Here is a 56,609-nt window from a genome sequence, read left to right as displayed (position 1 = left end):
CATCCTTTGACGAAAATGACAAAGCATTCAGTAATGACCGCTCACGTCAGGAATACATTGTTTGGTATGACTATGACGTAACGGATAAGTTCACTTTTTCTCCGCGTTTGAACATTCGTCATAACGAATACAGCCATAACAATACTCATGATACCGAGTGGCGTATTCACCCGAACATGGCATATGCCTACAACGATATGGTGACATTGGCCCTAGATGGCTTTGTGGCACCTGTGACGGCGAAGTCGAATGCCCGTGGCGATGATCAAACCCAGGGGGGCCAGCATAACTACAACGATTACCTGCACGAGCTTGATTTTCAGGTTCGTACCCAGCTCAATGAGTCACAGGCCTTCCGCGCTTCTATCTATAGTGAGTACAAGAAAACCAGTAACACCACGTTGGCCAATGAAGCCGATACCATGGAAGAGTGGCAGCTTCGCTTGATTTACAGCCACCAGTTCGACCGTTTCTCGGTCTCGCCATTCGCTCGCTTGAACTTAAAGCGTGATTTCAAGGATGCGGTGGGTAACAAGAAAGATCAGGCACGTAACCGATACGGTATTTTCGGTGACTACCTGCTTAGCAGCAACATGAATGTGGTGTACGAAGCGTATTACCAGTCTGAAGAGCAGAAGAACTATCAGAATGTGTCATCGGATATTGGTGACCAGGATAAGATGTTCTACAAGCTAGGCCTGCGCTACAACTTCTAATAATTCATAACGCACGTGTAGAAACAAAAAAGGGGGCTGATAGCCCCCTTCGTCGAATACGAGTTAGCCAAGTGGCTATCGCATATTATCGTTGACTATCGCATAGTAACAAACTCTTCGCTGCCTGTTGGGTGGATAGCCACAACTGAATCGAAGTCCGCCTTGGTCGCGCCCATTTTCATTGCGACACCGAAGCCTTGGATCATCTCATCGACGGTATAACCGATACCGTGTAGACCAACGACTTTCTCGTCAGGGCCAGCACAAACCAGTTTCATTTTACATGGCTGGCGGTGTGCCGTAACCGCAGTGTACATAGCGGTGAAGCCTGATTGGTACACCGTTACGTTTTCTTCGCCAAACTCGGCAACAGCTTCTGCTTCTGTCTGGCCGATAGTGCCAATTGGTGGGTGGCTGAAGACCACGGTTGGAACCAGTTTATAGTCCATCTTGGCGTCTGGCTTGTTGTTAAACAGGCGCTCAGAAAGCTGGCGACCGGCTTTAACAGCAACTGGTGTCAGTTCGATACCGCCTTCCATGATATCGCCGACACAGTAAATGCCTTCAACGTTAGTGCGTTGGTACTCGTCAACCTTAATGTAGCCACGGTCATTGGTTTCAACGCCCGTTGCTGCCAGGTTGATCTTGTCTGTTGTCGGGTTACGGCCGATGGCCCAGATCAGCAGGTCGGTATTGTGCGATTCACCGTTTTCGAAATGCAGGGTGACCGAACCATCGGCTTCCTTGACCACTTCTTTTGGTACGCTGTGGGTATGAAGGGTTGGACCTTCTTTGTCCATCACTTCAACCAAGGTGTCGATGATCATCGGGTCGAAGCTGCGTAGCGGCGACTCTTTACGGACGAACAGGTGGGTATCGGTACCCAACGCGCTTAGTACACCGGCAATTTCAACGGCAATGTAGCCAGCACCGATAACGGCGGTACGCTTAGGTTGCGCGTTGAGCTCAAAGAAGCCGTTTGAATCGATGCCGTGCTCGGCGCCCGGCACGTTCGGGATAGTCGGCTCACCACCAACGGCGATCAGGATGTGGTCGGCGGTGTAGTGCTCGCCGTTTACTTCAATGGTCTTCTCGTCGACAAACTTGGCGAAGCCGTTGATCACTTCAATTTTGTTGTTGCCCAGTACGTTGTCGTAAGCGGTGTGGATACGGCTGATGTAGGCTTCGCGGCTTTCAACTAGCTTGCCCCAATCAAAGCCTTTGACATCAACGTCAAAACCGTAGTCTTTGGCGTAAAGGTGCATCGCTTCAGCAATTTGGGCGCCGTGCCACATTACTTTCTTAGGCACACAGCCGACGTTGACACAGGTGCCACCCAGCGCCTTGGCTTCAACCAATGCCACTTTGGCGCCGTACATAGCCGCACGGTTTGCCGAGGCAATACCGCCACTGCCGCCGCCAATACAGATGTAATCAAAATGCTTTGCCATGACTTTACTCCACTATTTTTTTTGATTTGTTAACAGCTCCTGCTGTGCTTGTCCTAGTGTAATCAAGAATGGGAAGAGTTACGAGAGGGGGAGTTCGAGAAAGTTGGAACAAAAAATAACAGCCACAAAAAAGGCGGGAAAACCCCGCCTTACAAGCCGTTAGCGCAAAATCGCCGCTTATTCCGGAACGATCCACTCCACTTTGTAGTGGCCGTGGTTTGGTGCGATGGCGTCTTTCAACCAAGGTAGAATAGCCTGCATTTGGCCTTCCAGTTTCCAAGGTGGGTTGATCACTATCATACCTGAGGCGGTCATGCCGCGCTCCTCGGTATCCGGTTCGACACCCAGTTCGATTTGCAAAATCTTACGGATCCCCAGATCTTCCAGGCCCTTGAGCATCTTGTCAATATTCTCGCGGTAAACCACCGGGTACCAGATTGCATAGGTGCCAGTCGCCCAACGTTTGTGGCTTTCTTTGATCGCTTTAACCACATCCATGTATTCGTGCTTGAGTTCGTACGGCGGGTCAATTAACACCACCCCTCGGCGCTCTTTCGGTGGCAGGCTACCTTTGAGGCGGGCAAAGGCATCTTCTTTGTAGATACGGACCTGTCGGTCGCCACGAAACTCCTGCAATAGCAGTGGGAAGTCACTCGGGTGCAACTCGGTCAATACCATGCGGTCTTGATCGCGAAGTTGAGCGCGAGCAACTTTCGGTGAGCCCGGGTAGTAGCGCAGCTCATCACCGTTGTTCAATACCTTGATCGCGTCAATATAGCTGGCAATCTCTGCCGGGATATCGTCACGCTGCCAAATCCGGGCAATACCTTGTTTGAACTCACCGGTTTTTTCACTGCGCTCATCCTGAAGATCGTAACGGCCAACACCGGAGTGGGTGTCATGGTAGACGAACGGTTTGTCCTTTTGTTTCAGGGCATCCAGGATTAGGCTCTGGACAATGTGCTTGACCACATCGGCATGGTTGCCGGCATGGAAACTATGGCGGTAGCTCAGCATGGCTGGGATCTCGACAGAATAGGGATAAATTGGGTCAGTATTATCGCCAATTGACGAGGAATAGCCAGCAACCGTGATGACTTTCATGCTTGGGATGTTAATCCTAGGTTAAAATAAGAGAGCTGCGTTACGATTTAGTGCGATGAAAGGATTGAATTTACGCTGTTCAAGACGCATTTAATAAAGGACAACTAATTTAAGGAATTGCGCATGACTAACCCATTACTGTCGATGACGGATCTGCCTCCGTTTTCGCTTATCCAACCCGAACATGTCAAACCTGCGGTCGAGCAGGCGATTGCCGATTGCCGGGCTGCAGTGGAGCAAGTTCTGGCAGCTGATACGACACCAAGCTGGGAGACAATCTGCGTGCCGCTATCCGAAACAGATGATCGCCTGAGCCGGATCTGGTCACCTATCGGTCACCTCAATGGGGTGAAGAATAGCAATGAACTGCGTGAAGCTTACGAGAGCTGCCTACCGATGCTGTCGGATTACGGTACCTGGGTTGGTCAGCACAAGGGCCTGTATGAAGCGTTCAAGGCGATCAAAGCCGATGAAAGTTTTACCGATCTAAGCCAAGCCCAGAAAAAATCCATTACTGATGCGCTAAAAGAGTTTGAATTATCGGGCATTGGCCTGCCAGCCAAAGAGCAACACCGTTACGGTGAGATCAGCAAGCGCTTGTCTGAGTTGTCATCGACGTTCAGCAACAACGTACTTGATGCCACGATGGGTTGGAGCAAACTGGTGAGTGATGAGGCCGAACTGGGCGGATTGCCAGAATCGGCATTGCAAGCAGCCAAGGCTGCAGCCGAAGCCAAAGAGCAGGAAGGCTACTTGTTTACCTTGGATATTCCGTCGTACCTGCCGGTGATGACTTACTGCGAAAACCGTGAATTGCGCCAGGAAATGTATGAAGCTTTCGTGACCCGCGCTTCAGATCGTGGTCCGAATGCCGGGAAATGGGACAACAGTGAGATCATTGCCGAGAAGCTCAAGCTGACCCATGAAATTGCCCGCCTGCTGGGTTTCAGTACCTATAGCGAGAAATCATTGGCGACCAAAATGGCGGAAACGCCAGAGCAAGTGTTGGGCTTTTTGAATGATCTGGCGAGCCGTGCTAAGCCGCAGGGCGAGCGTGAAGTGGCAGAGCTGCGCGAGTATGCCAGGGTCGAGTTCGGTGCCGAGCAGCTGGAGCCATGGGATTTTTCCTTCTACGCCGAGAAGCTGAAACAGCACCGCTACAGCATTTCTGATGAGCAGCTACGTCCTTATTTCCCTGAGCAGAAAGTAGTCGCTGGCCTGTTCGAGGTGCTCAAGCGCGTGTTCGGTATGGATGTCACAGAACGTACCGGCGTCGATACCTGGCATGAGTCGGTTAAGTTCTACGATATATTCGATAGCCAAGGCCAACTGCGCGGTAGCTTCTACCTTGATCTTTATGCTCGAGAGCACAAACGCGGTGGTGCCTGGATGGATGAGTGTATGGTTCGCCGTACCCGCCAGGATGGCAGCCTGCAAGCGCCAGTGGCCTACTTGACCTGTAACTTCAACAAGCCGGTTGGCGATAAGCCTGCGCTGTTTACCCATGACGAAGTGGTCACCCTATTCCACGAAACCGGTCACGGTATCCATCATATGCTGACCCAGATCGAAGTACCCGCTGTATCGGGTATCAACGGTGTGCCATGGGATGCAGTGGAGCTGCCAAGCCAGTTCCTAGAAAACTGGTGCTGGGAAGAAGAGGCGCTGGCCTTTATCTCCGGCCATTACGAGACCGGTGAGCCATTGCCAAAAGCCATGCTGGACAAAATGCTGGCGGCGAAGAACTTCCAGTCGGCGATGGGGATCCTGCGTCAGCTAGAGTTTGGCTTGTTCGATTTCACTCTATACACCGAGTACGATCCAGAAGCCGGAGCTAAGGTGCTAGAGACGTTGGCGGATATCAAGTCCCGAGTGTCGGTGGTCCCAAGCCCAGAGTTTGGCCGTTTCCCGAATAGCTTCAGCCATATCTTCGCTGGTGGCTATAGCGCTGGTTACTACAGCTACCTGTGGGCAGAACTACTGTCCTCTGATGCCTACTCGCGTTTCGAGGAGGAGGGGATCTTCAATACCACAACCGGTGCTGACTTCCTCGATTGCATCCTAGAGCGTGGTGGCAGTGAGGAGCCAATGGACTTGTTTAAGCGCTTCCGTGGCCGTGAGCCGAGCATTGATGCGTTACTCCGCCACAGCGGCATTACTGGATAATGAACTGATTGAGCTGGTTACTTCCTCCCAGCCCTGCATCGGACATGCTCATTGATAATTATCAACTCCGCGTCCTCTTTGCTCTGGGATGAAGTTCCTGCGCTGAATCACTCATATGCATAAATGTTTGTTGGTGAAGATATCGGTCGTGCTCATTGATTATCATCAACTCCGCGCGACCGCTTAGCTATGAAGCGAAATCCCTGCGCCAAAGAAAAACGGTTAGATAATAAAAAAGCACCCCATGGGGTGCTTTTTTTGTAAGTGGTGCGGGTTACTCGCTGGCGATGATGGTCAGCGGCCAGCCCATGTCGCTTTGGCGGGTGGCTTCTTGCTGCAATTCTGCATCGGTCAGCGGGTTGGCAGCCAGCCAACTGGCTGGCAGTGTTAAGCACAAGGCATTGTCCTGTGCCGTCAGGGTGAAAGGCGGCTGATGACTACTGTCACGGCGATGACATAACATCACGGCTAGGCGCAGCAGGCGCAGCAAGCGAGTGGCACTCTGGGCCGACAGGGCATGTTGCTCCGGCAGGCTGGTGAGGTTCTCGCGGTAGCGGCGTAGCAGTTCACCGATCAGGTGTTTCTGGGCACGGGTAAAGCCGGGCAGGTCACTATGATGGATCAGGTAGGCGGCATGCTCACCGCTTTTCTTGAACTCAATCATGGTGCCAATTTCATGCAGGGCGGTAGTGGCATCAAGCAGGTAATGGGCTTGCGGCTCTAGGCTCCATTCCGACTGGCAGCTGCCAATCAGGGCCCGAGCGGTATTGCTGACATTGCCTGCATGGATACTGTCGAGCTGGAAGCGGGTCTGCAGACTTTGCAAGGTACGTTCACGAACATCGTTGTGGCGCATCTGGCTCATCATTTCATACACCATGCCTTCGCGCAGGGCGCCACCGGCAAGGGTCATCGACTCGATACCCAGTGATTCGAAAATCGCGATAAGGATAGACAGTCCACTAGGGAATACGAGGGCACGTTCGAGAGTCAGCCCCTCGATGTCTAAATCCTCCAGGCGTTCATATTGCATAGCCTGACGCTGCATTCGCTTGAGTTTTTGCAGGGTGATGATTTCATCCATTCCCTGTGCCAGCATGATTTCCTGCAGAGCCTGAACGGTACCGCTGGCACCGACGCAGGTTTGCCAACCCAATGTCTGGTACTGCTCGACAATCGGGGCTATGGCTGCTTTGGCTGCTGCGATGGCAGCATCAAAGTTAGCTTCGGTGAGGTAGCGGTCTTTGAAATAACGCTCAAGCCAGGTCACACAGCCTATTTGCAGACTGGTCAGTGCACTGGCATCAAACCTTTCACCAATGATCACTTCAGTGCTGGCCCCGCCAATATCGACCACCAAGCGTTTGCCACAACCGCCTGAGGTGTGGGCAACTCCCTGGTAGATGATCCGGGCTTCTTCTTCGCCTGGAATGATATTGACCGGATAGCCGAGGATGGTCTCGGCTTTGGAAAGAAAGGCCTCGGCATTGACGGCGGTGCGCAGTGCGGCAGTCCCGACAATACGGATGTTGCTTGCCGGAATATCCTGCAGGCGTTCGGCAAAAAGGCTGAGGCAGTCCCACCCCCGTTGCATCGCCTCAATACTCAGCGCGTTTTCGCTGTTGAGGCCGGCTGCCAGGCGGACTTTACGCTTGATCTTGGCCAAGGTCTGGACGGTACCTGCGACCTCCCGGACAATCCACATGTGGAAGCTGTTTGAACCAAGATCAATGGCGGCATACAAGGGTGATACTGTTCTTTCCATAGACATATCTATCTTTTACTGCTGTTTGTTCTGAGGCGGACGGCGACGGCTGCGCTGACGCGATTGGCCTTGGCGCTGTGAACCACCACCACTGCGACGGTTTCCACCTTGGCGCGGTGAGCGAGGTACGCTAACCGGCGGCGGTAGGTCATCTAGCAGGGCTTCCGAGTCGTATTTCGACAGCGGGATAGCATGCTCGATGTAGGTTTCGATCGCTGGCAGGTTAATGGCATATTGTTCACAGGCAAAGCTGATCGAATGGCCACTCGCGCCAGCCCGGCCGGTACGGCCAATACGGTGCACGTAATCTTCGGCATCGTCAGGCAGGTCGTAGTTGAATACGTGAGTTACCTGTGGGATGTGCAGGCCACGGGCTGCGACATCGGTTGCTACCAGGATATCCACTTCACCTTGGGTGAACTGCTCTAGGATGCGAACACGCTTCTTCTGCGGGACATCACCAGTCAGCAAGCCAACACGGTGTTTATCAGCCGCAAGGTGGGCCCAGATATCTTCACAACGGTGCTTGGTGTTGGCAAAGATGATAGCGCGATCTGGCCATTCTTCTTCGATCAAGCTCTGAAGCAGGCGCATCTTTTCTTGGTTCGATGGATAGAACAGCTCTTCCTGGATACGGTGACCGGTTTTCTGCTCTGGCTCGACAACCACACTCTCAGGCGAGTTCATGTGTTCGAAGGCCAGCTCTTTGACACGGTAAGACAAGGTCGCCGAAAACAGCATGTTCAGACGTTCCTGCGGTGCAGGCATACGGCGGAACAAGAAGCGGATATCTTTAATAAAGCCAAGGTCAAACATACGGTCAGCTTCATCCAGAACAACGGCCTGGATAGAACGCAGATCGATCACGCGCTGCTTGTAGAAATCAATGATACGGCCACAGGTGCCAATCAAGATATCTACGCCCGCTTCGAGGGTTTTCTGCTGTTTTTCGTATGCTTCACCGCCATAGGCTAGTCCCGCTTTTAAACCGGTACTTTCAAGCATTGGCTTGGCATCGTTGTAAATCTGGATAGCCAGTTCACGGGTTGGTGCCATAATAATGGCACGAGGATGGTTTTGCTTACGATCCTCTTTTGCTGGGTTTAGCAGCAGGTAGTTGAAAGTCGCGGTCAGGAAAGCCAGGGTTTTCCCTGTGCCTGTTTGAGCCTGACCAGCAATGTCACGGCCGGAGAGCACTACCGGCAATGCCAGCGCCTGGATAGGCGTACAATTATGGAAGTTATTAGCTTCCAATCCTTGTAAAACCTTAGGTTCTAAACCCAGGTCGGCAAATTTTTGCTCTGTGATGTGAGTCGTCTTCATTCGTATAGAATATCAGCTTAGGGTTGCAATACGAAACGGATTCCATTCAAATAGGGCATCGATTTGCTGGTTAAAATCAAATCAGCTAACAAAATCAACCATTGGAGTGGAAGATGAGCGACAAGATTGTGCAGCTGACAGACGCAAGTTTCGATAGCGATGTAATTGCGGCTGCAGGCCCGGTACTAGTCGATTTTTGGGCTGAATGGTGTGGTCCTTGCAAAATGATTGCCCCAATTCTTGATGAAATCGCGGACGAGTACGAAGGTAAGCTGACTATCGGTAAATTAAATATCGATCAAAATGCAGCGACACCACCAAAATTCGGCATCCGTGGTATCCCAACTCTGCTGCTGTTCAAAGACGGTAGCGTAGCGGCAACCAAAGTGGGTGCCCTGTCAAAGAGCCAGCTTAAAGAGTTCCTAGAAGCGAACCTATAAGCTACTCTGCTTCGAACCGTGCACAATTTCTCGTTGTGCATGGTTTGACTTGCGTCTATGCTAGACGGATGAGATCTTTAGTGCTAACTTATTGCACGTAAATTGTAAATCCGTTCATTCCTTGACCAGCCCCATTGGTCAACTTTAATCTCAATTAACATAGAACCCCAATTTTGACTGACAAGAAACCCACCACTATGAATCTTACTGAACTGAAGAACCAACCTATTTCCAAGTTGGTTGCGCTTGGCGAAAGCTTAGGATTAGAAAACCTGGCGCGTTTGAGAAAACAAGACATCATCTTTGCGATTCTCAAGCAGCATGCGAAAAGTGGTGAGGACATTTTTGGCGATGGTGTTCTAGAAATCCTTCAAGATGGCTTCGGCTTCCTCCGCTCTGCAGATAGCTCTTACCTCGCCGGTCCAGATGATATTTACGTTTCTCCTAGCCAAATTCGCCGTTTCAACCTTCGCACAGGTGATACCATTGCCGGCAAGATCCGCCCGCCGAAAGACGGTGAGCGTTACTTTGCCCTGCTGAAGGTTAACGAAGTTAACTACGATAAGCCTGATAACGCGCGTAACAAGATCTTGTTCGAAAACCTTACGCCACTGCACGCCAACGAGCGTATGCGTATGGAACGTGGTAACGGTTCGACCGAAGACATCACGGCACGTGTTCTTGACCTGGCTTCGCCAATCGGTAAAGGCCAGCGTGGTTTGATTGTTGCTCCGCCAAAAGCGGGTAAGACCATGTTGCTGCAGAACATTGCCCAGAGCATCGCCCATAACCACCCTGAGTGTGAGTTGATGGTGTTGCTAATCGATGAGCGTCCGGAAGAAGTAACCGAGATGCAACGTCTGGTTAAGGGTGAAGTAGTTGCTTCTACCTTTGATGAGCCGGCATCACGTCACGTTCAAGTGGCTGAAATGGTTATCGAGAAAGCCAAGCGTCTGGTTGAACATAAGAAAGACGTTGTTATCCTGCTTGACTCGATTACCCGTCTGGCGCGTGCTTACAACACCGTTATCCCATCGTCAGGTAAAGTACTTACCGGTGGTGTTGATGCCAACGCCCTGCACCGTCCTAAGCGTTTCTTCGGTGCTGCTCGTAACGTAGAAGAGGGCGGTAGCCTGACCATCATCGCAACAGCATTGGTTGATACCGGTTCTAAGATGGATGAAGTTATCTACGAAGAATTCAAGGGTACAGGTAACATGGAACTGCACCTATCTCGTAAGATCGCAGAAAAGCGTGTCTTCCCTGCGATTGATTTCAACCGTTCTGGTACCCGTCGTGAAGAGCTACTGGCGAAGACTGACGAGCTGCAGAAGATGTGGATCCTGCGTAAGATTGTTCACCCAATGGGTGAAACCGATAGCATGGAATTCTTGATCGATAAGCTATCGATGACCAAGACCAATGATGAGTTCTTCAGCGCGATGCGTCGCCAGAAGTCTTAATACTGAGCGCCGTTCTGTTGAACGTCTCACAGTTTTGAAAAACGCCACATCTTGTGGCGTTTTTATTTTTGGTACACTGGCAACTGTAATTGATCGATGTTCAATTGCGGCTTTGCTAGCAATTGATCCTCATACATCGATATACTGTGTTTGTTATCAAGTTGTGACCGTGGATCGGGACGATCCAGATAACTGACAACTCTTTTATCACCAAGGAGGTGACATGCGACTAGGAAGGTGCATGCTGATAGGCTTGCTGGCAGCCTCGATGGTTGCGGCTAAGGCCACGGCTCAGGGCGTAGAAGTCTCTGAGCAAGAGGTCGAGCAGGTCCTGTCTTCCCAACAGGTTCTCAATCAGGTGTCGTCTTTGCGCGCCTACTACAGCCACAGTGACTTTGACTCGCTAGAATCTCATCTGTCCCAAATCTCTCCCTTGCACCAAGAAGCGGTGCGCAGCCAATTGATTGACCACGCAACCGCCCTTGGTGAACTGGATCAGGCCAAAGCGGACTGGCTCGAAGCGCAGGCGTCCCGCATGCCAGCATTTAACGTGGTTGAGCAGGGTGACGGTTATCTGGTGACCAAGTCGGCGTTTCATTACGGGGCTAAGGCGCGCAGTTTGGTGATTCGCTGGCAGCAGCAGTTGTTAGCCCTGCAGATGGTCGCGCAGGCTGAGGGCGGTGAGCTGCAGCTGTCGCAATGGCTGGCGGGGGATCACCATACTCAAATCACCCGGCGTGATATCTTTCTCGCTCAATTACCTGATTTATCTGATACGGCTGTGGACGTGCTGGCCGAGCAATTCACCTCGGACAGCAAACTTGTTTGGCTGCCTGACAATGCCGTGATTGCTGCAGTGGCGGCAACCTCTGGCGATGAAGGGGTCTACCATTTGCTGTGGCGGCGCCGCAGCGATCAATACAGTCTGGCCGAGCTGAACCGACTGGCCGAGTTGGCGCCGCAGCCTGCAGCTACCAAGCAGCTGATGGCGGCGACGATTAATCCGACATTGAAGCTTCAAGCTTATCGCGCCCTGATCACCCTTAAGCCTTTACCTGTGGCGACCAGAGATTTTCTCAGTGACAAACTGAGCGAAGTTGATGATGGTGAGCTGGTGGCGGCTGAACTTGCCCGCAGTGGTTATCTTGACTGGCTCGAGCAACTGGCGTCGGTCAGCCGCAGCCAGGTACTGCAGAAGAATTTCCGTTCGGCAGTTGCCCAGCTCCCTTAGGCCGCCTTATCCCCGGTTAGCTCATCATATGCCCGTGTGGTGGGGGGATGGGCTGGATCGCAGTGGTCGGATTTTCCGCTGTCCTACCGTTAACAAGTCGTTATAATGTTTGATAATGATTATTTGTACCCGGTGTCTGTAACCAGCACCGGGTGCTGGTGTATTTAAGATAGGTAGCCGCAAACCGATGAAGTTCAAGGATCTGCGAGAGTTTATTGACTATCTGGAACAGCAGGGCGAGCTCAAGCGTATCTCGCAGCCTGTCGACCCGGATCAGGAGATCACTGAAATCTGTGATCGTACCCTGCGCGCCGGCGGGCCGGCGCTGTTGTTCGAAAATCCAGTTGGTTTTGACATGCCGGTACTGGCCAATTTGTTTGGTACCCCGGGTCGTGTTGCCATGGGGATGGGCCGCACTGAAGTCCGCGAGTTGCGTGAGGTCGGCAAGTTACTGGCTTATCTGAAAGAGCCAGAGCCGCCGAAGGGCTTCCGCGAAGCGCTGGATAAGCTCCCTGTGTTCAAGCAGGTATTGAATATGCCGGTTAAGCGGCTGCGCAGTGCCCCGTGTCAAGACATTGTCTGGCAGGGCGACGACGTTGATCTGGATAAAATCCCGGTGATGAGCTGCTGGCCTGATGATGTGGCACCGCTGCTTACCTGGGGGCTGACCATCACCAAAGGACCAAATAAAAAGCGCCAGAACCTCGGAATTTACCGCCAGCAGAAGATCGGTAAGAACAAAATCATCATGCGTTGGCTGGCCCACCGAGGTGGTGCTCTGGATTTGCGCGACTGGATGGACACTCATCCGGGTGAACGGTTCCCGGTGACGGTCGCTTTCGGTGCCGATCCGGCCACGATTCTCGGGGCGGTGACGCCGATCCCTGATACCTTGTCGGAGTACGCTTTTGCTGGCCTGCTACGTGGGCGTAAGAGTGAAGTGGTCAAGAGTCTGACCAATGAGCTGGAAGTGCCAGCCAGTGCTGAAATTGTGCTGGAAGGCTATATCGACCCGAACGAGTTTGCCGATGAAGGTCCATATGGTGACCATACTGGCTATTACAACGAAGTCGAGCGCCACCATGTGTTCACCATTACCCATGTGAGCATGCGTAAAGATCCTATTTATCACAGTACCTACACCGGTCGTCCGCCCGATGAACCCGCAGTACTCGGGGTGGCCCTGAACGAAGTGTTTGTGCCTATCTTGCAAAAGCAGTTCCCAGAGATTACCGACTTCTACTTGCCGCCAGAAGGGTGTTCCTACCGGATGGCCGTGGTGTCGATGAAGAAACAGTACCCGGGTCATGCCAAGCGGGTGATGATGGGGGTATGGTCCTTCCTGCGCCAGTTTATGTACACCAAGTTTGTGATTGTGGTCGATGAAGACGTTGATACCCGCGATTGGGGTAGCGTGGTCGGTGCCATGACCCGAGATATGGATCCGGTACGTGATACCCTGCTGATCGATAACACGCCGATAGATTCGTTGGATTTCGCCTCTCCGGTGGTCGGTCTTGGCTCCAAGATGGGGCTGGATGCGACCCGCAAGTGGGAAGCCGAAACCGCCAATGCTGCCGTTTATTCCCGTCCGCAAGCTGAGTTGGATCACCCCGTACTGGAGCAGGATATCAAGCAGCAGTTTGCAGAAGTGTTAGATTGTTATCTGCCGCAGACAGCGGAATGTGGTGGCATGGCAATTGTCACCATCAAGAAGGAAAAAGTCGGTCAGGCGTTGCAGGTGATGGAAGGGATCTGGTCGCGCTTGTCCGAGCAAACCGATACCAAGTTCATTATTGTCTGCGACGAGGATGTTGATGCCCGCGACTGGAATGATGTGATTTGGGCGATCACCACCCGGATGGATCCGAGCCGTGATACCCTGATGGTTAACCCTGTTGGTGGGCAGGGAGCCAAGATTGGCCTTGATGCGACCAACAAACTGGAGGGAGAGGCTGCCCGAGAATGGGGAATACCTATTACCAAGTCACCAGAGGTTGTCGCCAGAGTCGATGCCATCTGGGAGGAGCTTGGGATCCTGAGTTAGTCTTGTTAGAGGGCTCAGCCAGTAACCCAAGAGAGTCAATCAAGTTTGAATAGCAAAGTCCGGCAAAAGCCGGGCGTGAGAAAATAAATATGTACCAAGTCCGCCTGCTACCTCATGATGTGACGTTCACCGTAGAGGGTGAACAAACGGTGCTTGAGGCCGCGCTCAACGCAGGTATTGCTTTTCCCAACCGCTGTCAGGTCGGTGCCTGTGCCATGTGTATGTGCCGAAAACAGCAGGGGACGATCCGCTATCAACTCGAGCCCATGCTTACCGAGAAGGAGCAGGCTGAAGGCTGGATATTTGCGTGTCAGGCAATGGCAAGTAGTGATTTGGTGCTCCAGCTAGATTAGAGGAAGAGAATGTCCATCAAATGCGAAGTAACATCCATCGAGCCGTTAGCCTGTAATACGTTTCGTATCCTGCTACGCCCAGAGACTAAAATTGAATTCAAAGCGGGTCAGTACCTATTGGCCGTGATGGGCGAGAAGGACAAGCGTCCGTTTTCTATTGCCAGTAGTCCATGCCGTGAAGGCGAGCTGGAGCTGCATATTGGTGCCGCTGAGCACAATGCTTACGCCATCGAGGTGGTGGATAGCATGAAAGCCGCACTGGCGGCAGGAACATCGATTGAGATCGAAGCGCCGCACGGTGAAGCGTGGGTGCGCGAAGACAGCGATAAGCCATTGTTGCTGATTGCAGGTGGCACGGGTTTCTCTTATGTTCGCAGTATCTTGGATAACTGCCTGAGTCGTGGTATCAGCCAGCCTATTTTTGTCTATTGGGGCGGCCGTGACGCATGCCAGCTGTATGCCAATGACGAGCTGAATGCACTGGCGGCTCAGCACGGTAACCTGACGTATGTCCCTGTGGTTGAGACTGCACCTACCGATTGGCAGGGTAAGGTGGGCAACGTTCTGGAGGCTGTCAGCGATGATTTTGTCAGCCTGTCAGCCTATGACATCTACATTTGCGGCCGTTTCGAAATGGCGGGTGCGGCACGCGAGCAATTCTCGGCAGAGAAGGGTGCCGAGCGCGAGCGCATGTTTGCCGACGCGTATTCGTTTATTTGATGAAAATCGGTTCTATAGCTTTTTAATCGCAGACACTTGAAAGTGCAGTGTTTCGGAGAGCTTAAAACCACAGAACCACAAAACAAAAGGCGAACTTACAGAGTTCGCCTTTTTTCTATTTTGCGTCAGGCGCTTAAGCTCGTGCCATTTCCACCTTGCGCTTGACCCAAGTCTCGTTGAACCACAGCGAAGCGACAATGATGATCCCACCAATCACGAGGCGAAGATAATCGACATCCCGGCTCCAGATCACTAGGTTGACGATAAGGCCTGCGGGTACCAGTGCATTGTTCATGATCGCCAGTGCGCCGGCATTGACCAAAGTTGCTCCCTTGTTCCACAGGTAATAGCCCAGGCCGGAGGCTACCGTGCCTAGATAGATCAAAATGCCCCATTGGGTATTGCTGGTCGGCAGTTGTTCGGTATTGCCGAACAGCAGGAACATCGGCAGGGCGACACAAACAGCCCCGAGGTAGAACAGACCAAACACCGTATGCTGCGGGATGTTTTGCTGCTCTTGCTCTATGAGGCGTTTGTAGCCCACTTGGCCGATGGCAAAGCTCAGGTTGGCCCCCTGGACTATAAGAAAACCGGTGATGAAATCTTCGTTGATCCCCTCGAATTTTATCACGGCGGCACCCAATACCGCGATTGCAGCGGTCGCAAGATACCAGGCCGAAAAGCGGCGGTGCAGCATGTCATAGATCAGAGTGACATAGATCGGGGTGAAAATGGTGAACAGTAACACTTCCGGTACGCTCAGGTAGAGAAAGGACTGGTAATAAAAGCAATACATGATCCCGAGCTGAAAGGCGCCGACGGCCATTATTTTTAGGGCCAGCGAGCGATGGAGGTGCTGACGGCGTAAGAAAGGCAGAAAGAGCAGGGCTGCCAGGCTGACACGGGTGAGCACCGAGAACCAGGCATCGACCTGACCGGCTAGGTAGACCCCGATCAGGCTAAAGGAAAAAGCCCAGAGTAAGGTAACAGCGGATAAGTATCCCATAGTTTTTTTCAGGGGTGATTGGTTGAATGATGGGGCAAGTGTAGCGAAAAAAAGGGCAAGGAAATACAGCCAAATTGTACGGTTAACACCACGGAGCAAGTGTTGAGAAGGGGCAGGCACGGTGATCGGACCGCGCCCGCTGGGCGTAACTAGGAAGGGTTACGCAAAAACTATTTGAGTGGGATCATCAGCATGTCAACCGGGGAGCGGTTGATCAACTGTTTGGCAGAGCTGAGTATTTTGCTCCAGAAGTCTTGGTGATGACCACAAACGACTAGCTCGATTTGCATATCATCGATGGCATGGCAGATTTCTTCGCTCAGGTCGCCGCTGCCGACCAGAGTATGGGATACCGGGTAGTTGGCTTTATCAGCCAGCGCTTGTAACTGTTTCTGTGCTTCATCCGCCATACGGTGCTGGGCATCGGACAGATTGATATCAATCAAGCCGGTATAGAGCTCGGCATAGTTGACGTCGATATGGATGAGCGACAATTTGGCGTCCAGTGCCTTGGCGAGCTCAGCAGCTTTGCCGACGATGACGTGGCTGTCGTCAGATAGATCGATAGCAACCAGAATATGTTTGTAAGCCATAGTTTTCACTCCTTGATTTAGGGGCTTTGTTTCATGCTAGCACCTAATATTGGGAAAAAATATTACCGTGATCGCAACTTGTTAGGCCATTTTACGAAATAATCTTAGCAGTGGAATTACTTGAATTTTTGAACTTTTTTAATCTAATTCGCTGGTTTAACCAAAACGTATCATAGATTCTTTGCTGAGCTGCACGATGAGTTGCATTCTTGCGTTGGCATTGTGACAATGGTGAGAACAGCGTTTTCATACCACCCGTTGAGATTGGTATACACTAGAATAGATAGGAGTAGTGCGATGTTAGCTCAAGCAATGGTTGATAAACTCAACGAGCAAATCAACTTAGAGTTCTTCTCTTCCAACCTTTACCTGCAGATGAGTGCATGGTGTGAAGACAAGGGCTTTGATGGTGCGGCAGAATTTCTGCGCAAACACGCCGTTGAGGAAATGGAACATATGCAGCGTCTTTTCACTTACGTCAGTGAAACGGGTGCAATGCCGATTCTTGGCTCCATTGAAGCACCAAAGCATGAGTTTTCCTCGTTGGGTGACGTATTCCGTGAAACTTACGAGCATGAGCAGCTGATCACCGATAAGATCAACAAGCTTGCGCATGTTGCTTTTACGGCCCAAGACTACTCGACGTTTAACTTCTTGCAGTGGTATGTGGCAGAGCAACACGAAGAAGAAAAACTGTTTAAAGGCATTATCGATAAGATCGAGTTGGTTGGCGAAGACGGCAAAGCCTTGTTCTTCATTGACAAAGACCTAGCCGCAATGGCGAAAGCTGGATCGACATCAATTATGGATTCACCAGCTGGCTAATAAATTCGGGGGGCTGTGATGCCCCCTCACCAAACTATGGTCAGCTGATCCGTCACGTTGTTCGGGGGCTATATTATGAGTGGTGACGCAATTGTACTCGCGCTTTTTTTGGTCGCTGTGGTGAATGTTTCTCGCTATGTCAGTACGTTGCGTACTTTACTAGCGGTCATGCGCGAATGCGATCCTCTTCTCTATCAGCAGGTCGACGGCCGGGGATTTTTCTCATCCCAAGGCAATGTCACCAAGCAAATCCGGCTATTCCACTACATCCGCAGCCACCAGTACCATAATCATCACGATCCGGTGTTTATGGATAAGTGTTCGAAGGTGCGGCGGCTATTTATCCTCGCCAGTACCTATCTGATGATATTTTTAGTCTCTATTTTTGTAGTTGCATATCTGGGTATTTAATTAATTGCTGACAAAATCAGCAGTGGTAGCGTAAAAATACTCCTTAACATTGCTAATACATAAATATGAAACTAAGTTAGCCACTGTTTTTCTCTAGGTGGTTGCTATGACTCATATTTATCAGTGGTGGAATGCATTGCAAAAAGGTGTAAGCCAAGACTGGATGTCCAATGTCGGCTTACTTCTATTGCTCAGTGCCTGTATGTGGGGCGCATGGCTGTTGGTAACCCGGCATTTGTCGACAGCTGCTGAGAACACTCGAATAGTATGGGATGATGCCTTGATCAATGCCGTTAGAAGGCCTGTCAGCTGGCTTATATGGCTGTGGCCGGCGGCTTTCTCCCTTGGGGTCGTGATCGATAATACCTCGGGTTATTCCAGTGCATTTTTGGCCAATGTTAGGCACTTGATGTTGGTTTGGACGTTTACCTGGGTGTTGCTACGTTTGATCACCAATGCCGAGGATGCGATATGCCTGACGGCCAAGGATGTCACCAGCATCAACGCGGTGTCGAAAATCTTACGCTTGATGGTATTGGTGGTTGGTGGTTTGGCCATGATGCAGAATCTTGGGCTGAGTCTGTCCGGGGTACTAACATTCGGTGGTGTCGGCGGCTTGATTGTCGGTATGGCTGCCAAGGATTTGTTGGCAAATTTCTTTGGCGCGATCATGATTTACTTTGATAAGCCATTCAAGCTCGGGGACTGGATCCGAAGTCCGGATCGGGAAATCGAAGGCGTGGTTGAGAAGATTGGATTTCGCATGACGGTGATCCGTACTTTTGACAAGCGGCCTCTGTATATCCCCAACTCTGTGTTTAGCTCGATCGTGGTGGAAAACCCTTCTCGTATGCTCAATCGCCGTATCAAGCAGACAATTGGCCTGCGTTATCAAGATGCCGCTGTTATTGAAAACGTGGTTGATGATATTAAGGTGATGCTGTTGGCTCACCCGGATATTGATACCTGCCAGACCTTAATTGTCAGTTTTGATAACTACGGTCCATCCTCGCTGGATATCCTGATCTATACCTTTACCAAAACCACAGGGTGGGTGGAATACAAGGCTATTCAGCAGAATGTGATGCTGGAAGTGGTGAAGGTTGTGCATCGTCACGGGGCTGACTTTGCCTTTCCTACCACCACGATTAGGATGGCGGGTAATTCACCGCATGAAAGTGCACAGTTCGACAGTGCGCTGTCAGTGGGGGCACAACAGGAGAGGGCCCGCTTGACAGCATAGTGTCGTGGAGTGGTGTAACGACACTATGCTGTCGAAAATATATTCAGGCGTTATTGCTATTTCTATTCGCTGTGTAGGTGGGTAGAATAGCGGCGTTGATAAGGGATGCTGGCCAATTGAGGTTACCGCATCCCTTTTTTATTCGTTTTGCTTGGGTCGTTAACGGTAGAGATATGGCAGAAAAGTTCGATGTAGTAATTATTGGCGCAGGGGCTGCAGGTTTGATGTGTGCAGCCGAGGCGGGCAAGCGTGGACGCTCTGTGCTAGTCGTTGATCACGGTAAAAAACCGGGGCGCAAGATCCTGATCTCCGGTGGTGGTCGCTGTAACTTTACTAACTACGACGTGGCAGCAAACAACTTCGTCTGCCGTAATCCGCACTTTGTGAAATCGGCTTTGTCCCAATACACCAACTGGGACTTTATTTCGATGATCGCTAAACATGGGATCGCTTTCGAAGAGCGCGACCACGGTCAGCTATTCTGTGAAGGATCAGCCAAGGAGATTGTGGCTATGCTGCTGGCTGAGTGTGACTTGCCGACGGTACAACAGCGCTATCAGGTCGATGTTCATGGTATTTCCAAAACCGAGAGTGGCTTTAGCCTCAAGCTCAATACCGACTTGGTGGAGTGTGAGTCGCTGGTCGTCGCAACCGGTGGCCTGTCGATGCCAAAACTGGGTGCTACCCCGTTTGGCTATCAAATTGCCGAGCATTTTGGTTTGAAGATGGTGCCGACCACTGCAGGCTTGGTGCCGTTTACCCTGCATAAGGAAGACAAAGAAGCATTCGCCGAGCTATCGGGTATTGCGATCCCGGCTTTGGTGGAAGCCGAAGACGGTACAACCTTCCGGGAAAACCTGCTATTTACTCACCGTGGCCTATCCGGGCCTGTGGTGTTGCAGATCTCTTCTTACTGGGTTCCAGGCCAGAAGGTAACGGTCGATCTGCTGCCGGATCTGGACTTGGAAGAGACCTTGAATACCATGCGTGACAAGCACCCAAATCAGAGCCTAAAAAACTCGCTGTCCCGCTTGTTGCCAAAACGCTTGATTGAAGTGTTGATCGATCGTGGTGACCTGGTTGATAAGCCACTCAAGCAATTTAATCCGAAAGATATTACGGCGATGGCAAACTACTTCCACCAGTGGACGATTGCCCCGAACGGCACTGAAGGCTACCGTACTGCTGAAGTAACTCTGGGCGGCGTTGATACCGATGAACTGTCTTCTAAAACCATGGAAACGAAGAAAGTGCCAGGCCTGTACTTTGCTGGTGAGGTGATGGATGTCAGCGGTTGGTTGGGCGGCTATAACTTCCAATGGGCATGGAGCTCGGGTTTCGTTGTTGGGCAATACGCCTAGTCGTCGATAGCGTTATTTTTGATATGATCACAGCGGTGCAGTACACCGCTGTGTCGTTTTTCGATTGATTATCAAGTCAGTTATTTCGGCTTTTAATGATTCCATCTGCTGTTAGCCATTAACCATTTATTTACCTAACCCATGTTTTAATTTTACGTCTGTAAATTCGCGACAAGTTTTTGCTAAATTTGCTAGCAACCCACCTTAAAATGCCTATAATCCGCGCACTTTTTATGATTTTTACCATCTCTTAGCGGAGTAGAGCTTAAATGAAAAAAATCGCATCAAAAGCGATCGTAATGACCCTTCTTGCGACGTCTCTTTCTGGTTGTATTGGTCAAATGGGCACCTCTCAGCTGGTTACCAAAGCCAACCTGAGCGCAGTGGATAACCGTTACGGCCGTGCAGGCCTATTTGTACTGCTTAGCCCGGTTTACGGTATTGCGGCGACGGCGGATCTCTTCATCTTCAACACCGTTGAATTCTGGACTGGCAAGAACCCAATCACAGGTAAGTCACCAGCTGTAGCAGATACGCCTGTTGATGCGATTTTCAAGGTTAATGGCCAGCTAGACCCATCTCTGACTACAGTGCCATTGGCAAGTGTTCAGAACAGCGATATTGAAGCAGCAAGCTTCCGTCAGGTTGATGCGCGCACGCTGGAAATGAATGTGGTTTACCAAAGCGGTGAGCAGGCTGTGCTTCGCGGTGAGCGTGCCGGCGATGATGTGAACTTCTACCTTGATGGTGAATTTATTACAGCTGTCAGCGTCGCTGAACTGAGCCAGTACGCAAACAACCAGGCGTAATTATCTTGCAGGTTGGATGCTAGCCAAACGGGAGCCATGGGCTCCCGTTTTTGTATCTGTCTCTTTTAATCCTCGCGGATAGGCCAGAATATTAGTGAGTTTGGAGCTTTTGAGTCATTGGCTGGAGTCCCTGCCAGAGGATCTGGAATGCACCTTGCTGATATTGCACCTGCCGACCCAATTCAGGCTGCTCGATAAACAACTGGGCGGTGGTGAGAAAGTGCTGGCGGAAAAAATTCAGCACCAATGGCATCGGTAAGGGCGCGAGTAGTCCTTTTTGCTGGGCTAGCTCGACCCTATTGCCAATGAATCCCATGGTCGTCAGCATCAAGTCTTGGTGGCGGCTGATCGTGTAGGCCGGATCGTGGTTGAGCTGCAGCATTAGCTTGAATTGGCTGGGGTGGTCAACGGCCCAGGTCAGCGCTCGCTGCCACAACTGGCTGAGCTCACCCTGCAATGTTGCGGCGTCCGGTGGGGGAGATAAGGTCCGGGCCAGATCCTGCTTGGCCTCAAGGTACAGAGTATCGACCAAGTCCTGTTTGCTGGCAAAGTGGTGGAACAGGGTACCAGTAGCGACCCCCGCTTCACGGGCAATGCTGGCGGTCGAGGTTGCCTGTACCCCGTTGGTGACAAACAGGGTCAATGCGCTATCAAGTAATTGTTGTCTTTTCATTGTGATCCCCAACGCATCAACGTCTAGCGCATAAAGAAGGCCAGCATCAGCTTTTGCCACCAACGATTATAAGGTGGCTTGATCAGCCCGGTGGTGGCAAATTTATGTTGGTTCAGCACGGTCTTGGCCTTGGAGAAGGTAAGGAAGCCTTCCTTGCCGTGATAGTGCCCCATGCCGGAAGGCCCAATACCGCCAAACGGTGCATCATCGGCCGCAACTTGTAGCAAGGTTTCGTTGATCGCCATCCCGCCTGAAATCGTTTCTTCACGGACTTGCTGGTGGACGATTGGATCCTGACTCATCAGGTATAGAGCCAGTGGACGCGGACGCTGCTGAACGTAATTGATAGCATCGGCAAGTTCATTGTATTCAATAACCGGCAGCAGCGGACCGAATATCTCTTCCTGCATGAGCATGGCTTGGTCGGGGGCATGGCTGAGTAAATGGGGGATCATACGGTGATGCGCATCACTGCGCGCTTTTTCGTGACACGGAAAGATATCGGCACCGAGCTGCTTGGCTTCGTCCAGCCATTGGCACAGCCGTTGGTATTGGCGTTCGTTGATCACCGAGGCAAAGTCCAAGTTATCCACCCCGTTGGGGTAGTGGTGGTTGAACTGCTCGATAAAGCTGTCGATAAAGGCTTTGGTTTGTCCCTTGGGCACCAGAATATAGTCGGGTGCAACACAGATTTGTCCGGCGTTCATGCACTTGCCAAACAAGGTCCGCTCTACCGCCAAAGCGATTGGCATATCTTTGGCGACAATGACCGGAGATTTGCCCCCCAGCTCAAGGGTCACCGGGGTCAGATTGTTGGCCGCAGCCCGCATTACATGATGGCCGACGGCAGTGGAGCCGGTAAACAGCAGGTGGTCAAACGGTAGCTGGGTGAAGTGGGCGGCGGCATCGGCCTCCCCCTCGAACACGGCAACCTGATCGGGCTGGAAGGTCTCTTCAATCAGGGTGCGCAGAATTTGGTTGGTCGCTGGGGTAAACTCGCTGAGTTTGATCATCGTCCGGTTGCCAGCAGCTAAAGCGGAAACCAGCGGCCCGAGGCTGAGCATCACCGGGAAATTCCACGGCACCACTATACCCACCACACCGACCGGTTGGTAGTGAACCGCGACTTTGGCGGGAGCGAGCATCAACCCGGCATGGCGGCGTGAGGGCTTCATCCAACCTTTGAGTTTTTTCAGGGTGTAGTTGATGTTATTGATGCAGGGGACAATGTCCGCCACGAGGGAGTCTTGTTGATGACGCTGGCCATAATCGTCTGCAAGGGCTTGGCAGAGTGCTTCCCGATGCCGCTTGATCGCTTGCTTAAGAGCGGTTAACTGGCTTTTTCGTGCATCTAAACTGGGCATCGGCGCCTGTTGGAAGGCGGCCTGCAGGCTTTGAAGTGCGCGGTTCATGTCGGTGCAGTGTTCTGGCTGGAGCTGGATATTTTCGGCTACGGTCATCGGTGGGTCTCCCTATCAATAAAACCGACTAGTCAGTCGGTTTAGTATAGAAGACTTTCCATGACACGGAGCTGGTAATTTACGGGATTATTTTTTGTGGCCACTTTTCTCGGCGTGGAACACATCGATAAAGTGGTTGAAGTACTGTTGTAGCTGTTCAGCATCTTGGCTGAAGCCTGCGGTTTCGAGCAAGGCGATCCCGGCTTCACAAGTGCACAGGTTGCCCGGTTGCTGGTTGCGGCGCAGCGCGTAAGCTGAATTGGTATCCGCGGCTAAGTCTAGCCGGGGAAGGGATGCTAACCATGGGCTACGGCGGATCATCTTACGTGCTTCCTGCCAGGTGGCATCGAGCAGGATGAACAACGGCGTTTTACCTGTATGGGTTTGGTATGGCATCGCCGGTACGGTGTCGTCTCCGGGGAACAGCAACCAAGGCTGGTACAGGGAATCGGCTAGCATATCCAGCAGCATTTGCGGAGGGGTGACCCGATCCCAGATTTGGCGCTGGCAGTTGGGTAGGCTTCTTTCCATCAATTGGCCGGTATTGGTGTCTTTACTCATTTCCTTGGGGTGGGTGAGCAAAACAAAGGCGTGCGGACAGCCGAGCGCCGGCTCAGCGTTGCAGATGCAATTGTGGTGAAAGCCGCAGCGTGGGCAGGGTGTCGTCATGATGGTCAGTGTAGCCTGTGGGTTATGCCACGGAGTGTGGCATAACCCTGGGTAAAAAAAGAGGGTTTTTCGTCTGTTGTTTACTCTTGCACTGGGCTGAGTTTGTCGAGGGCCAGGCCGCTTTCGCCCAGCTCATAGGTTTCACCGTTGATGATCTCTTGGCGGGTCGATAATTGCCCCTCCTCACGGGTAAACAACCTTTCACTGATCAGCCTTCTACCTTGGTACTGGGCCATGGTGACCTTGATCTTGCCGTCACCGGCTTGTTGCCAGAAGCCTTTTTCGCTGAGGCCGGGCTGGCCATCACTGTAGCTGTACTCGGTGACTGCCGAGTGATCCGGCAGCAGGTTCAGTGTGGTTGTCAGGACGGTGGCCCCCAAGTCGCTATGGCCCTGATATTGGCCGACCCAGTGTTGGGTGACGTCGGTCGCCCCGAGGGTGGCACAGCCACTATATTCCGTGCCCTGCCAGGTCAATGTCGACTGCCAGCCATACAGTGCGTCGCTCATCGTATCGTTGCACTGGGCCTGGGTGATGGTCAGAGTGAAGTCTCGCCCCTTATAGGTTTGCTGGCCGGAGCTTATATCACGGCTGGAAATCGTCTGCTGCTGGGCTGGATAGCTGATCCGGCTGAGGGAGGCGGTGTCCCCGGCGATTTCGATACTCCAGCCTGGTTCATTACCGAAGGCCCGGGTTTTGCGCGGTGGCTGTTGGCAGCCTTGGCGCATCTCTGCAGATAATAGATTGATCTGTTTGACGTTGAAGCGGGCGTCGTAGTCGGCAGCAAACCCTTCTTCCGGTGCTGGTTCGAGATAACCGATAAACTCACCGTACATCGGCTCGTATCCGCGAGGTGCGACCGCATTGGCGGCGGGCAGATCGCCTGCCGGCAAATGTAGCCAGTACTGCTGGGTGCTGCCGCATGGCTGGATACTGCGGCTTTCGTGGCCGAAGATGACCTGGCCGCGCAGCATGAAGGCTTGCACCTTGCCGCTGCTGGTGGCTACTTCAGGCGTGGTGAGCGCTTCTTCTTCTGGCGTTGGGCCGGTGGCAGGATCACTGGCACAGCCAGCCAGCAACAGGGTAAAGGCTATTGGTACCAGGGTAAGTTGTCGGCATATCATCGGGATCCCTCGTTGTGATAGGCTGGGTATAAAGTCAGTTATACCAGATAAATAAAAGAGTATCAGAATGGCGTATTGGTTATTCAAGACAGAGCCGGACACCTTTTCGATAGACACGCTCAAGCAGCAAAAAGTTTCCTGCTGGGAAGGTGTCAGGAACTATCAGGCGCGAAATATGATGCGTGATGACATAAAACTAGGAGATCAGGTTCTGATTTACCACTCTTCCTGCAAGGACGTGGGTGTGGTGGGGATTGCCGAGGTTGTGCGCGAAGCGTATCCGGATCATTTCCAGTTTGATCCCGAGGGGCCGTATTTCGATTCGAAATCCGAACCGGACAACCCGCGCTGGATTATGGTGGACATCGAGTATCGCCGTCATTTGCGTTTGGTGTCATTAAAGCGGATGAAAGCCAATCCGGCGTTGGCGGAGATGCCGCTGGTCAAGCGGGGAAATCGTCTCAGCATCATGCCGGTTTCTGAACAACAATGGCAGGAAATTCTGAAGATGACAGGGCAGTTCTAACCGCGGATACCAGTAATGTAACAGGAAGCCGCTAAGTGGCTTCCTGTGTTGGCTAACTCGCCGTTTATCCCACTAGATTATTTAAGCAGTAGGGCGCTCAGATAGTGCGCCACGGCTTCGTCGCTGCAGTTACCGATCACATCGTGTTCGGGTAGCGCTGCCTTGACCTTGGTATGAGAGGTCCCCATCACTAGGCCTTTTCCGGCCATTGTCAGCATCTCAACATCGTTCATCCCGTCACCGAAGGCTATGCAATCAGCCAGAGCGTAGCCTTTCTCTTTGGCCACGGCTTCTAAAGCATGCCCCTTGGATACGCCAGCATCCATAACTTCAAGACACCATGGAGTCGAGAAGGCGACATTGGCTTTGTCGCCAAACTGGGCGTTGATCTTATCTTCCCATTCGACCAATTTGTCATGGTCACGGTCATCACGGGTGAAGAAAACCTTGGCGACCCCTTCTAAAGGTGGGTTCTCGACATCGAACAGCTGGTAGCTGAAGGTATCGTGGAATTCGCGCAAGGTTGGATCTTCCTGGTTCAGCAACCAATCATCGTTGCGGTAGATATGGATTTTCAGCGCCGGATCTTGCTTGGTCATGGCAATGATGCCGCTAATGACCTCGGGCTGGACATCCTGCTTGAAGATCACTTCGTTCTTGCAGTTGTGAACCCGTGCGCCATTGGAGGTGATCATGTAAGCCGGGATCCCCAATTGCTCACGCAGCCCCGCTACATCAATATGATGGCGACCGGTGGCGAAGATGAAATCTTTACCCTGGTGATGTAGCTGGTTGAGGGTATCTTTAGTAAATGGGGCAATTTTATGGTCCGGTGTCAGCAGAGTGCCATCCAGATCCGATGCAATAATTTTGTACATGAAACCTCTCGTGGTAGGAACAGAGGCCCAATGCCAGAGCATTGGGAAACAGTGCAATATTAAACCAGTTCCCCCAAGAGAAAAGAGGCTATTTTATGCGTTGGGTATTTCCGCTTTCCGAAAATGCTCAAGGGCAGAGGTCAGAGCAGGGCTGCGATAGGTGTCGGCCTCGAACAGTAGCTCGTGGCGGGCGCCTTCAATGACCTTGAACTGGCAGTCACGGTTGGCCTGCACCATGGCCTGATGAAACTGCTGTTGGGCGGCGTTATCGATGATGGTATCTTCACTGGCCTGCAGCAAGAGGATTGGGGTGGATATGTTGCCAGCCTCGCTGATACAGCGCTTAGCCGCTGCTAAACCTTGCCACACCCAACGGGCGCTGGGACCACCGATCTTCAGTTCCGGTTTGTGCTCGTAGAGATCTCGGAACCACTGGTAGCGAACCTTGCTTTGGGTCAATGGATTGTTGCCAAATGGCTTGGGGTAATAGGGAACCTGTCCCGGTGCATAACTTGGCTGGCCCTGCAACTGTTCCATCACCCGAGCAAGGGGCGAGGCAATAGGCCGCATCCACTTGTTGATATTGATGCCGTGCATTGGGGCGCTGAGTACGGCTCGCTCAATGGTACCGGGATGGCGGGCTAGATACAGACTGGTGATGGTGCCGCCCATTGAGTGACCGAGCATAAATAGCTGCTGGTAGCCTTTGGGCTTGACCACTGACTTGATAAAGGTGTCTAGATCGTTGACGTAATCGTCGAAGTGGCCGACATGTCCCAGCTCGGTATCTTCGGCCATCCGGTCGGAGACGCCTTGGCCTCGATGGTCGAGGGCAAAGACATCGTAGCCCTGACGTACAAGATCATAAAACAGCTCTTGGTATTTCCAGTAGCTTTCAATCCGGCCGTTAACCACGATAATGGCTTTATCTGGATTGTTGCCGGTCAAGGTAACCCAGCCAATATTGGTGTGGTTGCTTCCCTGGAACATGCCTTCTTGACGTTGCTGCCACAGTTTGGCGACGGGCCCGGCCATGGTCTCTTCGAAGCAGTTTTCTTGGGATAGATTAAAAAAAGAGGGGGGCTGGACAGTCATTTATCGTCTCGGTTAACAGCATCTGGGGCAAGTATAACCCAATGTCATACCAGATGTTGCCATAAGGCGTGAACAGCTGTTAACGTGTGGCGTTTTTATGTGGCTAGTGGCAAATTTTGTTAGAATAGCGAAAAAGGAAATAGTCCTATGGCATTTGAAATGTGGTTGGCTTATCTGGCGACGGCGATTGTATTTAGTATCGCACCGGGCTCAGGTACGGTGAATTCGATCAGTAACGGCATGACCTATGGCTGGCGCAAATCGCTGGCATCGATTGCCGGGCTACAGCTCGGTCTGAGTCTTTATATCGTCTTGGTCGGGATTGGACTGGGCGCGTTGATTGCCCAGTCGGCAACGGCGTTTTCGGTGATTAAATGGGCTGGGGTTGGTTATCTGATCTGGCTCGGGGTGCAAAAGTGGCGTGACCATAGCCAGTTTGATATTGCTGGTGATGTGCCGGCTACTCCGGCCAAACAATTGTGCCGCCAGGCGGTATTGGTCAACCTGACCAACCCGAAAACCGTGGTGTTCCTAGTTGCGTTGTTTCCCCAGTTTATCGACCCTACCCAGCCACAGGCTATTCAATTGTGGATATTGGGGATCACGACGGTTGCCGTGGATACCCTGGTGATGCTGGGTTATGTGCTGCTGGCCTCCCGGTTGGCGGGCTATATCCGTTCGGCCAGGATCATGGCAGCTCTAAATCGTGTGTTCGGTTCGATGTTTATCGGCTGCGGGGCATTATTGGCAACAGCCAAAGCCTGAGTTTATTGGGCTGCCTTTATTGGTGCCAGGAGGCAATGCGGTATATGCCCTCTGTTGCGGAGACTCGTTCAGATTTATGTATTCTTATGTTGCACGCCAACCTATCTTCAACCGTCACCAGAAGACGGCCGGATATGAGCTATTGTTCCGCAATGGTGAGAGCAATGCCTTTCCTGCCGGCGTCGACGAAAACAAGGCGACCTGTCGTTTATTGGTCAATAGCTACCTTGCCGACCGTGACGGTATGGCCCAGGCTGGCAAGCGCTGTTTCATCAACTTTCCCCACCAGAGCCTGATCAGGCTGTTGCCGATGTTGCTGCCGAAAAAGCAGGTGGTGATCGAAGTGCTGGAAACCTGTGAGCCCAATGATGAGTTGTTGCTTGCGATCCGCCATTTGAACCGGCTGGGATACATGATTGCCCTCGATGATTTCGATATGGATCCCCGTTGGCAACGCTTCCTACCATTCGTTCATATTATCAAATTGGACTTGCTCAAAATTGGGCTTGAAGCGGCATGTGACTATGTGGCGCGGAACCGTGACAGGAAATTGATGTTTCTTGCCGAGAAAGTCGAGGGCCACCATGACTACACTCGGGCTCATCAGGCCGGTTTTCATTTTTTCCAGGGTTATTACTTCAGCCGCCCAGAGATGTTGAAAAGCCGCAACCTCAAACCAGAGCGGCTTTCCACGTTGCGCCTGTTACAGGAAGTGTGCCGGGATCAGGTCGATTTCGAGCGGGTCGAGCAGATCATCGCCTCGGATTTGTCACTGTCCTACCTATTGCTGCGCTACGTCAACACCGCTGTCGACAGGCTCAAGGTACCGATCAGTGAGTTCAGACAGGCACTGGTGTATCTGGGTGAGGAAAAACTCAAGGTATTTGTCAGTGCCGTGGCAACCGCCCAGGCCTCATTTAACAAGCCCCAAGAGCTGTATGCCTTATCACTACAACGTGGCCGGATGTGTGAAATCTTGGCATCGGCCTGCGGGCAGGACATCGAGGCCAAGCCTGCTTTTATGACCGGTTTGCTTTCTATGATAGATGCCTTGTTAGATCAGCCTCTGGAGGAGTTGCTTGAGCAACTGCCTCTACAGGCCGAGATCCGGCAGGCTTTATTGTACCAGCAGGGGGGATTGGGCCAGCTGTTGGAACTGACGATTGCCTACGAGCAGGCACAATGGTGGCAGGTCAACCAGATGGGCGAGGCGCTGGGGATCGAGGCCCCACAGATTGGCCAGAGCTACCAGCTAGCCCTCCAGTGGTCGTCAAAGTACGGCCTCCATACCTCTTCCCCTTCGCTTACTGCCGTACAAACTGGCTGAGTGCCTTCACCGTTTCGGCCAGAGCTGGATTAAGCGTCCTGTTGGCCGGGTAGCATAACCCGAGCCGGCGGAACATCCGCGGCCCATCCAGCGGGACAGTGACCAGCTCTCTGGCGGTCTCCAGCACCCCGGTTGGTAGGAAGGAAATGCCGAGACCGGCCTGTACCAGATGCATCACTTGGGTTTTATGCTCGGCCTTGGCAACCAGGTTGACCGCCAGCCCATCGCAGGCCAGCAGGCCGATAGTTTGCTGATGGGCTTCGCACGGCGGGCATTCGATAAAATCATGCTGGTGGAGCTGCTCCGGTTTGACCTTGTCCAGTTTGGCGAGCGGATGGGACGGTAGCATGCACAGTACATAGTCTTCTTCCCACAACGGCAAAAAAATCTCACCGTCTTGTTTGAACATATCTAGCGTCAGGCGGGCGTCTGCGGGCACATCATGATCCACCAATTCTAATAACACATTCGGAATATGTTCGTTCAGGCTGCTGAATATACTGGCAAGGGCACTCTGGCTCAGATCCGGGAAGTTGGCCAGCTTGAGTGGCAGGCATTCGGTACGTTGCTGGAACAACGACGGCAGACGGTTAACGTCCCCGAGCAATCTGACGGCCAATGGGTAGAGGTAGTGGGCCTCATCCGTCAGGTTAACCCCTTTTTTGTGACGCTCGAACAAGATGGTATTGAGTTCGTCTTCTAGCTGCTTGATAGCGTTGGAAATCGAAGGTTGGGAGACAAAGCAACGCTCGGCAGCAAGGGTGATGTTCTTTTCTTCGTAGACGGCGACAAAAAAGCGTAGGAGGCGGAGATCCATGGAATTGCTCAAGCTGGCAAGTGATGGAGCCTATGATAGCAAATAAGCTTTGATAGCAAAGAATCTTAACAAAGTGTCTTGGGAAAGAATGTCGGAGTAGATGTTGATGGGGGCAGAAAACACAAAGCCGGGCATAAGCCCGGCTTTGGTGACAGAGTGTAGTGTTAGCCTACGCTGTAGTAGGTTGCAGCGCCTGGGCCAACAGGCACACCGAATACGAATACCCATAGGTAGAACATAACGCTCCAGCCTACGATGAAGACGATTGAGTACGGTAGCATCGTTGAAATAAGCGTACCTAGACCTAGGTTCTTCTTATAGCGTGTCGCAACAGCCAGGATCATACCAAAGTAGCTCATCATCGGTGTGATAATGTTGGTCACTGAGTCACCGATACGGTAAGCCGCCTGAATGGTTTCCGGTGCATAGCCAACCAGCATCAGCATAGGTACGAAGATTGGTGCCGTTACCGCCCACTGTGCCGATGCTGAACCTAGCATCAGGTTGATGAAGCCACACATCAGGATGAAGGCAAAGAACAGTGCCGGGCCAGTTAGACCGATTGACTGAAGGAAGTCAGCACCGCCAACCGCGAACACCTGACCGAAATTAGTCCAGCTAAAGAAAGCGACGAACTGAGCGGCGAAGAATACCAGTACGATGTACATGCCCATTGACGACATGGATTTTGACATCGCATCGATAACATCGCGGTCATTCTTCATGGTGCCGACAACTTTACCGTAGACAAAGCCAGGAACGGCGAAGAATACGAAGATGAAGGCGACAATACCTTTCAAGAACGGTGAACCTGCAACCATGCCTGTTTCAGGGTGACGCAAAATACCATTTTCCGGCACGATGGTCAGCGCCAGCAAGCCAGCCACAACAAGTGCTGCAAGACCTGCCATTTTCAGGCCTTTCTTCTCAAGATCGGTGATCTTGCCAAGTTTGTCGCCGCCGAGATCTTCACTGGCTTCTTCCGGGTTGTATTTACCCAGTTTTGGCTCAACGATTTTTTCGGTAACAAACGCACCCATGATGGTGATCGCAAAGGTTGATGCGAACATGAAGTACCAGTTAGCCTCAGGGCCAACAGAGTAGTTCGGATCGATCATTTGTGCTGCTGTCTGGGTAATGCCCGATAGTAACGGGTCAACCGTACCAAGCAGAAGGTTAGCACTGTAGCCACCAGATACACCGGCGAATGCCGCAGCTAGACCTGCTAGCGGGTGGCGGCCCAGAGAATGGAATAGCATGGCTGCCAGCGGTACCAGTACCACGTAGCCTAGCTCAGAAGCGGTGTTTGAAATGATACCGGCGAAAATAACGACGAAGGTTACCATGCGCTTTGATGCGCCCATCACCAAACCACGCATTGCTGATGACAGCATGCCTGAGTGTTCGGCAATCGCGACACCCAACATAGCGACCAGTACGGTACCTAGTGGGGCAAAACCGGTGAAGTTGGTTACCAAGTTAGCAACGATTCGTTGTAAGCCTTCTGCATTGAATAGGCTTACTACATGGATCATCCCGTCAGCTGCACGGCCCGCTGCGCCTTCTGGGCGTGGGTCGACGACAGACACGCCGAAGTAGCCGGCAATGCCGGATAGCACCAGAATAGCCACACAGAAAAGGGCAAAAAGAGTGATTGGGTGTGGTAGCAGGTTGCCTAGCCACTCGACGGTATCAAGAAAACGGGTAAATAATGTTTTCTTTGGTTGTTGTTGTGTTTGCGGTGAAGCAGATGAATGCATCACGACCTCCATTTATCGTTTTAATCCCATCAATGGGTACATCTCTTGTCGCGGGGAAGGTTACGTCATTGTTAATGCCACAAACAAGATATAATTGTGTCTAAATGTGTCAATTGCTTGTTTTTTGTCTGGTTGTTGTTAATTTTTAGTTGTTATATGCTGTTTGTGTGATGGTTGCTTGAGTTGTTATTGTTGATTTTTATGAAATCAGTTGTTCATTTTCGGTTTGTTAACCTTTGCTCAATAACCGGATATCAATTGATTAGAATTAGCAGCCCGAAAATAACGTGCTTAAATTCACAAAAAGGGCAATTTATCGCCGATTAATTGCGTTGTGATAGCACTTCATTAACCATTTCGTAGCATTTTGTCGTTGGCGTTTTCGGGAATATGGCGTATCCATAGCTAAAATTTATGATAAACAGAGGTAATCGATATTTTTCACTAAGGGATTAGGCCGATATAGTAGCGTCCATCTGCTGGTGGCCACTGGTAATAACCTGGCGGGCAAGAGCCCGGGGTGATTTTCTCTTTCTATAAATAAGGTGAAACTATGTCTAAGTCTCTCGTTGTGATCACTGGCGCAAGTTCTGGTATTGGTGAAGCGACTGCCAAAACCCTATCAGCACAGGGTCATCCACTGCTGTTGCTTGCTCGCCGTGTCGACCGGTTGACAGCATTGGGACTGCCAAACACCATGTGCCGTCAGGTGGATGTGACCGATGGCCCGGCATTTTCTGCGGCGATAGAAGAAGCGGAAGCCCAGTTCGGCCCAGTGGATTGCTTAATCAATAACGCCGGCATGATGTTGCTTGGTCTTGCCCATGAGCAAGATCCCGCTGAATGGAAAACCATGTTCGATGTGAATGTGCTGGGCCTGCTAAACGGTATCCATGCGGTGCTGGCCAAGATGAAAACCCGTCAGGGCGGTACCGTGATAAATATCAGCTCGGTGGCTGGACGTAAGACATTCCCTAACCACGCGGCATACTGTGGGACCAAGTTCGCGGTCCATGCGATCACTGAAAATATCCGAGAAGAAGTGGCTGACGACAACGTTCGCTTTATTACCATTGCTCCTGGTGCTGTGGACACCGAGTTGCTGAGCCACACCACCAGCGATGCGATCAAAGCGGGTTATGAAGAGTGGAAAGACGGCATGGGCGGGGTAATTGCGCCGCAGGATATTGCCAATGCCATTAATTACGCTTACCAGCAGCCACAGCATCTGTGTATTCGTGAAATCGTGCTGGCCGCGACTCGTCAGCAACCATAATACAGATAAGGTGATGCAAAGACGGATTGTCAGGGTAGGGTGAATTCAGCTGCAAATCTATTCTTATTCAGTTACTTAATTAAAATCGCCTGCTATATTCAAAAGGGTATCCCAACGGGATACCCTTTTTGGTTTGTACGGTTAGGGGGCAGAAGTGAGGGAGAAGGTTCGCTTTTTTGATGTGTTGCGCTGTGTTGCAGCAGTAGCGGTGGTGGTGATACATGTACTCGGTCCCTACCGCGATCAATTTGGGGTGATGCCCGATAGCGGCTGGATAACGGCTACGACCTTCAACAGTTTTAGCCGCTGGGCGGTACCGATCTTTATTATGATCACCGGTGCCTTGATGCTGACCGATACCCGCCCGTTTGAATTTGGATATTATGTTCGCCGCCGCCTCGGCAAGGTACTGGTCCCTTTTCTGGTTTGGTCGGTGTTTTATGCTTGGCTATCCGGGTTAACGCTTGCTGGATTTGACGGGGGAATAGCGCTCGATACCCTCAAAGCCTTGCCTGTCCATGAAACCTACTACCACCTCGGTTTTTTCTATTACTTTATTCCGCTGTATTTCGTAGTGCCTTTCCTGCGCTACTTTGTCCAGCATTACGACAGGCAGGCGACATTGGCTCTGACCTTGGTATGGTTGGTTCTGACAACCTTGTTCTTGTTCAAGATTGATGGCCCTTGGAGCTATGAACTGGTTTTGTATAGTGGTTACTTACTGTTTGGCTACTGCGTGTTTCAGTTGCGTTGGCCGAGCTTGAAGTGGCTACTGCCTTTGGGCATTGTGGCGCTGTTGTTAACCGATGCAATGGTGCTGAGCAATAGCTTTGCCGCTGGGGAATACAAGGTTGGCCGTTGGATGTCTTATAAGACACTCAATACTGCCTTGATTGCTGGGATGTTATTTGCGCTGGGTAGATATGTGGCAGACAAGATCAGCGAAGGCTGGCTTGAGAAACTGGCCTTTATGAGCCGCTATAGCCTTGGGATCTATTTGCTTCACCCTATCTTTTTATGGCCGGTAAGGGCGTATGACTGGTACTTCCTGCCACCGGTGCTGATGATCCCGTTCTGGACGGTGATCATCACGGCACTGGCCCTTGCTGCCAGCTGGTTATTGGGCAAGAGTTCTAAAACTGCCTGGTTGGTGCCCTGAATCTGGTAGTAAATGGCTTCAATCTCCCCGGCTTAGAGCAAAATGGCGGAAAGTGACGCCTTGGTAGGTCATGATTCCCTTATCTCCCGGGTTGAGGGCGTGGAAATAATGGATACCCACCATGAATTCACGCTTTGGCCCACCTTTGGTCGGCTGCACATAAATCCAGTATTCCTCGTTATCTTCACCTGGGCGGGCACCAATGATCGGTGAGCTTTGTTTGTCGAGGATGTGGACCTCGATTTGTTTTTCCGGAGCATTCTCCCCTACGGTGTGTTGGCGATAGACTCGGATGAAGCAAAAAAGAGCAATGGCTATCAGAGCAAGAATGATAATGGGAATGCTGGTTGGCATAGGACTTCCTTGTTGGACGCAACGGGATCTCATTATTGGGCAAGTCTGGATTACTGGATATGATCAGTCGTAAAAAGCGTGATCGCTGCAAGTATGGTTTCAATGGATATACGATCCAGTCTTGCAAGTATTCCCTAGTGGTATCAGCTATTACTGAGAGATGCAGTACTTTGCTTTAGTGCAAAGTCGAGGTAAGTTAGTAGAAAGAGTGAGCAAGGAAAGAGATGAAATGGCAAACATTGAGTTAGTGGTAACACGTTCAAGGCGGATCGAAAGCCTGCTGCGTGAACATTACCATGCTGAGGGCAAAGGCTTGCACCAGCTGATCACTAGCTGTGAAGAACGCCTGCCACACGAAATTATTCCCAAGTTACGTTTTATTGCTTCTGTTCGAAATAAAACCGTGCATGAAGAAGGGTATAAACTTGACGACAAAAAAGGGTTTATTGCTGCATGTAATGCTTGCGAAAAGGAACTTACCCCGCGAAGTGGCCGTTTTGTCTGGACGGCAGCGGCATTACTCGTAGTGGGAGTAACTGCACTGGCTATATGGTTCTATTCCCTTCATTGGCACCGGATCGATTTGACCCCTTAAGAGCGCGATGGCCAACAGCCGGTGGAAGATATTTATTGGATAAAACAAAAAAGGTGCCGAAAGGCACCTTTTTTTTGAATTTTTTTTGCTTAATAAATCACTGGCAGCGTCATTAATCCGACAACCACTGCGATCATCATAAGGCCTTGTTTTTGTGAAGGTGTGAACATGCAGAGGCTCCTTGTAGCTGCTGATTTGATGTTGTAAATAAGAATAGCACTTATTTTATGCTTTTATCAAGTTGAATTGTCATATTGTTGTCATAAAAATAATTTATAGAGGCTCCATATGGCCCTTTATGGTTAAGTGAACTGTGTTTTTTGGTGTGGTTGAAAAGTGTTCTGGTTGAGGGTTTTGTTTTGTTGTTGGTTTTAAATTGTTGTTTTTAATTCCTTTTTATTGGATTGGTGTTGCTTTGTTTATTGTTGTTTTTTGTTTTTTGTATTTTTGCTTTGAAAACTGGCAGTGAGCGCGCTTGCTGATCGAAAATGATGTTAATTGCTGGATTTGAACTTGTCGATTAGCCATTTTTATCGAGCGCTAAGCTTTTGAAGTGCATATTTGCGTAGGTTTTATGTATTGGTATTAATCGATTAGCGCTAAGTGCTGTCTTTGGGGGGTGGTGATGTGATAATTACGATAAAGAGATTTTTTTGTTGATTATGTTGTTGTATTTTAATGTTTTTATTTGTTATTTAGTAAGGGTTTATCAAGTGATTTGGCTTGATTCTTGATTGTGCTGACTAGTGCTATAGACAGGGAATAGGGCTCAAGCAATACCAAACGTTTGCTATTTCGTTTTTCTAATCGGTGATATCAACGTGTTCACGGAACATCGGCTGAGTTGATGATTAATATGATTCGCCGCTAGTTATTGGCCTTCCTTGCTAGACAATCGCCTGTCAGATCCTAAACTGTGCTTGCCACTGAGTGCTCAGTCTCTTGCCTAATGACAATTCCATAATAATAACGGTGAAACTATGTGGGTTTGGTTAGCCATTTCTCTTTCTGCTCTTCTACACATCACAGCGGCGTACCATGGTCCCCGCTGGCAATTTTATCTATTTAAGCCTGTTACTTTGCTAATGTTGCTTGTCGTCGCGTGGCCGGCTGGTGATGGCGGGATCTATCACTTGGCAATCTTATTGGGGTTGGCTTTGTCCGTTGTGGGCGATGTTTTCCTCATGTGGCCCAAAGATCGGTTTATCCCCGGGTTGGTGGCCTTCGCGCTGGCGCATGTCAGCTACTCTGCTGCGTTCTGGTCCCAGCTCGGCAGCCATATTGTTTGGTGGCTGCCAGCTATGCTGGCTGCCGCCGGTGTGATTGTTTTTCTTCTTTTGTTACCGTCACTAGGCAAGATGCTGATACCGGTTGCTATTTATATTGCAGTCATTTCCCAGATGGCCTGGGCGGCTGGTGAATTTTGGCTGACGACATCAACAACCATGGCCTTGCTGGCCTTTGCTGGTGCGGCAGTATTTATGTTTTCTGATCTCTGTTTGGCCATTGACCGCTTCCGTGGGCCGTTTCGATCGGCAACCGCTATGATCATGACAAGCTATTTTCTTGCCCAGTCGCTATTTGTTGCCACCTTGCTGATAGTGTAGTGGCCGATAAATGAAACTTTTTCAGTCATTAACCTGTCTTTAGATCATACTGGTAGCAGGCAGAGATATGGGGAAGGTGATGTCAGAAGCGTGGTGTAAAATCTACGATGCCGGCAACGCACTTGAGGCGCATAGTCTTAAGGGGATGCTGGAAGCCAGGCAGATTGAGGTTCATCTCAGTGGCGAGGGGTTGGGAGCCGCCGCCGGTGAGTTGCCAGCCAATGTGGTAGAGGTCGGCTTGTGGGTGAAAGTTTCTCAGCAATCCAGTGCCCAATTACTGCTGGAAGAGTATGAACACGCCGACCCATCGGGATGGAGCTGTCCGGCTTGCGGTGAAGCCAATGGCAGTCAGTTCGAATTATGCTGGCAGTGCGGGCTGGATCGTTTGGGTGACTCATAAAACATATATGTAAAATGCATTAATTTGTTTTTGGTCAAATATCCTCCAGCGGGAGACCGCTACAATGGTGCTATTGTTCTGTAAAGAGAATACCTACGATGAGTGATAATCAAGTTCATGCCCATAACCTTTTGAATCTGTTATTGGCCGCTGAAACCCCATATACCTTCGCGAGCCTGAAGCAGGCGATTGTTGCGGAATATGGTGAAGATGTGCGTTTCTACACGTGTAGCCAGCAAGACCTGACATTTGATGCCTTGATGACTTTCCTATTGGATCGACGCAAGGTGGTACAGGACGGCGACTATGTCGCGGCAAACCGTGAACGGATGTGCAGCCACTAGTTCTAATTTGAGTTGGCTAGCGCCCGCTAGCCGCTTCGATGTCTGGTTGGTAAAAATATCGCCACCCTGCTGATGCTTTGTTATACTCTTTCACCTCCGATTGGCTTTCTGGCTGATCGTTCTTAATTCTTAATACTTCTTTTACTTTTTCTCTATCTGAGGTCTGCTCTGTGGAAATTATTTCTGCGGCGGTCATGCTATTTCTGATCATGGATCCGCTTGGCAATTTGCCGGTTATGTTGTCTATCTTGCGGCATATTGAGCCAAAGCGGCGTCGCTTTATCATGATTCGGGAATTGCTGATTGCCTTGGTGATCCTGCTGTTATTCCTGTTCGGTGGCCAGAAAATGCTGAACTTTCTGCATGTCTCGACAGAGACCGTCAGCATTTCCGGCGGTATCATTTTATTCTTGATAGCGATCAGGATGATCTTCCCGCAGCCCGGTGGGGTAACTGGACTTGCCGCGGGTGAAGAGCCATTTATCGTGCCGATGGCGATCCCGATGATTGCTGGGCCGTCAGTGCTGGCATCGCTGCTGTTGTTATCTAATCAGGAGCCAGGCCGTACTACGGATTGGGTGATTGCCGTATTGTTGGCGTGGGGAGCATCGTTTGTGATCTTGATGTTCTATGAAGTGTTCAACCGCTTGCTTGGCGAGAAGGGGCTCAAGGCCGTTGAGCGCTTGATGGGCTTGCTTTTGATCATGATATCGACTCAGATGTTCCTGGACGGGGTCCGAAAATTTTTCATGATGTCTTAATAAAAAAGAGCGAGGCTATTAGCCTCGCTCTTTTTTTCAATTTGTGCTGGGTTTACATCATATGCTTGCGTCGGATATCGAGCAGGGCAAAAATGCCGAAGATTAAGATGGACCACTTTTCCCAGCGGGTCATGGTAATTTTGTCACCGAAAGCACCGATGAAAATCAGCATTTGCAGGCCATGCATCATGAACAAGAACCCGGTCATGATATAGAGCGCCATTGCGGCAACACCTGGAAACGGATGGAAAATATTGATCAGTAAAACCAGCCAAACAAAGCCGATCGCCGCTTTGGCAAGTAAAATCAGTGCTTTCATGCATCCTCTCTTTCGAATAAGCGGTAACAAACCTGTCCCGCTGTTTTTTCCCTGTGAAGGTGCCAGTGTGCTGGTGTCACGGGCTCTCCGAATTCTTTTTCTGCCTCAATATAAATAACCGCATGGGGTGATAGCCAGCTATTTTGTTCAAGAAGGGTGATCACCTCATCAAGTAAGCTTTTGCGAAATGGAGGGTCGATAAACACCACATCATGCGGGGTACCGGGTTGCTTCAAAAACGCCAGGCTGTCGGTATTGAGCACCTTGGCATTATCAGCCTCGAGCGTTGCACGGTTTATTTCCAGCTGTTCAGCGGCTTTCTTGTCGAGCTCCAGCATGGTGACATGACTGGCACCGCGGGACAGAGCCTCGAAGCTTAGGCTACCGCTGCCAGTGAACAGGTCAAGGCAGCGGGAATCAATAATATCTTGCGCCAACCAGTTAAAAACGGTCTCTTTGACACGATCTGTGGTCGGGCGAAGGCCTTCAACGTCGTGAACCGGCAGTTTGCGCCCACGCCAGCGTCCGCTGATGATCCTTACGAACCCGTCACGGCGGCTATTTGGCATATTTCGCCCTGATTGTTGTCTGCGTCTTGTCATAGATTTCTTCGACCGTTTAGAAAATGATAGTATACCTAAACCCCTCGGCAGTATGTGAAAACAAGCATGCTGAAATAATGCCGTAGAGGGAATACACCTGTGTTTAGGCCGCAAATTGTACCAATCAAGCTCTAGGATTTGCCAATGGCAGAAAAAAAGAAACGCGGATTATTTTCGTGGTTGGGTTTTGGCTCTGAGGAGCAAACCGAGCAAACCGAACAAAATCAAGAACAATCAACGGTTTCAGCTGAAGCTGAAGCGTTAAAAGAACAATCGAGTGAACAGCTAGGCGCTGAGGCTGCAGCGAAAGCGGCGGCGGAAGCCGAAACTGAGGCAGTAGCGAAAGCGGCGGCGGAAGCCGAAGCTGAGGCAGTAGCGCAAGCGGCTGCGAAAGCCGAAGCCGAAGCCGAGGCAGTAGCGAAAGCGGCGGCGGAAGCCGAAGCCGAGGCAGCAGCGCAAGCGGCGGCGAAAGCCGAAGCCGAGGCAGCAGCGCAAGCGGCGGCGGAAGTCGAAGCAGAGGCAGTAGCGAAAGCCGAAGCTCAGTTGACTGCTGAAGAAGAAGCCAAGGCACAAGAGGCCCTGTTACAAGCAAATCAGTTACAAGACGCTGAGGCCCTGCAAGAAAAACCGAAAAGCGAAGGATTCTTCGCCCGTTTGATGCGCGGTTTGAAGAAAACCAAGAGCAATTTCGGCTCGGGTTTTGCCAGCTTGTTCCGTGGTAAGAAGATTGATGATGATCTGTTCGAGGAGCTGGAAGAGCAGCTACTGGTGGCTGATGTCGGTATGGACACGACGCTTAAGATCATAGAAAACCTGACCGAAAAAGCCGATCGCAAATCATTGAAAGATGGTGATGCCCTGTACGGCCTGCTGAAGGAAGAGTTGGGCGGCATGCTGGCCCAGGTCGAGCAACCGTTGGTGATTGATGATGCCAAGAAACCCTATGTGATCTTGATGGTTGGGGTGAACGGCGTCGGTAAGACCACTACCATAGGTAAATTGGCCAAGCAGTTCCAGAGCCAGGGTAAATCAGTGATGTTGGCTGCTGGTGACACCTTCCGTGCCGCGGCGGTTGAACAGCTGCAAGTTTGGGGTGAGCGTAACAATGTTCCTGTTGTCGCCCAGCATACTGGGGCTGACAGTGCCTCGGTGATTTACGATGCAATCGAGTCGGCCAAGGCGAAAAACGTTGATGTGGTGATCGCCGATACGGCAGGACGCCTGCAAAACAAAGGCAACCTGATGGAAGAGTTACGCAAGATTGTCCGCGTGATGAAGAAGGTTGATCCACATGCGCCGCATGAAATTATGCTAACCGTCGACGCCGGTACCGGTCAGAACGCGATTAGCCAGGCCAAGTTGTTCAGCGAGGTGGCACCGGTGACCGGTATAACCCTAACCAAGCTGGATGGCACTGCCAAAGGTGGTGTGATCTTTGCCATTGCCGATCAGTTCAATATCCCAATCCGCTATATCGGTATCGGTGAAGGGATCGAGGATTTGCGCCCATTTGCGGCGGATGAGTTTATCGAAGCGCTGTTTAGTGACGAGGATTAAAGTGTGATTCGGTTTCAGCAGGTAAGTAAGGCTTATCGGGGCGGACGCCAGGCCCTGCAAAAGGTCGATTTCCATCTGCAACCAGCAGATATGGCGTTTCTGACCGGGCATTCGGGTGCGGGTAAGAGTACCCTGCTGAAACTGATCTGTGCCATCGAGCGTCCAAGTGACGGCAAGATCATGTTCAATGGGCATGATATAACCCGTCTTGAGAACAAGCAGATCCCGTTCCTACGTCGCAATATAGGTATTATCTTTCAAGACCATAAGCTGTTGATGGATAGGACTATATACGACAACGTAGCACTGCCGCTGCGGGTCGAGCTGGCCACTGAGAATGAGATCAAGCGTCGGGTTTCGGCGGCACTCGACAAGGTCGGTCTGCTGGACAAAGCTCGATGTTTGCCGCTCCAGCTCTCAGGGGGCGAGCAACAGCGGGTGGGAATTGCCCGGGCGATCGTCAACAAGCCGATGCTGCTATTGGCCGATGAGCCTACCGGTAATCTTGATGCCGCGTTATCGCGCCAGATCATGGCGCTGTTCGAGGAGTTCAATCGGGTCGGGGTCACGGTGCTGATGGCTACCCACGACACGTCATTGCTGACCACCCATCACTACCGACGGTTGGATCTGCATCAAGGACAATTGAGGGAGTTAGCCAGTGGCGCAAAATAAAACCGGCTTTTTTGCCTTGCACAAACAGCAATGTAAGCTGTCTCTTTCCGACATGATGCGCCGCCCACTGGGCAACATCCTGACCTTGGCAGTCTTGGCATTTGCCTTGACCCTGCCGACCAGCTTCTACCTGTTTGCCAAGAATGTCACTCTGGTCGCGCAAGTCTGGCAGAATCCGACCCAGATGACGGTGTATCTTGAGCCTGGTCGATCTGCTGGACAGGCTAAGCAGCTATACGATGAGTTGGCACAATGGCCAGAAGTGGCATCGGTCGAATCGATTTCGCCCGAGCAGGGGCTGGTTGAATTCCGCCAGCAAGCAGGGTTTGAACAAGCCCTGAGCCTGCTTGATGACAACCCGCTGCCTGCCGTGTTGATTGTTAAGCCTGCAGAGGCCTGGCAGTTGGATGCCAAGGCGACCGAGCTCGCCTCGCGTCTGCGCCTCGAGAACGGGGTGGATGAAGTACGTCTCGACAGCGATTGGCTTCAGCGTTTGGCGGCGATTAAGCAACTTGTGATTATTCTAGCTATGATTATCTCCGGGCTGATGCTGTTTGCGGTGTTCTTGATTGTCGGCAATACCCTGCGTTTGCAGGTGCTCAATCAGCGTGACGAAATTCAGGTCATGAAGCTGGTGGGGGCAACTGACAGTTTTATCCTGCGCCCTTATCTCTATACCGGTGTTTGGTATGGTTTGATCGGTGGTGTGGCAGCTTGGATCCTTACTGCATTGGTTGCGATGCTGCTGGATGGCGCCGTGGCTCATTTGGCGAATTTGTATGACAGCCCATTTAGAATGGTCGGTTTAGGTTGGGATGAGTCGTTGATCTTAGTAATGATTTCGACATTCCTTGGCCTGTTGGCAGCGCGTTTGTCAGCAGGGCGCCATTTGAAAGAAATTGAACCTATCTGACATTTTTAACTCTACAAATAGGGTAAATTACGCGGCTTACTTGCAATGGGGTCTAGTTTACAGGCATCATTGTCGGTTCATGCATTTTCGCATTGGTACAAAAAATAAACGAGGTTTGTTGAATGACAAAAGAGATGACTTCAATGGCTCTGGTTACTGCAGATAGTCTGGATAGCTATGTCCAGAGCGTTAACGGCTATCCTATGCTGTCGGCGGAGCAGGAGCGCGAGTTAGCTGAGCGTCTTCATTTTGATGGTGATCTTAATGCCGCAAAAGCATTGGTCATGTCCCATCTACGCTTTGTTGTTCACATTGCTCGTGGCTATTCCGGCTACGGCTTACCAATGGCTGATTTGGTTCAGGAAGGTAATATTGGCTTAATGAAAGCGGTCAAGCGTTTCAACCCGGAAGTCGGGGTTCGTTTGGTATCATTTGCCGTTCACTGGATCAAAGCCGAGATCCACGAGTACGTTTTGCGTAACTGGCGTATCGTTAAGGTTGCAACAACCAAAGCTCAGCGCAAATTGTTCTTTAACCTGCGCAAGGCGAAGAAGCGCCTTGGCTGGTTCAACAATGCTGAAGTGGCGATGGTTGCCGAACAGCTCGGTGTCGAGGCGAATGAAGTCCGTGAGATGGAATCCCGCCTTGCAGCCCAAGATCCGGCGTTTGAAATGCCGACTGAAGATGATGATCGTGGTGTTAGCTACAGTGCCCCGGCGTATTATCTTGAAGATAAGTCATCAGATGTTGCCTTGAGCGTTGAGGAAAACAACTGGGAAGCCCACGCGAACAACCGCTTATCCAACGCCCTATCTGGCCTTGATGAGCGTAGTCAGCACATTGTGCGTTCACGCTGGTTGGAAGACAGCAAGGCAACCTTGCAAGAGCTGGCAGAACACTACCAGGTTTCTGCTGAGCGGATCCGCCAGCTTGAGAAAAACGCGATGAAAAAGCTTAAGGAAGCCGTGGGTGATTTTGCCTAAGGATCCTTGGCAAACTATCCACAAATCGGAAAGAGAGAAAACCAGCCAGAGGCTGGTTTTTTTGTGCCTAAAATCCGAGAGATACATCACAAAAGATGTCTGAATTGTGATGTTGAAATGGGGTTATCCACAGCTTTTTACATGATCCGATCTACATATAGTGGATCCAATTTTGGCAGAACACATTATCAACGCAATTCACAGTCTTTTCCACAGCCGGTGGTATTTTAATCACCTTTAGTCTGAGGAGTTTGTGTTTTTTTTGCCAGCCCTTGCCATACGTGGCTTCTGCTTTGTTTTGCGTTCGGTCGTTATCCCTATTTTTTCGATGGGGTTGTGAGTAACTTGATCGGTTACAATGGCAAAATAAGGCGGCGCGAGATGGTTTCGGCCAAAACGGACGATCGTCACATTTTTACCGGGTAGGTGATCCTGCCTGTTGATCAATACCAACAAGAGTCAGCGTAATTATGGATCAATTTGAACATATTTCTGCCGAGCAGGCCCACGTCCTGCTCACCCAGGGCGGTAGCGAAGCGGTACTGGTAGATATCCGCGATCCCCAGTCTTATGCCCTGAGCCATCCTGAAGGCGCGTTCCATCTAACTAATGATACAATGGTGACGTTTATGGATGAGGTTGATTTCGAGCAACCTGTGATCGTGATGTGTTACCACGGCATCAGCAGCCAAGGGGCTGCCCAGTACCTGATCCACCAGGGCTTCGATTGTGTTTACAGCCTCGATGGTGGGTTTGAAGCCTGGAAGCGTAGCGCATTTCCGTGTATCCAGATGGCCTGATCCCAAAGGCGGCGGCGGGGCAGGTATCACTTGGCTTCATAATCTGATGTTGCCGGAAAGTCTTTCACAGTGGAGATAGATATGCACCGCTTAGCCGGATTGAACAACCCTCGCCAGGCCCAGGCGTTTATTGACTATATGGCCTCACGTGGTATTTCGCTGGTGATGGCCCCCGAGCCCGAGGGGATGTTTGCCCTTTGGTTGGAAGATGGGCAGCATTGGGTGGAAGTAGAGGCTGAGCTCAACCAGTTTCTCTCTAATCCCTCTGATAGTAAGTACCAGGCGGCATCCTGGCAGGTGGCCGAAAGCCGGACCGCTAAATTCCATTACCGCAGCCCCAGCTTACTCGGTTTGGTACGTGCCCAGGCAGGACCGTTTACACTATTGGTCATGGCTGTTTCAGTGGTTATATACCTGCTGTGGCTGTTGGGGTTGCAGCAGCCTGTTTTTTCTCTGATGCACTTTCCGTTGATGGATGGGGATGAGTGGCAGCTATGGCGCTTTTTTTCTCATGCGCTGATCCACTTTTCGACCTTGCACGTGATTTTCAATTGCCTGTGGTGGTGGATCCTAGGTGGTCAGCTTGAGAGACACAGCGGCAGTGCCAAACTGCTTCAGATCTTCTTGATCTCGGCGTTGATCTCGGGGTTTGCCCAATTTTGGCTCCATGGTCCGAATTTTGGTGGTTTGTCCGGCGTGGTCTACGCCCTGCTGGGTTATATCTGGTGGATGGGATGGCTGGCTCCTCAGCGTGGCTTATCCATTCCCAAGCCTTATGTCGTCTTTATGCTAGCTTGGTTGGTGTTGGGGTTTGCCGATGTACTGGGCATGTCCGTTGCCAATATGGCCCACCTCTTTGGCTTGCTCAGTGGCTGTGCCCTGGGTTGGGTGGATGTGAAGTTACGCCGATAGGTCAATGTTGGCGCTAAAAGAAGGTGAATATCTGTAATAGGGTGTTCACCTTTTTTGTTGATATATCAAACCAGTCCATATTTTAGGTAAAATCTCCCACATATTTCCTTCAAGGTAGCGTTTTAATCTACCTATTTGACATTATTCACATTTTCTTACCTTCATTAGAGCAATAATTTGCATACCTTGAGTGAAATTGATTACTTTCGCTCGTCTTGTACTCGTTTGTACCCATACCATCGCAAAAAAACTATAAAAAGGAACATTCTATGTTTGGTCTTTTCAAACCGGCAATGCATCGGGCGCGTCTTCCCGATGGCCAGGTCGACTCCACCTACCAACGTCTGCGTTGGCAGCTTTTCGCGGGGATCTTCTTTGGCTATGCCGGCTACTACCTTGTTCGTAAAAATTTCAGCCTGGCCATGCCTTACCTTATTGAAGAGTACGGCTATAGCCGTGGTGATCTGGGCGTAGCACTGGCTGCCGTTTCGATTGCTTATGGCTTGTCGAAATTCTTGATGGGTAGTGTGTCTGACCGCTCCAACCCGCGCTATTTCCTCGCAGCCGGCTTGAGTATGTCGGCGATTGTGATGTTGTGCTTCGGCTTTATGCCTTGGGCAACGAGTAGTATTGCGGCCATGTTTATCCTGCTGTTTTTGAATGGTTGGTTCCAGGGCATGGGGTGGCCTGCCTGTGGCCGGACCATGGTGCACTGGTGGTCACGTAAGGAAAGGGGGGAGGTCGTTTCGGTCTGGAACGTTGCTCATAACGTGGGTGGTGGTTTAATTGGCCCGATGTTCCTGCTTGGTCTGTGGGCATTCAATGATGATTGGAGATCGGCGTTCTACGTACCGGCTTTCTTTGCCTTGCTGGTGGCTGTATTCAGTCTGTTGGTGATGCGTGATACGCCGCAGTCTTGTGGCCTGCCTTCAATCGAAGAACACAAAGACGATTACCCGGATAGCTATGACGCCTCTCACGAAAAGGAGATGACCGCCAAAGAAATCTTCTTCAAGTATGTATTTAACAACAAACTATTGTGGTTTATTGCGATTGCCAATGCCTTCGTTTACCTGATCCGCTACGGGGTATTGGACTGGGCGCCGGTGTACCTGAGCGAAGTGAAGCACTTCACCGTCGACAAATCATCTTGGGCTTACTTCCTGTACGAGTGGGCGGGTATCCCGGGTACATTATTGTGTGGTTGGATGTCGGATAAATTCTTCAAGGGCCGCCGTGCACCTGCCGGTATTCTGTTCATGGCACTGGTGACCGTTGCGGTACTGGTTTACTGGTTCAACCCAGCAGGCAACCCGACAATCGACATGGCGGCATTGGTCGCTATCGGCTTCTTGATTTATGGCCCGGTAATGCTGATTGGTCTTTATGCACTTGAATTAGCACCGAAAAAAGCAGCGGGTACCGCGGCAGGTCTAACCGGCTTGTTCGGTTACCTCGGTGGTGCGGTAGCTGCTAACGCCATTCTGGGCTATACCGTTGACCACTTCGGCTGGGACGGCGGCTTTATGGTATTGACGGCGTCTTGTGGTTTCTCGATTTTCTTCCTGACGCTGGCATTGATTGGTGAAAGCCGCTTGCATCGTGAGAAAGAGGCGGGTCAGCTGGAACAAAATGCATGATTGGGAGCGCCATCATTGGCATCTTGATTAGACCCTAGGTAAGATGACAAGGCTTCGCATTGTGCGGAGCCTTGTTGTTTTACAAGCTGATCTTGCCTTCGATGATATCGATTGCATAAGACAGTTTGTTAGAGTACCAGGCCACAGCGAAAGGGAGCCGCATCAGTCGTGAAGCAGAGTAAACGTCACCAGGAAATTATTGATCTTGTCAAAACCCAAGGCTATGTCAGCACCGATGACTTGGTTGAGCGGTTTAATGTGAGTCCGCAGACTATCCGACGGGATCTCAACGAGCTGGCGGAAGACAATAAGATACGCCGACACCATGGTGGAGCGACTATCCCATCAAGCTCGGTAAATACCTCATACAGTACCCGTAAAGTGATGCAGCTGGCTGAAAAAGACAACATTGCCCAGGCCATGGTTGCTCATATTCCTGATGGTGCGACCTTGTTCATTGATATAGGTACAACGCCAGAAGCCGTGGCCCGTGCATTGCTCGACCATAATGATCTACGTATTGTGACCAACAACCTCAATGTCGCGAGCATTTTGACGGGCAAAGATGACTTCAGGGTGATCCTCGCTGGTGGTGAGGTGCGTAACCGTGATGGCGGTATTGTGGGTGAGGCAACACTGGATTTCATCTCTCAGTTCCGACTCGATTTTGGCATCTTGGGGATCAGTGGTATTGATCTCGACGGCTCGCTGCTTGACTTTGATTACCACGAGGTACGGGTGAAACAGGCGATTATCGAAAATAGTCGCTGCGTGATGCTCGGGGTAGACCATACCAAGTTCGGCCGAAATGCGATGGTTAACCTGGGTGATATCAGCCAGGTCGACATGCTGTTTACCGACCATACTCCGCCGGAAGAATTGGCCAAGCGCTTAGACGAGCATGAAACGCACATTGAAATTGTCCGTTAAACCATCAATGTCATTGGCTTAGAGGCCAACCCCCCCTTCTACATGAGCGGGCTGCTGAATAAGCAGCCCGTTTTTTTTCGCGAAAACGCCATGTTGATCATAATTAATTAAATATTCGAGCGTAATAATGATGATCTCAATCAATTTATTGTCTATAGTGCTCGTTATCGAGCATTAATGCGCGAAAAAGAACATTAAACGAAAGTCGGTAGTTGAGGTGGGGAAATGGCAGCAAATAACGAAGTAATGGATCTGATTGTCGTCGGTGGCGGTATCAATGGAGCGGGGATTGCCGCTGATGCCGCTGGACGAGGCCTGAGCGTTGGTCTTTATGAGGCACAAGATTTTGCCTCGGCGACATCGTCGGCCAGTTCGAAACTGATTCACGGCGGCCTGCGCTACCTTGAGCACTATGAGTTCCGTTTGGTTGGCGAAGCGTTGGCCGAGCGAGAAGTGCTGCTGAAAAAAATTCCCCATATTGCCCGCCCTATGCGTTTTCGTCTGCCGCACCGCCCACATCTGCGTCCAGCCTGGATGATCCGTGCGGGCCTGTTTTTGTATGACCACCTTGGCAAACGTACTACTCTGCCGGCGAGCTGCGGCTTGAAATTCGGTGCCGATTCGGTACTGGTACCGGAGATTACCAAAGGGTTTGAATATTCAGATTGCTGGGTGGATGATGCGCGTCTGGTGATCCTCAATGCGATGGAAGTGGCTCAGCGCGGTGGTGAAGTCCGTAACCGTTGTATGGTTGAAGCGGCTGAGCGAGACGGCGATCTGTGGCGCGTCACGGTGCGTAATACCTTGACGGGTGAAGTGTTCGAGCGCCGCTGCCATGCGCTGGTCAATGCCGCTGGCCCATGGGTGAAAGCATTTTATGATCAGAGTCTGGCACTGCCATCCCCGCGAAATATTCGCTTGATTAAAGGTTCGCATATTGTGGTGCCGCGGGTCCACGGTGAGGAGCAGGCGTATATTCTGCAAAATGAAGATAACCGTATTGTGTTTGTTATCCCGTATCTTGACCGGTTTTCTATCATCGGTACCACGGATGTGGAATATAACGGTGATCCACGTGAAGTGGCGATTGATGAGAATGAAATCGGCTACCTGCTTGATGTCTACAACAATCATTTCGTCAACAAGCTTGGCCGTGATGATGTGGTATGGACTTATAGCGGGGTACGTCCGTTGTGTGATGATGAATCGGATTCGCCACAGGCCATTACCCGTGACTACACGCTGGAGCTTGAGCAGGAAGGGCACCAGGCTCCGCTATTGTCTATTTTCGGTGGTAAGCTGACGACCTACCGCAAACTGGCCGAGACGGCGATGGCCAAGCTGGCACCTTTCTTCCCTCAGATGCAGCAACCGTGGACGGCGGATGCCTACCTGCCAGGCGGGGAAGCTGGCTTTGATGCCAAAGCCCAGGCCGGTGCCTTGCAGTTGCGCTTTCCGTGGTTGCTAACGGTAGCCGCTGAGCGGATGGCGACCAATTACGGTAACCGAAGTGCGGCGTTGTTTGAGGGCGTCGCCAATGAGGCCGACATGGGGCAACACTTTGGGGCTGGGTTCTATGCCAAGGAGCTGGATTACCTGTTGCGCGATGAGTTTGTCCAGCAGGTCGAGGATGTATTGTGGCGCCGCAGTAAGCTAGGGCTGTATCTGGATCAGCAGCAGCAGCAGCAGGTCGCTGACTATATTGCGAACTGGCAGTCGGTTCAAAGTGCGGCTTGATCAGTAAAATATTCCTCCGACAAAAAGGCGCCTTAGGCGCCTTTTTTTGTATCAGATGAATACTAAAGATACCGAGCTTACTGATAGAGATACTTGGTAAACAGCAGTTCGGTCAGTATCCGTTTGTTGGTCTCGATAAGTAGCAGCTCGTTGACTTTGTTCAGGCAGGCCTGGCGGATCTCTTCTCGGCCTGCTAATGATTTGATCCTGGCTTCTGGCTGTTGGCCGATAATACTGATGATGGCATCACGGATGAGCGGCGCATGGTGCTCGACCTCGGGGATCAGCGAAGGGTCAGCGACCATAAGGTCAATCTGTAAGCGGAGATAGCCGATCCGTTTGCCTTGGCTTACATAATTGGTCGTAATGTCTGGAGCCAAGGTGTAATAGGTGTACTGTGGGTTGAGCGTGGCCTCATCGTTGGCGTTGGCTGACATTGGCACCAGTAAATTCGCCAAGAGGAAAAGTAATCCAGGTAAAGTTAATTTCATTATCATGCTCATAGAGTTATTGGTTTTTATGGCTGCAAATGAGTTTCTTTCGATCGTAACGATATTCGTACTGGTTACAGCTTGCTACAATAGTGTTTCTTCATGGTAATAAATTAACCTTGATCTACCAAGCCCTTGTCGGCAATTTGGTAGATATTTTGTTGGAAAGATGTCGAAATTCAAACAGTTGTACAAGCCCTTGTTAGATAGTGCCCAATGGCTGGCACCGGAAGAAACAGTCATTGAAGGGACTGAATTTGGGCATTGGTTGTTGGAGTTGGACTCCTTGTCCCGCCGATTTGAGCGCCACTGCCGGGCATTTACCGTTTCCTTGGAAGAACAGGGGCTGATGAACCGTGAGCGCCTGACCGACGACGAACGTGCTTTGATCGGTGATGTAGACTGCCTGCTGCGCAAGGTGGTACTTAAGGGCGATGGAGTACCATGGGTATTTGCCAGAACTCTGATCCCGCTGACTACCCTGACAGGGCAAGAGCAGGACTTGGCCCAGTTGGGGGAAATGCCTCTCGGATTCCGCGTGTTTACTGATCGCAGTGCGCGACGTGATGCGCTGGTGGTTGCCAATGTCGGTACCGCCCATAAACCGGTCTGGGCCCGCCGCTCGCGGTTGTGGCTTAATGATAAGCCGCTGCTGGTGGCGGAATTGTTTTTGCAGGAAGCACCTATATATAAGGAGACCCTAAGTTGGAAATGACCAAGATGAAAGCGTTCTGGCAACTGGCACGCTTCGATCGTCCTATTGGTAGCCTGTTGCTGTTGTGGCCGACGCTATGGGCGCTGTTTTTGGCTGCCGAAGGAATGCCCAACCCCCACGTGATGTTGGTGTTTGTACTTGGGGTGGTTTTCATGCGGGCGGCAGGATGTGTGATTAACGACTTTGCCGATCGTAATTTTGATGGTCATGTTAAACGTACTGCCAAGCGGCCGATGCCGTCAGGCAAGGTATCAGAGCGTGAGGCGCTGGCCTTATTTGGTCTGTTAGTATTGGTGTCATTCTTGTTGGTACTGACAATGAATACCCTGACTATTATGCTGTCGGTGGTGGGCGTGATATTGGCCGCGGCTTATCCGTTCATGAAACGCTATACCCACCTGCCTCAGCTGGTATTGGGGATGGCTTTTGGCTGGTCAATCCCGATGGCTTATGCAGCTCAAGCTGGGGAGCTGCCAGCGGTGGCATGGTTGCTGTTTGTGGCCAACATTCTATGGACAATTGCCTACGATACCCAGTACGCGATGGTTGACCGTGATGATGATGTCAAGGTCGGGATCAAATCTACCGCCATCCTGTTTGGTCGCTTCGACAAGATGATCATTGGCCTATTGCAGTTGGGCACCTTGGTATTGCTAATTGCCGTTGGGGCGATTGAAGATCTGTCACAAGTGTATTATTGGTGCCTTCTGTTGGCCTCGTCACTGTTCGTCTATCAGCAGAGACTGCTTCGTGGTCGTGAGCGTGAACCGTGTTTCAAAGCCTTCTTGAACAACAATTATGTTGGTATGTTGATTTGTGTCGGTATTGCGGTCAGCGCGTATCTGGCATAGAAAGTCGATAGCATTAAGTTTCAAAAGCGCCGTTCGCGGCGCTTTTTTTATGTTTGCTTGAGCCATGATACCAACCTACATAAATATTTGATCAGTCTTGCAGGTTAAAATCGCTGTTCTCTGCGTTAGAGATTTTGTAATTAGAGCCATTAGTTACTGCAATATCTGCCTTGATAACAACGATTTTTCCAGTACAAATACTTGATCAACTACTTATCCAGATTGGTATGAATCGCATCGAGTGGGCTTTTGGGTTACCACAGGCAACAGCTCGAAAAGCAGTACAGGGACCGGTAGGCAGGCATAAAAAAGGGCTGCAAACCGAGCAGCCCTTTTAGTGTGGTGGTGCGTGTGATTATTCGTCGCTGTTGGTCTCTTCGCCCCGGTCTTCGCGGTTCATGACCGCTTGGATAGTCAGCTTCACTTCCGGTGATACTAAGGCAGCTAACTGTTCGGCAAGTTGCTCGATAGGTTGTGATACCGCGTGGCATTCCTCGTTGAGGTAGCCTTCGCTGCGCAGGGTTTTTACCAAGCTTGCAAAAACGCCCTTGTCGAAGAATTCCGGAGCATTGATACCATGTAGGCGGCTCAAGCGCTGGGCCATCATCTGGCTCTGCTGCTCAAGATCGCTCTTCATCAGCTGCGGCTCGGAGTTGAGCAGGGTTAGGGTAATGGCATAACGCTGTAGGGTTTCTGAGATAGTGCGTGCCAGCAAATGCAGCGGTCCGATACGGGCGCTGTTGAGGTTGATTTGATCACCATCGCGTAATACCAGTCGCTGGCGAACCAGCTCGTCGACCTGTGTTTCAATCACTGTTTCCAGCTCTTCTTTGCCAAAGCGCAGGAACAGCTCGGCCTGAAGGAATGGATACAGGCGGCTAACCTGCTCGACAATCTCATCCACGCTCAGTTTCTGGTGGTGGATCATGATATTGGCGATCAGTGACGGCATTGCAAACAGGTGGATGATGTTGTTGCGGTAATAGGTCATCAGGATCGCCTGCTGGCGATTCAATGACACCATTTCACCCAGGCTGTCACTCTCGACCACAAACTTATCCATATCCAGCGCATGCTTGACCATTGCCTTGGCATCTTCATCCGGTACGGTGAATTGCTCTGAGTACGGCACGTTGCGTAGCAACTGCAGGTAGCAGTCGAGTTGTTGTTCGAGATCTTCACGGCTAAGGGCGCGCTGGCGGGCTGCAAGTAGTGCCACCCCACACAGAGTCAGAGCATTGGTCGCTGCGGCATCATTGATATGGGTCATCATCTTCACTGCCAAGTCGTTCACGACTGGGTTCAGCCATTGCGGGCGCTGCGGCTCGATAGGGTCAATATCCTTGTGCCACTCAGGTACATGCTCGTTGAGGTAGTGGTTGAGTGGGATCGGCTCACCGAAGTTGACATAGCCTTGGCCGAGGTTACGCAATTTGCGCAGGGTGCGGATCACCTGACCGACGTTTTCCTTCTCCTTGCGTTTGCCGCGCAACTCTTTGGCATAAGTCGCTACTTCCATTACGTGCTCGTAGCCGATGTAGACGGGTACCAGTGTAACTGGACGATTAAGACCACGCAGCATCGCCTGGATTGTCATCGACAGCATACCGGTTTTGGCTGGTAGCAAACGGCCCGTTCGTGAACGGCCACCTTCGCTGAAGTATTCCACTGAATAGCCCTTGGCAAACAGTTCAGCCAGGTATTCGCGGAATACTGTTGAGTAAAGGCGGTTGCCCTTGAAGCTACGGCGAATAAAAAAGGCACCGCCGCGGCGGAAAATCTGTCCAGCCGGGAAAAAGTTGAGGTTGATACCTGCTGCAATATGTGGTGGCACCAAGCCTTCTCGGTATAGCACGTAAGACAGCAGTAGGTAGTCCATGTGGCTGCGGTGGCAGGGCACATAAACAATCTCATGACCGTCTTGGGCCAGCTTACGTACCTGCTTGGCATTGTTGATGTTTAACCCTTGGTAGAGCTTGTTCCATAGCCAGCCAAGGAAGCGCTCCCCGCGTTTGATCAGCGAATAGGAGAAATCAGCGGCAATCTCTTCCATCATATCGACGGCTTCTTTGCGCACCTTTTCAATGGGTACATCACGGCTTGCGGCTTCTTCTTCTACGACTTTTTCAATCGCCTTGGAATTCAACAGGCGATTGAACAGAACTTGGCGATCAGGCAATTTAGGTCCTGAAGCAGCCAGTTGCTGACGTGAGAAGTGGATACGGGCCACCCTTGCCAGTTTGTTGGCTATCGAGTCGTCGGTACCGTGGTGATCGGCCATGTATCGCAGTGATACTGCGGGGCTCAGGCGCACCATACAGTCGCGGCCATGGCCAAGGATTGTGAAGAACTTTTCCGGACCATTGAGCGGGCGCAGTACTGGCTTGTGGTTCTCTTCCTTACCGGGTTTGCGGCCCCAGAGGATAGAAGCTGGAACTACCTGGATATCCAGTTCGCTGTCTTGTGTGTGGTGCTCGAGCAGGGCGGTAAACAGGTCGATAGATTCTTGCGGCAGCGCGTTCTTATCGCCAAAGACGCTTGGTCCATCGGAAATATATACATAGCGGACAAATTGCTGCCCGTTGATCTCCAGTGGGGACAGGGGATCTGGCAATCCCAGCGCCTTAGTGCTGCTGCGTAGTGTCATCAAATCGGTGTTGGAGCGGAACGGCAGGATGTAAACAATCGGGCGTTCCAAGTCCAGTTCCAGATCCGCAACGGGATCGGAAGGGATTGAGTGGGTTTTAACCAGCAGAGAAAGCGGCAAATCCAGTATTTTTTGATAGATTTTCTGCCAACTTGACATATCTTTTACTAGCCTCGAATTCTTAATGCGTGGAAGGATAGCAGAAAAAAACCAGTTATAAGCAGCGAAATAGCACAGACATGTCGTTATATGACATTTTTATTGATCTGCCTATGCGCTTTGGCCCATCGCCGAGGAGAGAAAATACCGAGGTAGCGATTGGTTACTTGCTGGTGAATTTGCACCAAAATTGTTGTTTTCCTAAACAATAACCTTTTCAAGCGTGATAACACTGGATATACTCACAGTAGACTGTATAAAAAGACAGGGTGAGTTATGAAGCCGTTAACGCCGCGCCAACAAGAAGTCTTTGATTTGATCAAAGCAAAAATTGAAGATTCTGGAATGCCGCCAACACGTGCTGAAATAGCCCGTGAACTCGGTTTCCGTTCTGCTAATGCTGCCGAAGAACACCTCAAGGCATTGGCCCGTAAGGAAGTGATTGAAATTATCCCAGGCGCTTCGCGTGGGATCCGCTTGCTGGGTAACCGTGAGGATGAAGAGAGTGGCCTGCCATTGATCGGCCAGGTTGCTGCTGGTGAGCCGATTCTGGCTCAGGAACATGTTGAAACCCACTACGAGGTTGACCCATCACTGTTCAAACCGCGCGCAGACTTTTTGCTGCGGGTGAACGGCATGAGTATGAAGGATATCGGGATTATGGACGGCGATTTGCTGGCTGTGCACAAGACCCAGGATGTCCGCAATGGTCAAGTTGTCGTTGCCCGTGTTGAAGATGATGTGACCGTCAAGCGCTTGGAGCGTAAAGGTGCACAGGTCTTGCTGCATGCTGAGAACGAAGAGTTTGCCCCGATTGTGGTTGATCTCAATACGCAGCACTTGTCGATTGAAGGCATTGCTGTGGGTGTGATCCGCAACACTGACTGGATGTAGTGAGTCCTGCTTAGAAAATCTCCATTAATGCTTTACAAGCGCTAATGATAGTCATTATCATCTTTTGTTCAAAAGGAGATGATAATGACTGAGACCGTCCGCCATGATATTCCCGCCGATCTGCTCCAGCCGCTTTGGCTCCGTAGCCGTGAAAGCTTGGCTGATGATCGCCTGATTTATGATCCCGTCGCCGCAGCTGCTTGTACCCAATGCAGCCTCAAGCCCGAATGCCTCAAAGGTAATATTTCCCAGCAACAATTGCTACACGCCAGTTTGGCGCTGGTTTGTGATCGCCAAATCCAACAATTCCTTCGCCGTCACCCCGACGGAAGGATCATCAATCTTGGTAGTGGCCTAGATACGCGTTTTTATCGGGTCGATAATGGCCGCTGTCGCTGGTTCGATATCGATGTTGGTGAGAACTTGTTGTGGCGACAGCGCCTGTTCCATCGCAGTGAACGCTATCGAATGCTACCTGGTTCAACCACCGACTTGTCCTGGCTACAGGCCTTGCCATCAATGTCCGGGGCAGCGACCATGGTGCTGTGCGAGCACGCCCTGCTGGCATCAAGCGAGGCTGAGTTGGCCCATGTTGTTCAGTCTCTGGCTTGTCACTTTGGTCGCTTCGAGCTATGCCTGGTGGTCGCCGGGGATCTGTGCCATTCGCCGTTGGCTGGTAAAATGGGCGTCGATAAGTCTTTCGGTCATGCCTTGCGCGATCCACGCCGTAGGCTATTGCAATGGTTACCTTGGGCAAGGGCTGCCGGCCGCTATAGTCCGATAGACAGTCCCTGTTCGCGTTGGCGAAGCTGGCAGCGTTGGCTAGCACGGATCCCTGGATTGAAATTCCGTCTGTTGCCGATATTGCTGCATATTCATCTGTAATTCTCAGCGCTGGCATATCATTGCTGCTACTCTGCTCCCTGTTCATGTCCTGCATGCAATATGCCAGTTTGGTTTTTCCCCCACTTTTCCTGTCTATTTTTTTGCGTAATCTCACGATCCTGTCCTAAGTTAAATGTAAACAAACTGTTAACCATGTAACTGCGGGTGACACCTCACCTGCAATGTCTGCAGGGAAGACTCTGACTCATTTTGCGCTGTCCCCATGAACTATTTCGTGTTCACGGGGGTATTTGATTGGAAAAGGATAGGAGGGAGCCGGGT

At 51.1% G+C, this 56,609-nt stretch carries 55 protein-coding genes (1 of these 55 running past the window's edge); 36 read left to right on the top strand and 19 right to left on the bottom strand.

Features of this window, described 5'->3' with window-relative positions:
* Positions 1-716 carry the 3' portion of a hypothetical protein gene (locus tag ACVA58_RS25150; RefSeq protein ID WP_446513007.1) on the top strand. Its footprint begins 217 nt before the window's first position, so 716 of the gene's 933 nt are visible here — the last part of the coding sequence; its start codon lies off the left edge, out of view; it ends in the stop codon at positions 714-716.
* 95 nt (positions 717-811) lie between these two features.
* Here the strand turns inward: ACVA58_RS25150 and gorA are convergent, their stop codons facing one another.
* Positions 812-2,167 (bottom strand): glutathione-disulfide reductase, encoded by a 1,356-nt coding sequence (gene gorA, locus ACVA58_RS25145; RefSeq protein ID WP_446513006.1) that lies wholly within the window; start codon positions 2,165-2,167, stop codon positions 812-814.
* A 177-nt stretch (positions 2,168-2,344) separates the two neighbouring features.
* Complete coding sequence (locus ACVA58_RS25140) at positions 2,345-3,184, bottom strand: 23S rRNA (adenine(2030)-N(6))-methyltransferase RlmJ (protein ID WP_446513010.1); 840 nt, start codon at positions 3,182-3,184, stop codon at positions 2,345-2,347.
* 210 nt (positions 3,185-3,394) lie between these two features.
* On the opposite strand from ACVA58_RS25140, the gene prlC reads away from it, so the two are divergent.
* Complete coding sequence (prlC, locus tag ACVA58_RS25135; protein ID WP_446513005.1) at positions 3,395-5,437, top strand: oligopeptidase A; 2,043 nt, start codon at positions 3,395-3,397, stop codon at positions 5,435-5,437.
* A gap of 274 nt (positions 5,438-5,711) precedes the next feature.
* On the opposite strand, the gene gppA is transcribed toward prlC, so the two are convergent.
* Together gppA and rhlB are read right to left on the bottom strand one after the other, a co-directional pair.
* A complete protein-coding gene (gppA, locus tag ACVA58_RS25130; protein ID WP_446513004.1) occupies positions 5,712-7,202 on the bottom strand; it encodes a guanosine-5'-triphosphate,3'-diphosphate diphosphatase in 1,491 nt (496 codons plus the stop codon).
* A gap of 15 nt (positions 7,203-7,217) precedes the next feature.
* Positions 7,218-8,525 carry an ATP-dependent RNA helicase RhlB gene (gene rhlB, locus ACVA58_RS25125; RefSeq protein WP_446513003.1) on the bottom strand — a complete coding sequence of 436 codons (1,308 nt, stop codon included), beginning with the start codon at positions 8,523-8,525 and terminating at the stop codon, positions 7,218-7,220.
* Between the two features lie 113 nt (positions 8,526-8,638).
* Here rhlB and trxA point away from each other — a divergent pair, with 113 nt between their 5' ends.
* The 6 genes from trxA to fre all read left to right on the top strand — a co-directional run bounded on the left by trxA (position 8,639) and on the right by fre (position 14,779).
* Positions 8,639-8,965, top strand: a complete 327-nt coding sequence (trxA, locus tag ACVA58_RS25120; protein ID WP_446513002.1) for a thioredoxin TrxA — start codon at positions 8,639-8,641, stop codon at positions 8,963-8,965.
* A 197-nt stretch (positions 8,966-9,162) separates the two neighbouring features.
* Entirely contained in the window at positions 9,163-10,428 is a 1,266-nt protein-coding gene (rho, locus tag ACVA58_RS25115; protein WP_446513001.1) for a transcription termination factor Rho, read from the top strand.
* Positions 10,429-10,651: 223 nt separating this feature from the next.
* Positions 10,652-11,659: a hypothetical protein gene (locus tag ACVA58_RS25110; protein WP_446513000.1), complete on the top strand. Its 1,008-nt coding sequence runs from the start codon at positions 10,652-10,654 to the stop codon at positions 11,657-11,659.
* 187 nt (positions 11,660-11,846) lie between these two features.
* Entirely contained in the window at positions 11,847-13,706 is a 1,860-nt protein-coding gene (ubiD, locus tag ACVA58_RS25105; RefSeq protein ID WP_446512999.1) for a 4-hydroxy-3-polyprenylbenzoate decarboxylase, read from the top strand.
* Between the two features lie 89 nt (positions 13,707-13,795).
* Positions 13,796-14,059 (top strand): 2Fe-2S iron-sulfur cluster-binding protein, encoded by a 264-nt coding sequence (locus tag ACVA58_RS25100; protein ID WP_446512998.1) that lies wholly within the window; start codon positions 13,796-13,798, stop codon positions 14,057-14,059.
* A 9-nt stretch (positions 14,060-14,068) separates the two neighbouring features.
* Entirely contained in the window at positions 14,069-14,779 is a 711-nt protein-coding gene (gene fre / locus ACVA58_RS25095; RefSeq protein ID WP_446512997.1) for an NAD(P)H-flavin reductase, read from the top strand.
* 133 nt (positions 14,780-14,912) lie between these two features.
* Here fre and ACVA58_RS25090 read toward each other — a convergent pair whose 3' ends face one another.
* Both ACVA58_RS25090 and ACVA58_RS25085 read right to left on the bottom strand, forming a co-directional pair.
* Positions 14,913-15,785: a carboxylate/amino acid/amine transporter gene (locus ACVA58_RS25090; RefSeq protein ID WP_446512996.1), complete on the bottom strand. Its 873-nt coding sequence runs from the start codon at positions 15,783-15,785 to the stop codon at positions 14,913-14,915.
* Between the two features lie 170 nt (positions 15,786-15,955).
* The gene (locus tag ACVA58_RS25085; protein ID WP_446512995.1) at positions 15,956-16,378 is read right to left on the bottom strand and encodes a universal stress protein; all 423 of its coding nucleotides are present in this window, start codon (positions 16,376-16,378) and stop codon (positions 15,956-15,958) included.
* Between the two features lie 297 nt (positions 16,379-16,675).
* On the opposite strand from ACVA58_RS25085, the gene ftnA reads away from it, so the two are divergent.
* The 5 genes from ftnA to ACVA58_RS25060 all read left to right on the top strand — a co-directional run bounded on the left by ftnA (position 16,676) and on the right by ACVA58_RS25060 (position 21,027).
* Positions 16,676-17,203, top strand: a complete 528-nt coding sequence (ftnA, locus tag ACVA58_RS25080; RefSeq protein WP_446512994.1) for a non-heme ferritin — start codon at positions 16,676-16,678, stop codon at positions 17,201-17,203.
* A gap of 72 nt (positions 17,204-17,275) precedes the next feature.
* Complete coding sequence (gene uspB / locus ACVA58_RS25075; protein ID WP_255040418.1) at positions 17,276-17,614, top strand: universal stress protein UspB; 339 nt, start codon at positions 17,276-17,278, stop codon at positions 17,612-17,614.
* Between the two features lie 106 nt (positions 17,615-17,720).
* Positions 17,721-18,857 carry a mechanosensitive ion channel family protein gene (locus ACVA58_RS25070; protein ID WP_446512993.1) on the top strand — a complete coding sequence of 379 codons (1,137 nt, stop codon included), beginning with the start codon at positions 17,721-17,723 and terminating at the stop codon, positions 18,855-18,857.
* Positions 18,858-19,030: 173 nt separating this feature from the next.
* Positions 19,031-20,218: an NAD(P)/FAD-dependent oxidoreductase gene (locus ACVA58_RS25065; protein ID WP_446512992.1), complete on the top strand. Its 1,188-nt coding sequence runs from the start codon at positions 19,031-19,033 to the stop codon at positions 20,216-20,218.
* A 269-nt stretch (positions 20,219-20,487) separates the two neighbouring features.
* Complete coding sequence (locus tag ACVA58_RS25060) at positions 20,488-21,027, top strand: DUF3332 domain-containing protein (RefSeq protein ID WP_428654431.1); 540 nt, start codon at positions 20,488-20,490, stop codon at positions 21,025-21,027.
* A 91-nt stretch (positions 21,028-21,118) separates the two neighbouring features.
* Here the strand turns inward: ACVA58_RS25060 and ACVA58_RS25055 are convergent, their stop codons facing one another.
* The 4 genes from ACVA58_RS25055 to ACVA58_RS25040 form a co-directional block, all read right to left on the bottom strand.
* The gene (locus ACVA58_RS25055; protein ID WP_446512991.1) at positions 21,119-21,700 is read right to left on the bottom strand and encodes a TetR/AcrR family transcriptional regulator; all 582 of its coding nucleotides are present in this window, start codon (positions 21,698-21,700) and stop codon (positions 21,119-21,121) included.
* Positions 21,701-21,723: 23 nt separating this feature from the next.
* Positions 21,724-23,160: a coniferyl aldehyde dehydrogenase gene (locus tag ACVA58_RS25050; protein ID WP_446512990.1), complete on the bottom strand. Its 1,437-nt coding sequence runs from the start codon at positions 23,158-23,160 to the stop codon at positions 21,724-21,726.
* Positions 23,161-23,247: 87 nt separating this feature from the next.
* The gene (locus ACVA58_RS25045; protein WP_446512989.1) at positions 23,248-23,829 is read right to left on the bottom strand and encodes a tRNA-uridine aminocarboxypropyltransferase; all 582 of its coding nucleotides are present in this window, start codon (positions 23,827-23,829) and stop codon (positions 23,248-23,250) included.
* Between the two features lie 80 nt (positions 23,830-23,909).
* Complete coding sequence (locus ACVA58_RS25040; RefSeq protein ID WP_446512988.1) at positions 23,910-24,953, bottom strand: COG3650 family protein; 1,044 nt, start codon at positions 24,951-24,953, stop codon at positions 23,910-23,912.
* Positions 24,954-25,020: 67 nt separating this feature from the next.
* Between ACVA58_RS25040 and ACVA58_RS25035 the strand changes: the two genes are divergently transcribed.
* A complete protein-coding gene (locus ACVA58_RS25035) occupies positions 25,021-25,479 on the top strand; it encodes an EVE domain-containing protein (RefSeq protein ID WP_446512987.1) in 459 nt (152 codons plus the stop codon).
* A gap of 77 nt (positions 25,480-25,556) precedes the next feature.
* Here ACVA58_RS25035 and ACVA58_RS25030 read toward each other — a convergent pair whose 3' ends face one another.
* Complete coding sequence (locus ACVA58_RS25030) at positions 25,557-26,357, bottom strand: Cof-type HAD-IIB family hydrolase (protein WP_446512986.1); 801 nt, start codon at positions 26,355-26,357, stop codon at positions 25,557-25,559.
* 93 nt (positions 26,358-26,450) lie between these two features.
* The gene (locus tag ACVA58_RS25025) at positions 26,451-27,452 is read right to left on the bottom strand and encodes an alpha/beta fold hydrolase (protein WP_446512985.1); all 1,002 of its coding nucleotides are present in this window, start codon (positions 27,450-27,452) and stop codon (positions 26,451-26,453) included.
* A 147-nt stretch (positions 27,453-27,599) separates the two neighbouring features.
* On the opposite strand from ACVA58_RS25025, the gene rhtB reads away from it, so the two are divergent.
* A complete protein-coding gene (rhtB, locus tag ACVA58_RS25020; RefSeq protein WP_446512984.1) occupies positions 27,600-28,217 on the top strand; it encodes a homoserine/homoserine lactone efflux protein in 618 nt (205 codons plus the stop codon).
* Between the two features lie 76 nt (positions 28,218-28,293).
* Positions 28,294-29,544, top strand: coding sequence for an EAL and HDOD domain-containing protein (locus ACVA58_RS25015; protein ID WP_446512983.1), 1,251 nt, complete (start codon positions 28,294-28,296; stop codon positions 29,542-29,544).
* On the opposite strand, the gene ACVA58_RS25010 is transcribed toward ACVA58_RS25015, so the two are convergent.
* Positions 29,522-30,361 carry a LysR family transcriptional regulator gene (locus ACVA58_RS25010; RefSeq protein WP_446512982.1) on the bottom strand — a complete coding sequence of 280 codons (840 nt, stop codon included), beginning with the start codon at positions 30,359-30,361 and terminating at the stop codon, positions 29,522-29,524. The genes ACVA58_RS25015 and ACVA58_RS25010 overlap by 23 nt on opposite strands.
* Before the next feature lie 164 nt (positions 30,362-30,525).
* Positions 30,526-32,121 carry an AbgT family transporter gene (locus tag ACVA58_RS25005; RefSeq protein ID WP_446512981.1) on the bottom strand — a complete coding sequence of 532 codons (1,596 nt, stop codon included), beginning with the start codon at positions 32,119-32,121 and terminating at the stop codon, positions 30,526-30,528.
* A 553-nt stretch (positions 32,122-32,674) separates the two neighbouring features.
* Between ACVA58_RS25005 and ACVA58_RS25000 the strand changes: the two genes are divergently transcribed.
* Together ACVA58_RS25000 and ACVA58_RS24995 are read left to right on the top strand one after the other, a co-directional pair.
* Positions 32,675-33,397, top strand: coding sequence for an SDR family oxidoreductase (locus tag ACVA58_RS25000; protein WP_446512980.1), 723 nt, complete (start codon positions 32,675-32,677; stop codon positions 33,395-33,397).
* Positions 33,398-33,551: 154 nt separating this feature from the next.
* Positions 33,552-34,556 (top strand): acyltransferase, encoded by a 1,005-nt coding sequence (locus ACVA58_RS24995; protein WP_446512979.1) that lies wholly within the window; start codon positions 33,552-33,554, stop codon positions 34,554-34,556.
* An 18-nt stretch (positions 34,557-34,574) separates the two neighbouring features.
* On the opposite strand, the gene ACVA58_RS24990 is transcribed toward ACVA58_RS24995, so the two are convergent.
* On the bottom strand, positions 34,575-34,910 hold the full coding sequence (locus ACVA58_RS24990; RefSeq protein WP_446512978.1) for a DUF2500 domain-containing protein: 336 nt from the start codon (positions 34,908-34,910) through the stop codon (positions 34,575-34,577).
* A 229-nt stretch (positions 34,911-35,139) separates the two neighbouring features.
* Between ACVA58_RS24990 and ACVA58_RS24985 the strand changes: the two genes are divergently transcribed.
* The 5 genes from ACVA58_RS24985 (at position 35,140) to ACVA58_RS24965 (ending at position 38,617) form a co-directional block, all read left to right on the top strand.
* Entirely contained in the window at positions 35,140-35,505 is a 366-nt protein-coding gene (locus ACVA58_RS24985) for a DUF4145 domain-containing protein (RefSeq protein ID WP_446512977.1), read from the top strand.
* A 980-nt stretch (positions 35,506-36,485) separates the two neighbouring features.
* Positions 36,486-37,112 (top strand): lysoplasmalogenase, encoded by a 627-nt coding sequence (locus ACVA58_RS24980; RefSeq protein ID WP_446512976.1) that lies wholly within the window; start codon positions 36,486-36,488, stop codon positions 37,110-37,112.
* A gap of 79 nt (positions 37,113-37,191) precedes the next feature.
* Positions 37,192-37,512 (top strand): DUF7577 domain-containing protein, encoded by a 321-nt coding sequence (locus tag ACVA58_RS24975; protein ID WP_446512975.1) that lies wholly within the window; start codon positions 37,192-37,194, stop codon positions 37,510-37,512.
* 98 nt (positions 37,513-37,610) lie between these two features.
* The gene (locus tag ACVA58_RS24970) at positions 37,611-37,856 is read left to right on the top strand and encodes a YecH family metal-binding protein (protein WP_446512974.1); all 246 of its coding nucleotides are present in this window, start codon (positions 37,611-37,613) and stop codon (positions 37,854-37,856) included.
* Positions 37,857-38,026: 170 nt separating this feature from the next.
* Positions 38,027-38,617, top strand: coding sequence for a YhgN family NAAT transporter (locus ACVA58_RS24965; protein WP_107349712.1), 591 nt, complete (start codon positions 38,027-38,029; stop codon positions 38,615-38,617).
* 52 nt (positions 38,618-38,669) lie between these two features.
* On the opposite strand, the gene ACVA58_RS24960 is transcribed toward ACVA58_RS24965, so the two are convergent.
* Positions 38,670-38,936, bottom strand: a complete 267-nt coding sequence (locus ACVA58_RS24960; RefSeq protein ID WP_446512973.1) for a DUF1145 domain-containing protein — start codon at positions 38,934-38,936, stop codon at positions 38,670-38,672.
* Positions 38,933-39,538 (bottom strand): 16S rRNA (guanine(966)-N(2))-methyltransferase RsmD, encoded by a 606-nt coding sequence (gene rsmD, locus ACVA58_RS24955; protein WP_446512972.1) that lies wholly within the window; start codon positions 39,536-39,538, stop codon positions 38,933-38,935. The genes ACVA58_RS24960 and rsmD overlap by 4 nt, the downstream gene beginning before the upstream one ends.
* Before the next feature lie 144 nt (positions 39,539-39,682).
* Between rsmD and ftsY the strand changes: the two genes are divergently transcribed.
* The 9 genes from ftsY (at position 39,683) to glpD (ending at position 49,685) form a co-directional block, all read left to right on the top strand.
* Positions 39,683-41,095 (top strand): signal recognition particle-docking protein FtsY, encoded by a 1,413-nt coding sequence (gene ftsY, locus ACVA58_RS24950; RefSeq protein WP_446512971.1) that lies wholly within the window; start codon positions 39,683-39,685, stop codon positions 41,093-41,095.
* A gap of 3 nt (positions 41,096-41,098) precedes the next feature.
* Positions 41,099-41,770, top strand: a complete 672-nt coding sequence (gene ftsE / locus ACVA58_RS24945) for a cell division ATP-binding protein FtsE (RefSeq protein ID WP_446512970.1) — start codon at positions 41,099-41,101, stop codon at positions 41,768-41,770.
* Positions 41,757-42,683 carry a permease-like cell division protein FtsX gene (ftsX, locus tag ACVA58_RS24940; RefSeq protein WP_446512969.1) on the top strand — a complete coding sequence of 309 codons (927 nt, stop codon included), beginning with the start codon at positions 41,757-41,759 and terminating at the stop codon, positions 42,681-42,683. Before ftsE ends, ftsX begins: the two co-directional genes overlap by 14 nt.
* Positions 42,684-42,805: 122 nt before the next feature.
* Positions 42,806-43,666 (top strand): RNA polymerase sigma factor RpoH, encoded by an 861-nt coding sequence (rpoH, locus tag ACVA58_RS24935; protein WP_446512968.1) that lies wholly within the window; start codon positions 42,806-42,808, stop codon positions 43,664-43,666.
* Positions 43,667-44,136: 470 nt separating this feature from the next.
* Positions 44,137-44,466 carry a thiosulfate sulfurtransferase GlpE gene (gene glpE / locus ACVA58_RS24930; protein ID WP_446512967.1) on the top strand — a complete coding sequence of 110 codons (330 nt, stop codon included), beginning with the start codon at positions 44,137-44,139 and terminating at the stop codon, positions 44,464-44,466.
* An 81-nt stretch (positions 44,467-44,547) separates the two neighbouring features.
* Positions 44,548-45,378 carry a rhomboid family intramembrane serine protease GlpG gene (gene glpG / locus ACVA58_RS24925; protein ID WP_446512966.1) on the top strand — a complete coding sequence of 277 codons (831 nt, stop codon included), beginning with the start codon at positions 44,548-44,550 and terminating at the stop codon, positions 45,376-45,378.
* Between the two features lie 269 nt (positions 45,379-45,647).
* Positions 45,648-47,018: a glycerol-3-phosphate transporter gene (gene glpT / locus ACVA58_RS24920; RefSeq protein ID WP_446512965.1), complete on the top strand. Its 1,371-nt coding sequence runs from the start codon at positions 45,648-45,650 to the stop codon at positions 47,016-47,018.
* A gap of 168 nt (positions 47,019-47,186) precedes the next feature.
* Positions 47,187-47,948, top strand: a complete 762-nt coding sequence (locus ACVA58_RS24915) for a DeoR/GlpR family transcriptional regulator (protein WP_446512964.1) — start codon at positions 47,187-47,189, stop codon at positions 47,946-47,948.
* A gap of 225 nt (positions 47,949-48,173) precedes the next feature.
* The gene (gene glpD, locus ACVA58_RS24910) at positions 48,174-49,685 is read left to right on the top strand and encodes a glycerol-3-phosphate dehydrogenase (RefSeq protein ID WP_446512963.1); all 1,512 of its coding nucleotides are present in this window, start codon (positions 48,174-48,176) and stop codon (positions 49,683-49,685) included.
* A gap of 77 nt (positions 49,686-49,762) precedes the next feature.
* Here the strand turns inward: glpD and ACVA58_RS24905 are convergent, their stop codons facing one another.
* Positions 49,763-50,182 (bottom strand): flagellar basal body-associated protein FliL, encoded by a 420-nt coding sequence (locus ACVA58_RS24905; RefSeq protein ID WP_446513009.1) that lies wholly within the window; start codon positions 50,180-50,182, stop codon positions 49,763-49,765.
* 163 nt (positions 50,183-50,345) lie between these two features.
* Between ACVA58_RS24905 and ACVA58_RS24900 the strand changes: the two genes are divergently transcribed.
* Together ACVA58_RS24900 and ubiA are read left to right on the top strand one after the other, a co-directional pair.
* Positions 50,346-50,891: a chorismate lyase gene (locus ACVA58_RS24900; protein WP_446512962.1), complete on the top strand. Its 546-nt coding sequence runs from the start codon at positions 50,346-50,348 to the stop codon at positions 50,889-50,891.
* The gene (ubiA, locus tag ACVA58_RS24895) at positions 50,888-51,742 is read left to right on the top strand and encodes a 4-hydroxybenzoate octaprenyltransferase (RefSeq protein ID WP_446512961.1); all 855 of its coding nucleotides are present in this window, start codon (positions 50,888-50,890) and stop codon (positions 51,740-51,742) included. The genes ACVA58_RS24900 and ubiA overlap by 4 nt, the downstream gene beginning before the upstream one ends.
* Before the next feature lie 355 nt (positions 51,743-52,097).
* Here ubiA and plsB read toward each other — a convergent pair whose 3' ends face one another.
* Positions 52,098-54,548: a glycerol-3-phosphate 1-O-acyltransferase PlsB gene (gene plsB / locus ACVA58_RS24890; protein WP_446512960.1), complete on the bottom strand. Its 2,451-nt coding sequence runs from the start codon at positions 54,546-54,548 to the stop codon at positions 52,098-52,100.
* Between the two features lie 276 nt (positions 54,549-54,824).
* On the opposite strand from plsB, the gene lexA reads away from it, so the two are divergent.
* Positions 54,825-55,442, top strand: coding sequence for a transcriptional repressor LexA (gene lexA / locus ACVA58_RS24885; protein ID WP_107349729.1), 618 nt, complete (start codon positions 54,825-54,827; stop codon positions 55,440-55,442).
* 84 nt (positions 55,443-55,526) lie between these two features.
* Positions 55,527-56,327 carry a class I SAM-dependent methyltransferase gene (locus ACVA58_RS24880; RefSeq protein WP_446512959.1) on the top strand — a complete coding sequence of 267 codons (801 nt, stop codon included), beginning with the start codon at positions 55,527-55,529 and terminating at the stop codon, positions 56,325-56,327.
* The last annotated feature ends 282 nt before the right edge of the window (positions 56,328-56,609 follow it).

This window comes from Photobacterium sp. DNB22_13_2 (assembly GCF_052873915.1).
Note: the sequence above shows the minus strand (reverse complement) of the source record. Positions and strands in the feature narration are given on the sequence as shown.

What these genes read in the sequence shown, in the direction of transcription:
- gorA (WP_446513006.1), bottom strand. Translation starts at nt 2,167, where the DNA reads ATGGCAAAGCATTTTGATTACATCTGTATTGGCGGCGGCAGTGGCGGT.
- ACVA58_RS25140 (WP_446513010.1), bottom strand. Translation starts at nt 3,184, where the DNA reads ATGCTGAGCTACCGCCATAGTTTCCATGCCGGCAACCATGCCGATGTG.
- prlC (WP_446513005.1), top strand. Translation starts at nt 3,395, where the DNA reads ATGACTAACCCATTACTGTCGATGACGGATCTGCCTCCGTTTTCGCTT.
- gppA (WP_446513004.1), bottom strand. Translation starts at nt 7,202, where the DNA reads ATGGAAAGAACAGTATCACCCTTGTATGCCGCCATTGATCTTGGTTCA.
- rhlB (WP_446513003.1), bottom strand. Translation starts at nt 8,525, where the DNA reads ATGAAGACGACTCACATCACAGAGCAAAAATTTGCCGACCTGGGTTTA.
- trxA (WP_446513002.1), top strand. Translation starts at nt 8,639, where the DNA reads ATGAGCGACAAGATTGTGCAGCTGACAGACGCAAGTTTCGATAGCGAT.
- rho (WP_446513001.1), top strand. Translation starts at nt 9,163, where the DNA reads ATGAATCTTACTGAACTGAAGAACCAACCTATTTCCAAGTTGGTTGCG.
- ACVA58_RS25110 (WP_446513000.1), top strand. Translation starts at nt 10,652, where the DNA reads ATGCGACTAGGAAGGTGCATGCTGATAGGCTTGCTGGCAGCCTCGATG.
- ubiD (WP_446512999.1), top strand. Translation starts at nt 11,847, where the DNA reads ATGAAGTTCAAGGATCTGCGAGAGTTTATTGACTATCTGGAACAGCAG.
- ACVA58_RS25100 (WP_446512998.1), top strand. Translation starts at nt 13,796, where the DNA reads ATGTACCAAGTCCGCCTGCTACCTCATGATGTGACGTTCACCGTAGAG.
- fre (WP_446512997.1), top strand. Translation starts at nt 14,069, where the DNA reads ATGTCCATCAAATGCGAAGTAACATCCATCGAGCCGTTAGCCTGTAAT.
- ACVA58_RS25090 (WP_446512996.1), bottom strand. Translation starts at nt 15,785, where the DNA reads ATGGGATACTTATCCGCTGTTACCTTACTCTGGGCTTTTTCCTTTAGC.
- ACVA58_RS25085 (WP_446512995.1), bottom strand. Translation starts at nt 16,378, where the DNA reads ATGGCTTACAAACATATTCTGGTTGCTATCGATCTATCTGACGACAGC.
- ftnA (WP_446512994.1), top strand. Translation starts at nt 16,676, where the DNA reads ATGTTAGCTCAAGCAATGGTTGATAAACTCAACGAGCAAATCAACTTA.
- ACVA58_RS25070 (WP_446512993.1), top strand. Translation starts at nt 17,721, where the DNA reads ATGACTCATATTTATCAGTGGTGGAATGCATTGCAAAAAGGTGTAAGC.
- ACVA58_RS25065 (WP_446512992.1), top strand. Translation starts at nt 19,031, where the DNA reads ATGGCAGAAAAGTTCGATGTAGTAATTATTGGCGCAGGGGCTGCAGGT.
- ACVA58_RS25060 (WP_428654431.1), top strand. Translation starts at nt 20,488, where the DNA reads ATGAAAAAAATCGCATCAAAAGCGATCGTAATGACCCTTCTTGCGACG.
- ACVA58_RS25055 (WP_446512991.1), bottom strand. Translation starts at nt 21,700, where the DNA reads ATGAAAAGACAACAATTACTTGATAGCGCATTGACCCTGTTTGTCACC.
- ACVA58_RS25050 (WP_446512990.1), bottom strand. Translation starts at nt 23,160, where the DNA reads ATGACCGTAGCCGAAAATATCCAGCTCCAGCCAGAACACTGCACCGAC.
- ACVA58_RS25045 (WP_446512989.1), bottom strand. Translation starts at nt 23,829, where the DNA reads ATGACGACACCCTGCCCACGCTGCGGCTTTCACCACAATTGCATCTGC.
- ACVA58_RS25040 (WP_446512988.1), bottom strand. Translation starts at nt 24,953, where the DNA reads ATGATATGCCGACAACTTACCCTGGTACCAATAGCCTTTACCCTGTTG.
- ACVA58_RS25035 (WP_446512987.1), top strand. Translation starts at nt 25,021, where the DNA reads ATGGCGTATTGGTTATTCAAGACAGAGCCGGACACCTTTTCGATAGAC.
- ACVA58_RS25030 (WP_446512986.1), bottom strand. Translation starts at nt 26,357, where the DNA reads ATGTACAAAATTATTGCATCGGATCTGGATGGCACTCTGCTGACACCG.
- ACVA58_RS25025 (WP_446512985.1), bottom strand. Translation starts at nt 27,452, where the DNA reads ATGACTGTCCAGCCCCCCTCTTTTTTTAATCTATCCCAAGAAAACTGC.
- rhtB (WP_446512984.1), top strand. Translation starts at nt 27,600, where the DNA reads ATGGCATTTGAAATGTGGTTGGCTTATCTGGCGACGGCGATTGTATTT.
- ACVA58_RS25015 (WP_446512983.1), top strand. Translation starts at nt 28,294, where the DNA reads ATGTATTCTTATGTTGCACGCCAACCTATCTTCAACCGTCACCAGAAG.
- ACVA58_RS25010 (WP_446512982.1), bottom strand. Translation starts at nt 30,361, where the DNA reads ATGGATCTCCGCCTCCTACGCTTTTTTGTCGCCGTCTACGAAGAAAAG.
- ACVA58_RS25005 (WP_446512981.1), bottom strand. Translation starts at nt 32,121, where the DNA reads ATGCATTCATCTGCTTCACCGCAAACACAACAACAACCAAAGAAAACA.
- ACVA58_RS25000 (WP_446512980.1), top strand. Translation starts at nt 32,675, where the DNA reads ATGTCTAAGTCTCTCGTTGTGATCACTGGCGCAAGTTCTGGTATTGGT.
- ACVA58_RS24990 (WP_446512978.1), bottom strand. Translation starts at nt 34,910, where the DNA reads ATGCCAACCAGCATTCCCATTATCATTCTTGCTCTGATAGCCATTGCT.
- ACVA58_RS24985 (WP_446512977.1), top strand. Translation starts at nt 35,140, where the DNA reads ATGGCAAACATTGAGTTAGTGGTAACACGTTCAAGGCGGATCGAAAGC.
- ACVA58_RS24980 (WP_446512976.1), top strand. Translation starts at nt 36,486, where the DNA reads ATGTGGGTTTGGTTAGCCATTTCTCTTTCTGCTCTTCTACACATCACA.
- ACVA58_RS24975 (WP_446512975.1), top strand. Translation starts at nt 37,192, where the DNA reads ATGTCAGAAGCGTGGTGTAAAATCTACGATGCCGGCAACGCACTTGAG.
- ACVA58_RS24970 (WP_446512974.1), top strand. Translation starts at nt 37,611, where the DNA reads ATGAGTGATAATCAAGTTCATGCCCATAACCTTTTGAATCTGTTATTG.
- ACVA58_RS24960 (WP_446512973.1), bottom strand. Translation starts at nt 38,936, where the DNA reads ATGAAAGCACTGATTTTACTTGCCAAAGCGGCGATCGGCTTTGTTTGG.
- rsmD (WP_446512972.1), bottom strand. Translation starts at nt 39,538, where the DNA reads ATGACAAGACGCAGACAACAATCAGGGCGAAATATGCCAAATAGCCGC.
- ftsY (WP_446512971.1), top strand. Translation starts at nt 39,683, where the DNA reads ATGGCAGAAAAAAAGAAACGCGGATTATTTTCGTGGTTGGGTTTTGGC.
- rpoH (WP_446512968.1), top strand. Translation starts at nt 42,806, where the DNA reads ATGACAAAAGAGATGACTTCAATGGCTCTGGTTACTGCAGATAGTCTG.
- glpE (WP_446512967.1), top strand. Translation starts at nt 44,137, where the DNA reads ATGGATCAATTTGAACATATTTCTGCCGAGCAGGCCCACGTCCTGCTC.
- glpG (WP_446512966.1), top strand. Translation starts at nt 44,548, where the DNA reads ATGCACCGCTTAGCCGGATTGAACAACCCTCGCCAGGCCCAGGCGTTT.
- glpT (WP_446512965.1), top strand. Translation starts at nt 45,648, where the DNA reads ATGTTTGGTCTTTTCAAACCGGCAATGCATCGGGCGCGTCTTCCCGAT.
- glpD (WP_446512963.1), top strand. Translation starts at nt 48,174, where the DNA reads ATGGCAGCAAATAACGAAGTAATGGATCTGATTGTCGTCGGTGGCGGT.
- ACVA58_RS24905 (WP_446513009.1), bottom strand. Translation starts at nt 50,182, where the DNA reads ATGATAATGAAATTAACTTTACCTGGATTACTTTTCCTCTTGGCGAAT.
- ACVA58_RS24900 (WP_446512962.1), top strand. Translation starts at nt 50,346, where the DNA reads ATGTCGAAATTCAAACAGTTGTACAAGCCCTTGTTAGATAGTGCCCAA.
- ubiA (WP_446512961.1), top strand. Translation starts at nt 50,888, where the DNA reads ATGACCAAGATGAAAGCGTTCTGGCAACTGGCACGCTTCGATCGTCCT.
- plsB (WP_446512960.1), bottom strand. Translation starts at nt 54,548, where the DNA reads ATGTCAAGTTGGCAGAAAATCTATCAAAAAATACTGGATTTGCCGCTT.
- lexA (WP_107349729.1), top strand. Translation starts at nt 54,825, where the DNA reads ATGAAGCCGTTAACGCCGCGCCAACAAGAAGTCTTTGATTTGATCAAA.
- ACVA58_RS24880 (WP_446512959.1), top strand. Translation starts at nt 55,527, where the DNA reads ATGACTGAGACCGTCCGCCATGATATTCCCGCCGATCTGCTCCAGCCG.